The sequence below is a fragment of the Microbacterium sp. MTN4-26 genome (assembly GCF_042846595.1).
Taxonomy (GTDB): domain Bacteria; phylum Actinomycetota; class Actinomycetes; order Actinomycetales; family Microbacteriaceae; genus Microbacterium; species Microbacterium luteum.
Genome location: NZ_BTGO01000002.1, coordinates 229,400 through 286,555 on the forward strand (window position 1 = coordinate 229,400; position 57,156 = coordinate 286,555).

Consider the following 57,156-nt stretch of genomic DNA (forward strand, 5'->3'; position numbering starts at 1 on the left):
GCTCGATCGCGAAGGAGGAGAAGACCGCCCCGAGGGCGGTCAGGGTATAGGCGCGCGCGAAGGGCGCCGAGGCCAGCAGGCCGGTCAGCCACGCGGTGCGCGCGGCCGGTGTCACGGCTCCTGCTTCATCAGCTCGCCCCGCTCGATCGCGAGGCGCTGCTCGATCGGCCCCTCGCCGATGTGCGGCGACTGCTTGATCTTGAACGCGAACATGACCACGAACATCCAGCCCCACAGCATGAGCGGATTCGACTCCGAGAAGCCCTGCACCAGCAGCACCGCCCCGGTGAGGGTCGGCAGCAGCGACAGCGCCGAGTAGGGCCGGTCGGCCCGCAGGTCCCAGCGCGGACGGTCGACGGCGAAGAACCACGACCGCCACACGAAGGCGAAGTAGGCGAGGCCGATGAGCACGAGTCCGATCACGCCGAGCTGGAAGAACACATCCACCCACATGCTGTGCGCCTGCATCACCGTCTGGTCATGATCGATGATCCACCCGTCGATGCGCGCCTCCCACGGCACCCACGGCGTGGAGTAGCCCCACCCCGCCCACGGGTGCTCGCCCGCACGCGTCAGCACCGCATCCCAGATCATCTCGCGGCCGGTCAGGTCGGAGTCGCGCCCCAGCGCGGAGAAGACCAGGTCGCGGCCGAACCACAGCGTGAGCCCGCCGCCCAGGCCGATCACCGCGTAGGCGACGTAGTACTTGGTGCGCTCACCCGGTCGCTTCGCGGTGCGCATCAGCAGCACGGTCGCCAGCACCAATGCTGCGCCGGCGAGGCAGAGGTAAGCGGTCGCCGAGCCGGCACGAAGAAGCAGGTAGCCCGCGAGCACAACCCAGAACAGCTGCCCGTGCCGCTTCGGCGTCTGCGACGCGTAGCGCACGGCGAACACGATGATCGCGAGCGCGGCGACGATCCCGAGCAGGTTCGCGTTGCCGAAGACCCCCTGGATGCGGCCGCCGTCGAACAGGTTGTCGCGCGACCAGTAGACGATCGGATCGACCCCCTCCGGCGCCTCCGCGAACTGCGGCATGACCGGATGCTGCAGCACGACCGACACGAACAGCTCGAACAGGAGGGACACCGACAGCACCCACTGCAGAGCGGACGAGATCGCGCGGACGAGTTCCTGCCAGGTGAGCACGCCCCCGACGAACAGGGCCTGGAAGGTCGTGAGAGCCAGGAGCGACCACGTGATCGCCGTCGCCGCCGGCCAGGCCGACCACAGCACCGACGCCGCCGCGAACGCGACGTAGACCAGTGCGTACCAGGGCAGGCGCCGCCATTGCACCGGCGGGCGGATCGTGAACCACAGCGCCACCGAGACCACTGCGGCGACAACGGTGATCACCGAGGCGATGGGCACGCCGAACGCGTTCGCCCACGAGACGCCGCCGATGGCGAGGGTCAGCACGAAGATGCACCACGCGCGCAGCAGCAGGTGACCGGTCTTCTCGCGGGCGGGGGCGGCCGGCGGCGCCGACACCGGGTGTTTCGTGTGGACGGCCATCAGGTGTTCAGGGTACCGGGATCGCCGGTGAAGACGCGGTGTGCGTCGCCCTAGTCTGGAGGCGTGCTGGTTCCCCTGACGAACACCCCCCGCGACTACGCCTGGGGCTCGACCGATCTCATCGCCCGCCTCGAGGGTCGCGACCCCACCGGACGGCCCGAAGCCGAGGTCTGGCTGGGCGACCACCCCGGCAACCCGGCGATCACAGCCGACGGCCGCACCCTCGACGCATGGCTCGCCGAAGAAGGCGGCGCCGCGGGAGCCCCGGCGAAGCTGACGTTCCTGATGAAGCTGCTCGCGGCCGGTTCGCCGCTGTCGATCCAGGCGCACCCGTCGAAGGATCAGGCCGAGGCCGGCTTCGCGCGGGAGGAGCAGGCCGGCATCCCGCGCGACGCGGGCCACCGCACCTACCGCGACGACAACCACAAGCCCGAGCTGATCGTCGCCGTCAGCGACGAGTTCCTGGCGCTCGCCGGCCTGCGCGCGCTCGCCGACACCCGCCGGCTGCTCGCGCTGCTCGGCCCCGCGGGCGCGGTGCTCTCCGCCCGCCTCGACGACACCAATGCGGAGGCGTCCCTTTCCGCCGTCATCGCGTGGCTGCTCTCCGGCGAAGCGCAGGATGAGGTCGACGCGCTGATCCGTGCGGCCCTCGACGCACCCCGCGGCGCCGGCTTCGACGCCGAGCTCGATCTCGTTGCGCACCTGGCGCACGCCTACCCGTCCGACCCGGGTGTGATCGTGGCGATGCTCATGAACCTCGTCTCGCTCGCACCGGGGGAGGGGCTCTACGTGCCCGCCGGCGTGCTGCACGCCTACGTCGCGGGGCTCGGGGTCGAACTCATGGCCGCCAGCGACAACGTGCTGCGCGGGGGTCTCACCCCGAAGCACATCGACGTCGGTGAACTCGTCTCGGTGCTGACGCCGTCGCCCGGCCCGGCGCCCCGCGTCGACGCGCACGAGGTCGGCGAGGGCCTGTGGCGCTATCCGACCCCCGCGCCCGACTTCACGCTGCGCCGGGCGGATGTGGGGGCCGACACCCCGGTGCGGGTGCCCGTCGCCGACACCGCGATCCTGCTCGCGACGGCCGGCGAGGTCACGGTCGAGTCCGCGGGAGACGACCTCGCCCTCACGCCCGGACGAGCCGTGCTCGTCACGCCCGACGCCGAAGGTGCAGTGCTGCGCGGTGCCGGCACGGTGTTCATCGCGTCAACGGGGTCCATCGCCGCACCCGCGGGCTCGGCCGCGTAGCCGCATCCGAGCGCCCGACTTCGTGGCCGCATCGTGATCTGCCGCGACACGCCGACGGCGCGTCGCGAAGCTTCAACCCGGGGGTGAGGCTTTACGATCTGCGACTTGACCGTGAGGAACTACACCTGTGTAATTATTCCCAACACGCGGACCGGCGTGGGGGGAAACCACGAGGTGGGAGAGCAAGATGACGGGTTACCGTTCCGGCGTTCCCGAGAATTGGTTCGTCGATCCCGTACAGCTCGGCGTGCCGGGCGTGCGACGTCCAGCCGAGACCGACGACGAGAATGCACTCGCGTGGCAGACAGACGCGCTGTGCGCCCAGACCGACCCGGAGGCGTTCTTCCCGGAGAAGGGCGGCTCGACGCGCGACGCCAAGCGCATCTGCACCTCGTGCGATGTGCGTGACGAATGCCTCGAGTACGCGCTCCAGAACGACGAGCGGTTCGGCATCTGGGGCGGCCTGTCCGAACGCGAACGGCGCAAGCTCAAGCGCCGCGCGAGCTGATCCGCCACTGCCGCCGCGGGATGCGGCGCTTCCGGCGCGTGCGCGCGACCCTCGTCGCGCCGCCCGCATAGGCTTACCTGGCCATGCCCGCCCGTGTCCATGCCCTCCTCGTGGTGCGCCCCGACGGTCGTCCGTCGGCCGCGTTCCACCTGCGGCGCACCCTCGCGGCGCTGAAGGAGCAGCGGCGCCCCGTCGACGCGCTGACGATCGTGATCTGCGGCGAAGACGCCGCCGTTCGTGAACTCGCGGCCTCATCCGGTGCGGAGTCGGTCATCACCGCCTCCGCCGGCACCTCCTTCGCCGCCGCCACCACCCTGGGCACCCACCGCCTCGACGGCGACGCGGTCTGGCTGCTCGCGCAGGACACCGCCCCCGAGCCCGACGCGCTCACCCGCCTCGCCGGCGCCCTCGAGCTGGCGCCCTCCGTCGCCTTCGTCGCTCCGAAACTCGTGCGGTGGGAGGACCGCTCCGAGATCGTCTCGCTCGGAGTGTCGATGACGGCCACCGGGCGCTCGGTGGGCCTCGCCGACGACGAGCTCGACCAGGGGCAGCACGACGTGACCCACGACGTGCTCGGCTCCGACGTGCGCGGCGTGCTGGTGCGATCCGACGCGTGGCGTGCCCTCGAGGGGATCGATCCGGCCCTCGGCGGCGCCGACGAGGGGCTCGATCTCGCGGTGCGCGCGCGACTGGCCGGCTCGCGCATCTCGCTCGTTCCGACCGCGCTCGTGGCCGTCGCCGGCGACGGGGTCGCGGGCCTGCCCGCCCCGCGCAACGGCCGAGCCCGGCGCCGCGGGGCGCGCGCGGTGCGCACCGCCCAGCTGCATCGACGCCTCGCCTACGCGCCCGCTCCGGCGGTGTTCCTGCACTGGCTCTCGCTGCTGCCGCTGGCCCTGTGGCTGTCGGCGGTGTTCCTCGTGCGCAAGCAGCCGGGCCTGGTCTGGCCGCAGTGGGCCGCGGCGGTCGTCGTCGCCCTGCGCGTGCCCGCGATCGCACGGTCACGCGGCCGCATCCGTCGCACCCGCCGGGCGTCGTGGGCGCAGATCGCCCCGCTGCGGTTCACCGGACATCAGTTGCGCCAGCGCCTGGACGAAGACCGCGGCGTGGTCGATTCCGCGCCGGTGCGCGGCGAGCTGGGCTTCTTCACCAAGGGCGGCGCGTGGCTCGTGCTCGCCGCTCTCGTGGTCTCGGTCGCCTCGTTCGCGAGCCTGCTGGCGTGGCCCGTGCTCGGCGGGGGAGCGCTGCAGCCCCTCCGTGCCACCGTCGCGCAGCTGTGGGCGGATGCGACCTTCGGCCTGCGCCCCCTCGGCTGGGAGACCATCGGCGCCGCCGACCCGTTCTCGGCCGTCATCGCCGTCATCGGCTCGCTGTCGCCGTTCGAGCCGTCGCACGCGATCGTCGTGCTGTGGATCCTCGCGCTGCCGCTCGCCGCCCTCGGCGGCTGGTTCGCGGCGGTGCGCGTGACCGATCGCGGTTCGCTGCGGGTGATGGTGGGGGCACTGTGGACGCTCGCGCCGATGTTCCTCGTGGCCCTCGTCGACGGCCGGCCGACCGCCGTCCTCGTGCACCTGCTGCTGCCGTGGCTGTTCTACGCCGGCTCCATCGCGCATCGCACCTGGGTCGCCTCCGGGGTGGCCTCGCTGCTGCTGGCCGCGGTGGTCGCGTGCGCTCCGTCGCTCGCCCCCGCCTTCGCCGTGGTGTGGACGGGCGCGATCATCCTGTCGGTCGTGATGCGCGGCGGAAACGGCGTCGCGCGGCTCATCTGGCTCGTCATCCCGACCGTCGTGCTCTTCGCGCCGTTGATCGTCGACCAGGTGCGCACCGGCGACGTGTTCGCCCTGTTCGCCGACCCCGGGGTGCCGTGGGCGGGCCCACAGGTGGCGGCCGATCCGGCCGGTCGGGGCTTGCTTGCCGCCGGCATCCCGACCCCGGACATGGCGGGGTGGCAGGAGTTCCTCCCCGGCGTCGCCACCTGGTGGGTGCCGCTGCTGTCGGCGCCGGTGGCGGTGCTCGCGCTCTTCGCCCCGCTCACCCAGCGCTGGGCCGCCGGCGTGACGCTGCTGGTGATCTCTGCGCTCGGATTCGGCACCGCCTTCGTCGCGGTCGGCATCGTCGTCATCTTCGACCAGGCGCTCACGATCGCCGTGTGGCCGGGGAGCGGGCTCAGTCTGGCGTGGATCGGCGCGGTCGGCGCGGCGGCGGTCGCCCTCGACGCCGGGCTCGCGCCACGGCTGTCGTCCGCCCGCGGATCGATCGCGATCGCGGCTGCGCTCGCGCTCGTGGTGCTGGCCGTGCCGTCGCTGACCGCCCTCGCCCGTGAGGCCAGCCTGCTCACCAACGGCCCCGAGAGCACCCTGCCGGCATACGTCGCCGCCGAGGGCCGCGACGACCCCGACGTCGGAACCATCCTGCTCACCCCGCAGTCCGACGGCGGACTGTCGGCCGAGATCGTGTGGGGCGGCAGCGAGACGCTCGGCGGACAGACGACCCTCCTGTCCACCCGCGCCGTGCCGACGGCGGCCGATCGCGAACTCGCCGACATCGCCGTCGATCTCGTGACCTCCACCGCCGACGACGCCGTCGACCGGCTCGCCGCGCACGGCGTCGGCTTCGTGCTGCTGGCGCCCCCGGCCGACCCCGACGCATCCGGCGCTCGCGAACTGCAGCTGTCGGCGACAACCGCGCTCGACCAGCGCAACGGCCTCGACCCGGTGGGCGACACCAGCAAGGGCGTGCTGTGGCGCGTCGCCGACGAAGTCGCGCCGCGCGCAGCCGCACCGGCGTGGGTCGCGCAGATCGCCGTCGTCGTCGGTGCCGCGCAGCTGCTCGTCGTCGTCATCGCGCTGCTTCTCGCGCTGCCGACCGCCGCATCCCGCCGTGGCGCGCGACGCACCTCGCGCATCGTCGGCCCGTACTGGCAGGAGGGCACATGAGCGACAAGCGCACCTTCCGCTGGGCGACCACCAGCGCCCGGATGCTCGTGGGCACCCTGGTCGGGATCGGCTTCGTCGTGGCCGTCGTCACCGCGGTGTCGGTGCCGTGGCCGCAGATCGACCGCACGGCGCCGTCGATCCAGGAGCGTCCCGCGGCGGAGGAGAGCATCGCCGCGTGCACGGGCGATCTGCTGGCCACCGGGCGCGACGTCGAGGATGCGGCCGGCATCGTCTCCGCCGCGGACTCCACCTTCACGCTGGGCACGAGCGAAGCCGACGCCGATCCCGAACTCACCGCGCTTCCCGCCCCCACCCTGGGCGAGGAGGAGAGCGCCGTCGCCCTGGTCGCGGAGCCCGACGGCGAGGACCGCGTCGACGTCGCAGCCGCCGGCTCCGCGACCGTCGCCGACGAAGACCTGCGCGGCTACGCCGCTTCCCCCTGCCGGCCGGCGCTGATGGAATCCTGGCTCGTTGCGGGATCCACCGCCACCGGCTCCGCCGACCTCGTGCTGCTCTCCAACCCCGGCGATGTCGCGGCGACCGTGCAGCTGACCGTCTACGGCGCACAGGGCGCGATCGAACCCCCCGGCGGCGCCGACGTCGTCGTGGCAGCCGGCAGCCAGCGGATCATCCCCCTCGCCGGGCTCATCCTCGGCGAAGCCAGCCCCGTCGTTCGCGTGACCGCCGTAGGCGCGCCCGTGCACGCATCCGTACAGTCCAGCATCACGCGGGGCCTCATCGCCGGAGGGGTCGAGCAGACATCCGCCGTCTCCGCACCGCAGACGAGCCAGGTCATCACCGGTGTGGGCGTCGCCGACGAGCCGGAGGACGACGAGCCCGGCACCGTGCTCCGCCTGCTCGCGCCCGTCACCGACACGACCGCGACGGTGCGGGTCACCGCATCCGACGCCCTGCAGTCGGTCGTGGTCGAGCGCACCATCGAGCTGACGGCGGGCATCCCGACCGAGGCGGAACTGGGCGGCCTCGAGGTCGGTCAGTACACCGTCGAGGTGACCGGTGAGGTCGAGCTGCTCGCCTCGGTGTGGCAGGCGACGGGATCGGGTGAGGCGGCCGACTTCGCGTGGTACATGCCGGCGCCCGAACTCGGCACGCCGAGCACGTTCGCCACGCCGGCGGGTCCCGAGCCGCAGCTCACCCTCGCGAACGTCACCGACACGGAGATGACCGTCGCGATCGCCGCGATCGACGGCTCGGACGAGCAGGAGGTCGTCGTCGCCGCGCGCACGTCGACCACGCTCCGGCTGACCGCGCGCATGGTCTACAGCATCGACGACGGCGGCGACGGCATCCACGCCGGCCTGTCTTTCAGCGGCGACGGCGCGCTCGCCGGTTACCCGGTGTGGCCGTCCGAAGCGGCCTCCGACGCGATCACCGTCTACCCGTGAGCCCGCAGGCGGAGGCTCAGAAGTAGCGGAACCGCTCGGGGCCGAGATCCCACGGATCCATGTCGAGATACTCCGCGGCCGCGCGGAACACGCAGCTCTCGATCATCATGCGCCGGTGCAGGTCGTCGTCGCGGTGCAGGTGGCTCAGCCGCTCGATGGGCAGTCGCCACACGATGATGCGCTTGCGGGTGGTGTCCACCGTCCACCGCGGAATGCCGCGATCACCGGTCTCCCCGGGCATGTCGCCGATCTCGAAGCTCACGTCGCGCAGGTCGTCCCACGCCGAGCGCAGGAATTCCGCCGCCGCACCGACGGCGAGGTCGAAACGCTCGATGCGGGTGTCGATGGGAGGCAGCGGCGGGCGCACGATCGGGCTGCGGCCCACGCGCCCGTGGCGGCCGTGGCGGGCGGGCCGGCGGGCCGGTGTCGCCGAGGGCTTCGCACGTCTCCACGCCATGGCCCCATCCTAGGTGCGCGGCGCGGCATCCGGATGCTGTCGGAACCGCTCACTAGGGTGAGACCGATGCGCGACAGACTCTGCTCCAAAGTGGGATGCGCCCGCGAGGCGGTGTCGACCCTGACCTACGACTACGGCGACCAGATGGCCGCCCTGGGACCCCTGGGTCGCGCGAACGATCCGCACGCGCACGATCTGTGCGCCGCCCACACCGATCGGCTGTCCGTACCGCGCGGGTGGGTCGTCATCCGCCACGAGACCCTGCAGGTGTGACCTGACCGCCGGTCCGCGTCGGCATGTGCCCGCAGGCGACGTGGGATGATGGAAGGCATGTCCTCCGACACCGCCGCGCCGACCCGCACCGTTCCCGATCACGCCGTCCGCGACCTCTCGCTCGCCGACGCCGGTCGCCACCAGCTGCGGTTGGCGGAGAACGAGATGCCGGGCCTGATGGCCCTTCGCGACGAGTTCGGCGCGTCGCAGCCGTTGAAGGGTGCGCGCATCGCCGGCTCCCTGCACATGACGGTGCAGACCGGGGTGCTCATCGAGACGCTCGTCGCGCTGGGTGCGCAGGTGCGGTGGGCCAGCTGCAACATCTTCTCCACCCAGGACGAAGCCGCCGCCGCCGTCGTCGTCGGCCCCGACGGCACGGTCGACGAGCCGCGCGGGGTTCCGGTGTTCGCCTGGAAGGGCGAGACGCTGGCGGAGTACTGGGACCTCGCCGACCGCATCTTCGACTGGTCGGCGGAGGGCTTCGACGGCCCGAACCTCATCCTCGACGACGGTGGCGACGCGACCCTGCTCGTGCACAAGGGCGTCGAATTCGAGAAGGCGGGTGCGGTGCCCGACGCCGTCGCGGGCGACTCCGAGGAGTACCGCGTCGTGCTCGAGACGCTTCGTCGCAGCCTCGCCCGCGACCCGCAGCGCTTCACGCGTATGGCCGACGGAATCCTCGGCGTGACCGAGGAGACGACCACCGGGGTGCACCGTCTCTACGAGCTGGCCGCATCCGATCGTCTGCTGTTCCCCGCGATCAACGTCAACGACTCCGTCACGAAGTCGAAGTTCGACAACGTCTACGGCATCCGCCACTCGCTGCCCGACGGCATCAACCGGGCGACGGATGTGCTCATGGGCGGCAAGGTCGCGTTCGTCGCCGGTTACGGCGACGTCGGCAAGGGCGCCGCCGAGGCCCTCCGTGGTCAGGGCGCCCGCGTCATCATCGGCGAGGTCGACCCCATCTGCGCGCTCCAGGCCGCCATGGACGGGTACCAGGTCGCGCGCCTGGACACCGTCCTCGGCGACGTCGACATCGTGATCACCGGCACCGGCAACCGCGACGTCGTGACGGCGGAGCACCTCCTCGGCCTCAAGCACCTCGCCGTCGTCGGCAACGTCGGTCACTTCGACAACGAGATCGACATGGCCGGGCTCGAGGCTCTCGAAGGCGTCGAGAAGGTCGAGATCAAGCCGCAGGTGCATGAGTGGCGTCTGCCGAACGGCCGCAGCGTGCTGGTGCTCAGCGAAGGGCGCCTGCTGAACCTCGGCAACGCCACCGGGCATCCCTCGTTCGTCATGAGCGCCTCGTTCACCAATCAGGTTCTCGCGCAGATCGAGCTCTACCTGCGCCCGGAGCAGTACCCCCTCGGCGTCTACGTGCTGCCGAAGGTGCTCGATGAGAAGGTCGCCCGCCTGCATCTCGCCGCGCTCGGTGTCGAGCTGACCGAACTGACCGAGGCGCAGGCCGCCTACCTCGGGGTTCCGGTCGAGGGCCCCTACAAGCTGGGCCACTACCGCTACTGACCCGCCCGGGGTGGTGCCGCAGGCCGAGCCCGCGCGGGTGCCGTTGCCGTGGTGCGCGCGGCCAGGGTGTTTCCCGCGGGCCGGGCCCACGCCGGGTGCGCGCCGCTGCCGTGCACGCGGCCCCGGCCTCTACGCCGCTTCCGCTGCATGTCCCACTTCCTGTCGGTTTGACGCCGAATGAGCACAGATAGTGGGACATGGATGCGGTGCGGCCCGGAGCGTGTCCCAGTTTCTGATGGTCTGGCGCCGAATGAGCGCAGAAAGTGGGACATGGGGGAGGGGCGGATGGGGGACGGACGGATGGGGCCCGGGGCCCGGGGGCCGGGACGCGGGGGCGGGCGCCGGAGCCGTCAGGCGCCGAGGCCGCGGGTGAGGCGGGCCACGCGCTGCGACTGCAGCTCCAGCGCGCGCAGCTCGCGGTCGCGGCGGACGGCGACGACGGCGCGCACGAACGTCTCCGGGTCGGCATGCGGCACGGGGGAGACGTGCGAGGCGGCCTCCTCGGCGAGTGACAGGGCGACGCGGCTGCGCGCGCCCGGCATCATGTGATCGGCCTGCCGCACGAACTGCGCCATGCGCCGGGAGAGGCCGGCCGGGAGGTGCGCCACGTCGGCGGTCTCGGCCCACGACAGGAGCGAGGATGGCACACCCGGTGCGGGCGCAGGCAGCGCCGGCGTGCGCGTGCGCTCCGCATAGGTGCCGGCCAGCAGGTCGCCCAGGCGCTGGGAGCGCGGGGTGAACGCGCCGACGACGGCGGCGAGCGCACCGAGGGTGAGCCAGATCTCCAGCACTCCGGTGAGGGCGCGGATGAAGGCCTGCCGGAATCCGGATGCGCCGCCGTCGATGCGCACGACCCGCGCGCCGACGGCGAGTCGGCCGAGACTGCGACCCCGCGTGGCCGTCTCGACCGTGGTCGGGATGACAACCATCACCAGCACGGCGACGACGATCGTCACGATGGGGAGCACGTCGGTGTCGAGCATCCCGAGGCTCCCGAGCCATCCGACGATCGCCACGAACAGCAGGAGCACCGCGATGCCGACGAGCACGTCGATCAGGGCGCTGAGGGCCCGCAGGAAGAAGCCGACCGGCTGCACGTCGAGAGCGACGGCCTCACCGGTGAGCACCTCGTCCTGGTGGATCTCGACCACGGTCGGCGCCGGCGTGCTCATGGGTACAGTTAACCAGGTGGACCTCGACGCCCTGACTGCCGCCCGGCGCGAGGAATGGGACCGTCTGGATGCGCTCAGCCGCACGCGCCGGCCCACCGGCGACGAGGTGGACGAGCTCGTCACGCGATACCGGTCGGCGAGCGCGGACCTCGCCGACATCAAGACCTCGGCCGGTCGCACCCCGCACGGCGACCACGTCTCGACGATGCTCTCCCGGGCGCGTCTGCGCCTGACCGGTGCTCCCGAGAACGTGCTGCGGCAGATCCCGCGCTTCTTCGCCCTGCAGCTGCCGGCGGCGCTCCACCGGCTGCGATGGACGACGCTGGTCATCGCGGTCGCCTTCGTCGCCGTGGGCGCGATCGTGGCGGCATGGGTCGCCGCCGACCCGGCGCTCGTCGCGAGTCTCGGACCTCAGGCGGCGCTGGAGCAGTACGCCGAGAACGACTTCGCCGAGTACTACTCCGAGAATCCCGCGGCGGTCTTCGCCGGCACCGTCTGGACCAACAACGCGTGGATCGCCGCGCAGTGCGTGATGTTCGGCATCACCGGCATCTGGCCGATCATGGTGCTCGTGCAGAACGCGGTGGGCGTGGGCACGGCCGCCGCGATCATGTTCGCTTTCGGCCGTGGTGACGTGTTCGTGCTCTACATCCTCCCGCACGGCCTGCTGGAGCTGACCTGCATCTTCGTCGCGGGGGCGGCCGGGCTGCACATCTTCTGGGCCTGGGTCGCGCCCGGACGGCGTTCCCGTGGGCAGGCGCTCGCCGAGGCGGGGCGCTCGCTGGCGACCGTCGCGCTCGGGCTCGTTCTGGCGCTCGCCGTCGCCGGTCTCATCGAGGGCTTCGTCACCGCGCAGCCCTGGCCGTGGCCGGTCAAGATCGGCATCGGAGCGCTCGCGCTCGGCGCCTTCGTGTTCTACATGGTCGTCGTGGGAGGGCGGGCCCGCCGTGCCGGGGAGACCGGTGACCTCACCGAGTACGAGGCCGGCACGCCCACCCTCTACGCGGGCTAGGAGCCGCCGACCTCGCTGTCGAAGAGCGCGCGATAGGCGAAGCCGGCGAGCACGGCACCCACCACGGGGAACAGAAGGAACACCCACAGCTGCACGAGCGCCTCGCCGCCGCCGTACACCGCCGTCGCCAGGGACCGCGCCGGGTTGACCGAGGTGTTGTCCACGGGGATGCTCACCAAGTGGATGAGGGTGAGCGACAGCCCGATCGCGAGGCCCGCGAATGTCGTGCCGCGGGTGGGGTGCGTGACACCGAGGATCACGAGCAGGAACAGCCCCGTGAGGATGATCTCGATGATGATCGCCGCCGGCATGCCGAACCCACCGGGCGAGAGCGCATCCCATCCGTTGCTGGCGAATCCGCTGTCCTGCGCGGCGGGCAGCCAGCCCGCCGGGCCGAAGAGGCCGATGAGCACCAGCACGGTGGTGGCGACGAGGCCGCCGACGATCTGAGCGCCGATGTAGGCGAGTGTGCCGCGCCACGGGAACCTGCCGGCGGCGGCCAGGCCCAGGGTGACGGCGGGGTTGAAGTGCCCGCCCGAGATCGGACCGAACGCGTAGGCGCCGATGATCACCGCGAGTCCGACGGCGAACGAGGCGGCGATATAGACGATCCCGGGGGCGAAGACGCGCTCGGCATCGGCGAAGTGGTTCGCGAACAGCGCTGTTCCGATGAGTCCGAAGACGAGCAGGAAGGTTCCGAACCCTTCCGCGGCGAGCTTGGCGCCGAGGGTCGGTCCGCCCGGCGGCGGGGTGTGTTCGAGGTCGGTGGGTGGGATGGATTTCTCAGGACGCGGATCGTTGCTCATCGCGCGCCTCCTTTCCGATGCGCTCAGGGTACTGGCAGGCCCCGGCGCCGACCAGAGCGCGCCACCTGCGCGACAGCCGCTCGTTGTTTTGAATATGTCAAAAGAACGGTAAGGTGGGCGGTATGACCAACCCGGATGCGCACGACGTCGACGCGTCCCTGCGCGGTGCCGGGCTGCGGGTGACCGACACGCGGCGCGCCGTGTTCTCCGCCCTCCACGGCGCCGCGCACATCGCGGCTGAACCGCTCTTCGATCGCGTGCGCGAGAGTCTCCCCGGTACGAGCAAGCAGTCCGTCTACAACGCTCTCGGCGACTTCGTCGAGGCGGGCATCGCGCGTCGGATCGAGCCGGCGGGCCACGCCGGGCTCTACGAACTGCGCGTCGGTGACAACCATCACCATCTCGTCTGCTCCCAGTGCGGACGCGTCGAAGACGTCGACTGCGTGACCGGCGCAGCGCCGTGCCTGCACCCGTCCGACACGCGGGGCTTCGCGGTGCACACCGCCGAAGTCACGTTCTGGGGTGTGTGCGCCCCGTGCTCCGCCGCAGCCGCATGACCAACGAAGACTTCCCCTCTCCGTCCACCCTCGTCCCCAGGAAGGAACCCCATGACGAACGCTGACGAGAACCCCGCCGGCATCGGCTCCGACACCGAGATCGACCAGTCGGTCACCGACATCGACACCCCCGAGAGCGAGCGCGCCGACGGCGAGACCCGACCGAGCCCGAACGACGCCGCCGCGGGTACGTGCCCCGTCCTCCACGGCGACCAGCCGCATCCGACCACGGGCGACGCGAACCGCGTGTGGTGGCCCAACCAGCTCAACCTCAAGGTGCTCGCGAAGAACCCGGCCGTTGCCAACCCGCTGGGCGAGGACTTCGACTACAAGGCCGCCTTCGAGAGCCTCGACCTCGCCGCAGTGAAGGCCGACATCGCCGAGGTGATGACCACCTCGCAGGATTGGTGGCCCGCCGACTTCGGTCACTACGGACCCCTCATGATCCGCATGGCCTGGCACAGCGCCGGCACCTACCGCATCACGGACGGTCGCGGAGGCGGCGGAGCCGGCCAGCAGCGCTTCGCGCCGCTGAACAGCTGGCCCGACAACGTCTCGCTCGACAAGGCACGCCGCCTGCTGTGGCCGGTGAAGAAGAAGTACGGCCAGAACCTGTCGTGGGCCGACCTCATGATCCTCGCCGGAAACGTCGCCCTCGAAGACATGGGCTTCGAGACCTTCGGCTTCGCCGGCGGCCGTGCCGACGTGTGGGAGCCCGACGCCGACGTGTACTGGGGCCCCGAGACCACGTGGCTCGGCGACGAGCGCTACAGCGGTGACCGCGACCTGGAGAAGCCCCTCGCCGCCGTGCAGATGGGCCTCATCTACGTCAACCCCGAGGGCCCGAACGGCAACCCCGACCCGATGGCCTCGGCGCGCGACATCCGCGAGACCTTCGGTCGCATGGCGATGAACGACGAGGAGACCGTCGCGCTCATCGCCGGCGGGCACACCTTCGGCAAGACCCACGGCGCGGCGCCCGACACCAACATCGAGGACAACCCCGAGGCGGCCGGCCTCGAGCAGCAGGGGCTGGGCTGGAAGAACAACTTCGGCACCGGCAAGGGCGATGACACCATCACCTCCGGGCTCGAGGTCACCTGGACCTACCACCCGACCCGCTGGGACAACGAGTTCTTCCACATCCTGTACGCGTACGAGTGGGAGCTCATGACGAGCCCCGGAGGCGGCCACCAGTGGCGTCCGGTGGACGGCGGCGGAGCCGACATGGTGCCGCTGGCTCACTCCGACGGGCGCCGCGAGCCCCGCATGCTCACGAGCGACCTCGCGCTGCGCACCGACCCCGAGTACGACCGGATCTCGCGTCGCTTCAAGGATGACCCGAAGGCCTTCGCCGACGCGTTCGCGCGGGCGTGGTTCAAGCTGACCCACCGCGACATGGGACCGAAGGTGCGCTACCTCGGCTCCGAGGTGCCCGCCGAGGACCTCATCTGGCAGGACCCTGTTCCGGCCGTCGATCACGAGCTGATCGACGCCGACGACGCGCGGGCCCTCAAGGCTCAGATCATGGATGCCGGGCTCACCGTCGCCGAACTCGTCGGCACCACGTGGGCCGCCGCATCGAGCTTCCGCGGCAGCGACAAGCGCGGTGGTGTCAACGGCGCGCGCATCCGCCTGGCCCCGCAGAAGGACTGGGAGGTCAACAACCCCGCCCAGCTGCAGAAGGTGCTGAGCGTGCTCGAGGGGGTCAAGGCCTCGTTCGAGGACGGCCGCACCGACGGCAAGAAGGTCTCGCTGGCCGACCTCATCGTGCTCGCGGGCAATGCCGCGGTCGAGAAGGCGGCGCGTGACGGCGGCGTCGACGCGGAGGTGCCGTTCCACCCGGGCCGCACCGACGCCAGTGAGGAGCAGACGGATGCGGTGTCGTTCGAGTTCCTCGAGCCGGCCGCCGATGGGTTCCGCAACTACTACGGCCCGAAGGCGACCATGCCCGGTGAGTACCACCTCATCGACAAGGCGAACCTGCTGACCCTGTCGGCACCGGGGATGACGGTGCTCGTCGGCGGGATGCGTGCGCTGGGTGCGAACTGGGACGGCTCGGATCACGGCGTGCTCACCACCCGCAAGGGCGTGCTGTCGAACGACTTCTTCGTGAACCTGCTCGACCTCGGCACGACCTGGAAGCCGCTGGACAAGGGCGGCCACGCGTTCATGGGCACCAAGGACGGCTCCGGCGCACCCGTCGGCGTCGGCACCCGCGCCGACCTGCTGTTCGGCTCGAACTCCGAGCTGCGCGCGGTCGCCGAGGTGTACGCGAGCGACGACGCGAACGAGAAGTTCGTGCGCGACTTCGTCGCCGCCTGGGGCAAGGTCACCGAACTCGACCGGTTCGACCTCGTCTGACACCCGAGTGATTCCAGGGCCCGTCACCGCTTCGCGCGGCGGCGGGCCCTGCTGGTGTGCGGGCTCTGCTGGTGTGCGGGTCCGGCGCCTACAGTCGGCCGGCGGCCTTCAGCGCGAGGTAGCGGTCGGCGATCCGCGGCGGCAGCCCCTCCGGGGTGTCGGCGATCGCATCGCCCCCGGCACGGGCGATGGCCTCCGCGACACGCGACGCCTCGAAGGCGCCGCGTTCCCGCGCCGCGGCCCGGTAGACGTCGACGACGTCCTCTCGATCCGGTCGGTTCCCGGCGCTGTCGGTGACCGTGCCGACGACCACCCGGGTGCGTGCCGTCAGTGCGGGCAGCGAGCCGAGGAACGCCCGCGCGCTGTCGACGTCGTCCTGCGCGGTGAGCAGGACGACCAGCGCCGGGCGATTGGTGAGGGCTCGCACCTGAGCATGCGCGGCGTCCCAGTCCGTGTCGATCAGCTGCGCCTCGACGCCCGCCATCGCCTCGACCATCGTCGCCAGCAGCCCCGGGCCGTCGACGCCGGTCACGCGTGCGCGGGTGACGCGGTCGAACATCACCAGGTGCACGTGGTCGCCCGCCCGGGCCGCGAGCGCCGCGAGCAGGAGCGACGCCTCCATCGCGGCGTCCAGCCGGGTGCCGTCGCCGACACGCGCCGCTGCCGTGCGACCGGTATCGATGACGATGACGACGTGCCGATCGCGCTCCGGCCGCCACGTGCGGAGCATCGTCGTGCCGGCACGCGCGGTCGCCCGCCAGTCGATCGAGCGCACGTCATCGCCGCGCACGTACTCCCGCAGCGAGTCGAACTCGGTGCCCTGCCCCCGCACCTGGATGCTGGTGTTGCCGTCGAGCTCGCGCAGGCGTGCCAGCCGCGACGGCAGGTGACGCCGAGAGGTGAACGGCGGCAGCACGCGGACCTCGCCCCGAGACGGGATCGCGCGCTGGCGTCCGGCGAGTCCGAGCGGCCCGTGCGAGCGCACCACCACCATCTCGCTCGCGAGCGTCCCGCGCCGGCGAGGGAGAAGCGGCACCACGAGGTCGCGCCGCTCACCGGGCGGGATCTCCAGCGGCAGACGCTCGGCGGGGGCCCCCGCCGTCGGCTGCCACGCATCGCGCAGCCGTCCGCGGATGCGGCGGGAGCCGGTGTTGGCGATCCGCAGCCGTACCGACGTCTGCGCACCGAGCAGGGTCTTCGCCGGTGCGTCGCGGGAGACGCGCAGCACCCGCGGAGAGATGGCGGCGGCCACATCCACCACCGCGAGAAGCGCGCACAGCATGACCCACAGCGCCGCCGCGACCCACGCGTCGACGCCGCCCAGAGCCGACGCCGCCACCACCGGAACGACGCCGACGGCGACCAGCAGCGACAGGCGCCAGGTGACGAACACGGTCAGACCGGAACGCGGGTCTGCTGCACGACCGAGGCCAGCACCGAGTCGACCGAGACCCCCTCGAGCTCCGCGTCGGGGCGCAGACGGATGCGGTGCCGCCAGGTCGGCACGAGCATCGTCTGCACGTGGTCGGGCGTGATGGCGGGATAGCCGCCGAGCCAGGCCCATACCTTCGCCGCCGCGAGGAGCGCGGTCGTCGCGCGGGGACTGACGCCCAGCTGCACCGACGGACTGCGCCGCGTCGCCTGCGCGAGATCGACCACGTAGCCGAGCACGTCGTCGGCGACGGACACCGCGGCAGCCGCCCGCTGGGCGGCGTGGATCTCGTCGACGGTGACCACCGGTGCGAGACCCGCGGCGTCGAGGTCGCGCGGAGAGAAGCCCTCGGCGTGACGGCGCAGCACGGCCACTTCGGCGTCGCGCTGCGGCAGGTCGACGATGAGCTTGAGCATGAACCGGTCGAGCTGCGCCTCCGGCAGGGTGTAGGTGCCCTCATGCTCGACGGGGTTCTGCGTCGCGGCGACGAGGAACGGGTCGGGCAGGGCGCGCGAGACACCGTCGGTGGAGACCTGACGCTCCTCCATGGCCTCCAGCAGGGCCGACTGCGTCTTGGGCGGCGTGCGGTTGATCTCGTCGGCGAGCACGATGTGGGTGAAGACCGGGCCCTCCCGGAACTCGAACTCGCCGGTGCGCGCATCGTAGACGAGCGACCCGGAGACGTCTCCGGGCATGAGGTCGGGGGTGAACTGGATGCGCTTGGTGTCCAGTCCGAGTGCGCGGCTGAAGGCGCGCACGAGCAGCGTCTTGGCGACGCCCGGCACCCCCTCGAGAAGGACGTGCCCACGGCCGAGCAGTGCGATGAGCAGGCCGGTCACGACGCCGTCCTGACCGATCACGGCCTTGCCGACCTCGAGGCGCACGCGGTTCATCGCCGCGCGCAGGTCGTCGTCGCGGGGGGTCTCGTCGGTCACGTGCGGGTCCTTTCGCCAGGGGTGTGCAGCCGTGCGCGCACGGCGGATTCGAGGCCGCGCAGGCGGTCGGAGAGCTCGACGAGCTGCCCGTCCGTGCGCGGAACGTCGTGGATCAGGATGCCGCGCACGGCGCGACGGTCGGCACCGAGCAGGTCGGCGACGGCATCGGCGACGCGATCGGCGGGGTCCCCGGGGCCGAGGCCGACCATGCCGGCGAGGCGGCGGACGGCGCCTCGGCGCAGCTGCGCCGCCGCGTGCGGGGCGTCGTGGGCGGCCGCATACAGCCGCCCGCGGCCCTCGTCGGTCTCGCCGGCCCGCACGGTGACCGGAAGGCGCTCGGCCACGAGGGGTCCGAACCGGCGCCCGCGGGAGATGCCCGCGACCAGGCCGGCAAGCACGAGCAGGGTGATCGCGGGGGTGACCCACGGCGGGGTCAGTTCGCCGAGCGTCGGGTCGGTGACCGGCAGGTCGGTGTCGCCGGCCGACGCGACGTACCAGACGACGCGCTCGTGCGCGCCGAGCAGCCCGATCGCGAGCGCCGCGTTGCCCTCGTCAGCCAGGGCGTCGTTGGTGAAGACGCCGTCGGCGTCGATGGCCGTGACCGAGCCGCTGCCGAGCAGGCCATATGCCTCTCCGTCGGGATAGCACGTCGCCTGCGCGCCACCGGCGCTGAACAATCCGCCGATGGTCGCGTCTCCGGCCCGCGCGGGCGTCGGCAGCGCGCACGCCGGAGCCAGCGTCTCGGTGGCGAAGCCGGTGGGCACGGCGCCGTCGAAGTACGCGCGCAGCACCCGCGATGCGGGGTCGCCGAAGACGGTGGCGGTTGCGGTCTCGACGAGGGACTCGACGGCCTCGTCGGAGAGGTTCGGGGCGTCGGGCAGGAACAGGGTCGCATCCTGTTCCTCGAGCAGATCCCGGGCGTTCCGCCATGAGCGCTCCACCACCACCTCGACACCGTTGTCCCTCAGCACCTCGGCCAGCGCGCGGGTTCCGCCGGGGCCTGCTGATTCGGGGTCGAGCGATCCGCGGGCGGCGCGCTCGCCGATGCCGGCGAGCAGCGAGCCGACGATCCCGACGACGATGAAACCGGCGGCGATCGCGACCCACGTGATCGCGGCGCGGCGCCTGCGGGGAGGTGAGGACGAGCTCACCGATGCGCGTCGGTTCGTCGCTGCGGGTGCGCTCACGCGGGCACCCCCGGAAGCACGGCGGGGCGGGATGCGGCGATCTCGTCGTCGAGGCGGGTCACGCTCGCGTACAGCTCCGCCGTACCGGGCCGGCGCAGATACCGCACGTCGTCGAACCCGTCGGCTGCGGTCTCGAGCGCGGCGGCGAAGTCGGGGAACGCCACGGCGGCCTCCCGCGCGAAGGCGTGCACCGTGGCGCCGGGTGGAGCATCCACGACGCCCCGTTCGGTCAGACTCCGTGCCAGGGCGCGGAAGCGCAGCACCACGGCGTCGTCCCACGCGCCGCGCGCCGCCGCCTCCTCGGCGTCGGTGCGCAGCCGGCGGGCCGTGCGGCTGTCGGCCTCGCCGAAGAGCACGGCAGAGGCGGGCGTGCCGCGGGGAGTCGCGCGGGGCACGCCCCAGATCACGAACGCCACGATGATCAGCACGACGACCACCGCGACGGCGACGATCGCGAAGACCGATTCGAGACCCGCCGGAAGCTCCGGGTTCAGCAGGTCGCCGAGGAACTCCGCGACCGCGCGGGCGAACAGATCGAACGGCGTCGGCTGCGCCTCGGCGTAGACGGGATTCGTCAGCTCCTGCTCCGCCCAGCGACGCGCCTCATCGGGGTCGGGCGTCAGCGGCGGAACTGCCGCCGTGAGGGCCTGCGCGAGGGAGCCTGCGGCGTGGATCACGACGGGCGGGAGCCGGGGGCGGAGCCGTCATCGTCGCCGGCCGCACGGTCCTGTCCCGAACCGCCCGGGTTGTGCGCGTCGCCGGCGGCGTCGGCGGGAGCCGGTGCGGCAGGGGGAACGTAGGGCGGAGGCGGTGTGATGCCCGGGGTGGGCTGGCCGGACGGCTGCGGATACGGCGCGGGGGCGCCCTGCGGCGGAGACCACGCCTGTGCCGGGGTCGCCGGTGGCGCGTACGGCGGCTGTGCCTCGGCGGCCGGTGCGTACGCCGGTGGTGCGTACGCGGGCGGTGCATACGGCTGCGGCGTAATCCATGCCGGGCGGGGTGGGGCCTCGCGTCCGATACCGATCCGGTACGGGTCGGGCAGATCCTGCTCCCCGGCGTCGCGCTTGTCGACGTAGGCGAGCAGATCGAGGTCGAGAGCCTCGTGCCGCATCCGGCAGTCGATGTAGATGATCGCCGCCGACGTGGACTGCACGACGACCGCGACCGCCTGCACGATCAATGTCAGGATCTGCGCCGCGATCGAGGTCACGATGATCGTCACGATCGTCGACACGCCGGGGTCGCCCGTGGGGGCGAAGAGGGTGCTCAGTCCGGTCCCGAGGAACGAGAACGGCAGGCTCACCACCTGGGCGATCGCGCCGAAGGTGAAGGAGATGAGCACGATGACCCCGAGTGCCGGCCAGAACCGGCCACGGGTCAGCCGCCACGAGCGCGCGAGCGCGGCACCGATGCCGGCGTTCTCGAGGATGATCGCCGACGGCACCAGCAGCAGCTTCACGCTCAGCCAGAGCACCAGCGGGATCGCGCCGAGGACGACGAGCACGCCGAGGGCGATCGCGATCGGAAGGGCGGCGAAGCCGATCAGCACGAGCACGCCGACGACCACGGCGATCAGCACCGACACGGCGAGAGCGAGCAGGAACGAGTAGCCGATCACGCGCCAGATCACCGGCTTGACGCGGCGCCACAGCATCCCCAGCGAAAGCTTCTCGGCGAGGGCGCCGTGGGCCACCTCGCTCACCACGACCGCCTGCACGATCACGCCGAGTGCCGCAGCGGCGAGGCCCAGCACGAACCCGACGATCGCCGTGATCGCGGTCGAGCCGATGAAGATGGCCTCGAAGTCGTCGCTCGACGCCGGCACGTTGTCCAGCCGCGAGAAGGTGAGCACGGCGACACCGCCGACGCCCAGGAGCACCAGCAGGTAGGCGACGGTCTGCACGACCAGGCCGAAGCCGAGCAGCACCTTGGGATTGTGGCGCAGGGCCGCGAACGAGCGACCCAGGATGGTGCCGAACGTGAGCGGATGCAGCGGGATGATGCCCGGACGCGATGCGGGCGTCCACTGGGGATACGAGGTCACGGTCCTCCTTGAGAGACGCTGCTCCCATCGTGTCACACGGGTCCGGCGGGCGACCCGTGCTGTTCACGGCACGCCGCTCGGCGAATGCACGGCTCATCTCGACTACTCTGGCGGGAGCGCTCGGGGGAGCGCCGACCCGGCATCGCCCCCACGGTGAGCAAAGGACGAACGCGCGATGAGTTCCCGCATCCTGGTGGTCGACGACGACACGGCCCTGGCCGAGATGATCGGCATCGTGCTGCGCACGGAAGGCTTCGACACGGTCTTCTGCGCAGACGGCGCCCAGGCCGTCGAGACGTGGCGCGCCGAGCGTCCCGATCTCGTGCTCCTCGATCTCATGCTCCCCGGCATGGACGGCATCGAAGTCTGCACGCGCGTGCGCGCCGAATCCGGGGTGCCGATCATCATGCTCACGGCGCGCACCGACACCGCCGATGTGGTCAAGGGCCTCGAGTCCGGTGCCGACGACTACATGGTCAAGCCCTTCAATCCGAAGGAGCTCGTCGCCCGCATCAAGACGCGACTCCGCCCGGCCTCGCAGCCGAGCGCGGAGATCATGCGCATCGGCGATCTGTCGGTGGATGTCGCCGCTCACGAGGTGCGACGCGGCGAGACGCCCATCCCGCTGACCCCGCTGGAGTTCGAGCTGCTGGTCGCACTCGCCTCCAAGCCCCAGCAGGTGTTCTCGCGCGAGATGCTGCTCGAGCAGGTGTGGGGCTACCACTACAAGGCCGACACCCGTCTGGTGAACGTGCACGTGCAGCGCCTGCGCGCGAAGGTCGAGATCGACCCCGACAACCCCAAGATCGTCACGACGGTGCGCGGCGTCGGCTACCGCGCCGGCGCCCTGGAGTAGGCCGCGTGCCCCCGGCGCGCACGGCTCCGGCGACGGGCCGCATCGCCATCGTCGACTGGCGGTCCTGGCCCGACCGCGTCACGGTGCTGTGGCGCCGTTCGCTGCGCTTCCGCACGGTCGTGCTGACCCTCGCGCTGTCGGCGCTCGCGATCGTCATCGCGTGCGTGTGGATGGCCCTGGCCATCCAGTCCGATCTCCTGGAGTCCCGTCAGCAGCAGGTGCTCGAAGACGCCCGGCGCGCGACGTCGGAGGTGCAGCGCACCCTCGACTCGGCTGAGCCGCAGGGGAGTCCCGCACAGCTGTCGACCCTCATGGGAAGCGTGCAGAGCGACCTCACGCAGCAGTCCGAGAGCGACTCGTTCGCGGTGTTCCGCGTGGGCCCGCCGTCCTCGATCGCCCCGCAGGACTTCACCTCGGGCGTCCTCGTCGACGAGGACATCATCTCCACGGCCCTGCGCGACCGTGTGCAGTCCGACCCCGACCTGCAGTGGTGGCAGTACGCGGGGCTCCCCGGCGCCGAAGGAGAGGTTCCGGGCATCATCGTCGGGCAGCAGTTCGAGATGCCCGACGTCGGCTACTACGAGCTCTACTTCGCCTACGACCTCGCCGCCGCATCCGAGACCCTGCTGTTCGTGCAGGCGACGCTCTGGATCGTCGGCGTGTTCCTGCTCGTGATGATCGGGGGGATCGCCTGGTTCGTGCTGCGCTCGGTCACCACGCCGATCGCCGAGGCGGCCGACACCAGTGCCAAGCTCGCGGCCGGCGAACTGAACGTGCGGCTCGACGTGCACGGCGAAGACGAGCTGGCGACGCTCGGGCGGTCCTTCAACGCCATGGCCGACAGCATCGAGTCGCAGATCAAGGAGCTGGCCGATCTGTCGCTCGTGCAGCAGCGCTTCGTCTCCGACGTCTCGCACGAGCTGCGCACGCCGCTGACGACGATCCGCCTCGCCGCCGACATGATCAACGACCAGCGGGACGAGTTCGATCCCGTCACCGCGCGGGCAGCCGAGCTGCTGAATGCGCAGGTGCAGCGCTTCGAGACCCTGCTGACCGACCTGCTGGAGATCAGCCGCTACGACGCCGGATCGGTGCAGCTCGAACTCGAGCCGACGAGCCTGGCGCACCTCGCCGAAGACGTCATCGCCTCGATGCAGCAGCTCGCCGACCAGCACGGATCCGATGTGCGGCTGGTCGCGCCGGGAGGATATTCCCCGGTCGACATGGACCCGCGGCGGGCGCGCCGGATCGTGCGGAACTTCCTCGGAAACGCCATCGAACACGGAGAGGGGCGACCCATCGTGGTCACCGTCGACAGCGATCAGCACGCCGTCGCGCTGGGAGTTCGGGACTTCGGGCTCGGCATGCGCGCCGAAGACGTGGATCGGGTGTTCGACCGCTTCTGGCGGGCCGATCCGTCGCGTACCCGCACCATCGGCGGCACCGGTCTCGGGTTGTCGATCGCTCTCGGAGACGCGCGCCTGCACGGCGGGGAGCTGGCGGTGTGGTCCGAGCCGGGCCGGGGGTCCCACTTCGTGCTCACGCTGCCGCGGCTGCCCGGTGAGACCGTCACCTCGTCGCCGATTCCCGTGGAAGCCGGTGACGACCAGTCGCCGGCCATGGATGCCCTCGGCCTCACGCAGCCGATAGACCTGCCGATCGCCTCGGGCGCGGACGCGATGGGGGAGCGATCGTGACGCGGATGACCCGATCCCTCGGCGCCGCCGTGGCCGCGCTTCTGCTCTTCGCCCTCGCGGCGTGCTCCGGACTTCCGATGACCGGACCGGTCAATCCCGGCATCGAGCCCGGCGAGGAGCCGCCGACGCCGGACTTCTTCTACCTCCCCGAAGGGCCTCAGCCGGGGGCGTCGCCGGAGGACATCGTGCGGGGGTTCATCGAGGCGGGAACGGGTCCGGCCGACAACTGGGCGACGGCGAGGCTCTTCCTCTCGACCAGTCTCGCCGAGGCGTGGGATCCCACCGCCGGTGTCACGATCGACGATCGCGGCGATCGCACGTACGCCGACCCGACCACCAATCAGGTGTCGCTCACCGTCGAGGCCGACGCGACCGTGAGCGCCGCGGGTGCGTACGAGACCGGCGGCAGCGGAGTGACGATGCTCGATTTCCGCCTCGCGCAGCGCGACGACGGAGAGTGGCGGATCACGGAAGCCCCCGACGGCATCGTGCTCGGCACGGACCAGTTCCCGAACGTGTACGGCGAGTACTCGCTGATGTACTTCGATCCGAGCTGGACGTACCTCGTGCCCGACGTGCGCTGGTTCCCCACCATCAACGCCCCCACCTGGATCTCCGACGCCCTCGTCGGGGGATCGCCCAGCCCGTGGCTCGCCGAGGCCGTCGTCAGCGCGATCCCCGAGAGTGTGACGCTCTCGCGGCCGTCGGTGCCCGTCAGCGGCGGCGTCGCCGACATCGATCTCTCGCCGTCGGCCCTGGGCCTGGAGCAGGACGGCGTCGACCGCATCTACACCCAGCTGCAGGCGAGTCTCGCCTCCGCCGGAGTGACCGATGTGCGCCTCACCGCGGATTCGACGCCCCTGTCCGCCGACACGGTGTCCGTGCGCTCGACACGCGTCGCCACGAGCCCTCTCGTGCTCACGGCCGAAGGATTCGGCTTTCTCTCGGGAGACGAACTCACCCCGATCGAGGGGCTGTCCTCGGCCATGACGCAGGTCGACGCTGCGGCGGTGCAGGTCGCCCCGGACCGGGATGCGGCCGCGGTCGGCACCTCCGGAGGGGCGGTGGTGCGGGTGACCGCAGACGGCGAGGTCCTCCTCGTCGATGAGCGCGCGGGCCTCCTGGACCCGTCCATCGATCCGCGCGGGTACGTCTGGAGCGTGCCGGCGCAGAATCCCGGCGGGCTGCGGGCGACCGGCGAGGACGGCGTGCCGCTGGAGATCTCTGAGGCGTTCCCCGAGGCCGCGGAGCTGGCGGCGTTCGCCGTCTCACGCGACGGTGCGCGCCTCGCCGCGATCGTGTCCTCGAACGGGAGATCCGGTATCTGGATCGCCGGCATCGTCCGCGACGCCGATGGCGCGCCGCTGCGGCTGACGGACCCGTTCGAACTCGGTCCCGTCACCGGTTCCGGGCTCTCGCTCGCCTGGCTCGATGACACCACGGTCGCCGCGGTCACCCGGTCCGGCACCGATCTCACGCTCGTGGAGCAGGTGGTCGGGGGAGCGGCCGTGTCCGGCGCGGCGCCCTCCGGAACGGTCTCGGTGGCCGGTGCCAACACCGATGCGACGGTGCGCCTGCGCTCCGATGAGGGCCTTCTGTACGTGCGACGCGGTGCGAACTGGGAGCAGACCGCGTCCGAGATCCTCGTGCTCGCGACGCAGCAGGGTTCGCCGGCTGGGCCGTGACCTCTCCTCCCCGATGTGCGCACGCCGCAGCGGCGTCCACAGGCCGGCGGGGATGGCGGCAGGCGCCGCGCAGGCGCGGCACGATGACCGGGTGTCCACGGTGCCGATCGAGATGTTCCGCGAAGCACTCGGCGATGTGCTCGCGCTGGTGTTCCCGGTCGCCTGCGCAGGGTGCGGGGCGTGGGACGTCTCCCTCTGCACGGGCTGTCGTGAAGAGTTGACGGGTGACCCGGTGTCGCGTCGGATCGCCGACGTGCCCGTGTGGAGCGCTCTGCTGTTCGAGGGGGTGGCCGCGCGCGTCATCCGCACCCTGAAGGAGGACGGACGCACCGCGCTCGCCCGGCCGCTCGCGACAGCCGCCACCGGTGCGATCGAGCGGGTGCGTGCGCATGCGACCGCCGACACCCTGTTCGTGCCGGTGCCGTCGTCTCGGGCCGCGTTCCGCCGCAGGGGCTTCCGGCCGGTCGAGCTCCTCATGGCCCGTGCGTCGCTGCCGGTGTCGCGTTCGCTCCGCCTCACCCGGATGACCGCCGATCAGCGACGGCTCGACGTCCACGCGCGCGCCGCCAACGTGGCGGGAGCCTTCCATGCGAACCGCGTCGCGGGCCGCGACGTGATCGTCGTCGACGACGTCGTGACCACCGGCGCGACGCTGGATGAGGCGATCACGGCCCTGCGCGTCGCCGGCGCGACCGTCCGCGGCGCGGTCACGGTGGCGGCCACACCCCGCCGCGCGGTGCACAGCGGATCCGAATCGGACGCATCCGGAATTCCTGCGTGACACTTCCCGCGCCGGGGTCTACGGTGGGGGGACCAAGGCGACTGATGGTCCGCCCTTGAACCGGGCGGACCGGAACAAGGAGGTCAGGGATGGAAACCAGCATCGTCGGCGTGGGAGTGAACGTGACGGATCGCTTCCGCTCGATCGTCGAAGAGAAGACCACCCGCATCGAGCACCTCGCCACGCGCGCGCAGCGCGTCGACGTGAAGGTCACCCACCGGGCGTATCACAACGGCCGGATGGAAGACGACACGGTCGAGCTCACGGTCACCGGCAAGGGACCCATCGTGCGGGCCGAGGCGACCGACGGCGACAAGTTCGCGGCTCTGGATCTCGCGGTCGACAAGCTGTGCGAGCAGCTGCGTCGCGCCAAGGACAAGCGTGTCGACCAGCGCAACCACCCCCGCGGTGCGAAGTTCGCCAAGGAGAGCGGCGCGCTGCAGGGAATCGACCTGCAGCCGGCGTCGGCGGAGGCCATCCACGCCGTCTCGACCGGTGAGATCCCGACCGTGGGCGGCGCCGCGGCCGACGAGGAGGACTACAGTCCCGTCGTCATCCGCACCAAGGAGTTCGAGCCGGAGTGGATGACCGTCGAAGACGCGGTCGACCGCATGGAGCTCGTCGGGCACGACTTCTTCCTGTTCATCGACGCGCGCACGGACCACCCGAGCGTGGTCTACCGCCGTAAGGGCTGGGACTACGGTGTCATCTCGCTGACGACGCAGGCAGCACCTGTGGCGGTCGCGTCCTGACCACCCGCACGAACGGAAACCCCCGGGCCCTGCGACCCGGGGGTTTTCGTTCGTGATGGAGCGCTGAGGTTCAGTCGAACATGCCGTCGAGCAGGCCGCCGATGACGAGGCCGCCGAGGATGCCGCCCATGAGATCGCCGCCACCGCGGCCGCCCCGCTGAGGTCCGCCCCAGCCGCCGTTCCACTGATCGGGTCCGCCCGGCGGACGGGAGGAGTCGATGTCCCGCTGGGCGAGCTGGAGCGATTCGCCGGCGAGGGTCGCTGCGCGGCGGGACAGGACCATCGCCTGCTCGCGATCGTCCTCCGCGATGTCGGGCGCGGTCGCTGCCGATCCGCCGACGAGGCGGTCCAGGTCCTGCCGCACCCGGTCGGCCTCGGCGAGGCGGGTTCGTGCGTCGGCTCCGATCCATCCGCGGTGACCCGCGATCACGTCGCGGGCCACGTGCAGCTGCCGGTCCGCGTCGTCGATGGCGTGACGCACGTGGGCGAGGTCGGGGATGACGCGCCGTGCCCGCTCCTCAGCGGCGGCGATGGCCGCGTCGAGGCCTGTGTTCGCCTCACGCAGCCGGGACAGGTCGCCGAAGGGGTCGGTCTTGGCGCCGGGTGAGGGGAGGGCTGCCAGCGCGGACTGCAGGGCGGTCATCGCCTCGGCGACCGTCGGCACCTGGGGTGCGGACCCCGCGGCGACCAGGTCGCCGCGGGAGTCCTCCACGATCGCGGCGAGCGTCGACTCGGCCCGCAGCGCCTCGATCTCGAAGGTCTCGACGGCATCGACGAGCGTCGCCGCCCGGCGGGCCGCCTCGGTCGCCGTCTCGAGGGCGAGATTGGCCTGTTCGCGCTGTCCGGCGTCGCGCCGGCGTTCGGCGACGTCGGCGCTGTGCTCGGCGAAGCGCAGCAGCTGGTCGGCCTCGGCCGCGTTGTCGGCGACCTGGCCGAGCGCGGCGGCGCTGTAGCGCTCCGCGAGGCGCGAGACCGTCTCTCGGGCGTGGGGGATCCGGGTGCGCAGGCGCTCCGCATCCCGTCGCACGCCGGCGATGATCTCGGGAGCACGCCGTGCGCGCTCGATCGGTTCGGCGAGAGCGTCGGTGCGGTCATCCAGCAGCTCGTCGGCCCACGTGCACAGCTGCACGATGCGCGCATTGCGCGTGCGCAGCTCCTCCGGAGTGTCCGGGATCTCGTCGTGGTTCAGCTGGTGCAGGTGGAAGGCTTCGGCGAGATGCGTGCGCACCGCGTCGAGGGCGTCTCGCAGATCACCGGTGGGCCCTTCCCCCAGCTCCGCCACGGCGAAGGCGAGCTCGTCGGTGGTCACGCGGATGCGCTCGTCCACCTCGACCAGAGCCCGCTGCGCATCCCGCGCGAGGTCGACGTCCTGGGCGTGAAGTTCCTCGCGTTCGCGCTTGCGTCTGCCCCAGAATCCGGCCATGTCTCGATCCTACGAGCGCGACGGATGCGCTCGATGCGGGTTCGCTGAGAGCGCTCGTCGTCGTGCCGGCGCCGCGTCGCGGTCGAGCCGCGGTCAGCCGTCGCGACGACGCGGCTTGCGCTCGCCGCGCGCGTCACGGTCGCGGGGAGGGCGCCGCTCGTCGCCACCGCTGCGGCGTCGGGCCGGGCCACCGGTGTCCGGCCGGATCTCGATGAGTCGCCCCGAGATGCGGGTGTCGGACAGCCGGTCGAGCGTGTCGCGCGACATGTCGGCGGGCAGCTCGACCAGCGAGAAGTCGGGACGGATCTGGATGCGTCCGAAGTCGTCGCGACGCAGTCCGCCCTCGTTCGCGAGCGCGCCGACGATCTGCCGCGGCTCGACCCGGTGCCGCTTGCCCACCTCGATGCGGTACATCGCATACTGGCCCGCGCGCCGCTCGGGGCGGTCGCCACGGTCGTTCTCGCGCCGGTCGCTCCGGTCGCGTCGGTCGTCCCGGTCACGGGGCGGACGCGCCGGCTCGACGTCGGGGTCCAGCAGCAGCGGTGTCTCGCCCTGGGCGACGATCGCGAGGGCGGCGGCGACGTCCACCTCGGGCACGTCGTGGTGGCGCACGTAGTGAGCGACGATGTCGCGGAATCGGTCCACGCGCTCGCTCTCCGCGAGCGCCGCGGTGATGCGGTCGTCGAAGCGCGACAGGCGCGTCTCATTGACCTCGTCGACGCTCGGCAGGCTCATCTCGGTGAGCTCCTGGCGGGTCGCCTTCTCGATCGCCCGGACGAGCCAGCGCTCCTTGGGCGTGACGAACGAGATCGCGTCGCCGGTGCGTCCCGCGCGCCCGGTCCGGCCGATGCGGTGGACGTAGGACTCGGTGTCGGTCGGGATGTCGTAGTTGACCACGTGGGAGATGCGCTCGACGTCGAGGCCGCGCGCGGCCACATCGGTCGCGACGAGGATGTCGAGCTTGCCGGACTTCAGCTGATTGACCGTCTTCTCGCGCTGCGCCTGCGCGATGTCGCCGTTGATCGCGGCGGCGGAGTAGCCGCGGGCGCGGAGCTTCTCTGCGATCTCCTCCGTGATGCTGCGGGTGCGCCCGAAGACGATCATGCCGTCGAAGTTCTCGACCTCGAGGATGCGGGTGAGCGCATCCATCTTCCGCTGCCAGGCCGTGATCAGGTAGCGCTGGGAGATCGTGGCCGAGGTCGTGGTCTTCGTCTTGACCGTGATCTCTTCCGGATCGTGCAGATACTGCTTCGACATGCGGCGGATGGCCGCGGGCATGGTCGCCGAGAAGAGGGCCACCTGCTTGGTGTCGGGTGTCTCGGCGAGGATCGTCTCGACGTCCTCGGCGAAGCCCATCTTGAGCATCTCGTCGGCCTCGTCGAGCACGAGGTAGCTCAGCCCCGAGAGGTCGAGCGTGCCCTTCTCGAGGTGGTCGATGATGCGGCCGGGCGTTCCGACGACGATGTGCACGCCACGCCGGAGTGCCGACAGCTGCACGCCGTATCCCTGGCCGCCGTAGACCGGGAGCACGTGAACGCCCTTGAGGTGACCGGCGTACTTCTCGAACGCCTCGCACACCTGCAGCGCGAGCTCGCGCGTCGGTGCGAGCACGAGCGCCTGCGGGTTCTTCTGCGCGGGGTCGAGGCGGTCGACGATCGGCAGGGCGAACGCCGCGGTCTTGCCGGTTCCGGTCTGCGCCATGCCGACCACGTCGCGGCCGGACAGCAGGGTCGGGATGGTCGCGGCCTGGATCGCCGACGGCGTCTCGTACCCGATCTCGCGGAGGGCCTTCAGCACCGGATCGCTCAGGCCGAGGTCGGAGAAGGTCGGCGCGGCGGTCTCGGCGGCGGCGTCGGATGCGGCGGGAGCGTCGGTTTCGGTCACAGTTCAGGGTAGGCGGCCCGGATGGGTGGGCGCCACCACGCCGAGCCCGGCCGCCGCAGAGGAGATCCCGTCTGCAGAGGATGCATCCGCGGGTTCTCGTCCTCCTGGCGCGGATTTTCCTCTGGAAGCGTCGCGGTTCTTGGCGGGGCGACCCCGCTTGGGCCGCTCGGCTGACACCTCGAGGGACATGGCATGCTCCGGATGGCGTGCCAGGCGCTGCTCGGTGTGGTCGAGCCAGCGAACCTCGGCTTCGGCGGCGAAGATCATCGAGTCGACCACGAGCGACCGGGCGAGCTCCTGCGGCCCCGCGGGGTCGCCCGCGGCCTTCTTCGCACGCTCGAGCGACTGCAGCTGCGCGAGCGATGCGTGTCGCTGCGTGTGGATGACCTCGCCGACGTCCACCCCCGGGAGCGTCGCCGCGACGGCCAGCTTGATCGCCAGCTGGTCCCGAGTGCCCTGTCCGCGATCGACGGGGGAGCCGAGCCACGCGGCGACCTCGGTCGAGCCGGCCCGCGTGATCGACCAGTAGACGTGGCCGTGCTCGTCGCTGTCGCCCTTGATCACGAGGCCGTCGCGTTCGAGACGGTCCAGCGTGTTGTAGATCTGGCCGACGTTCAGGGGCCACGTCGATCCGGTGCGGCGCTCGAACTCGGTGCGCAGCTGATATCCGTAGCACGGGCCCTGATCGAGGATCGCGAGCAGGCTCTGACGAACGGACATGTGTCCTCCCACCTCCGGGGCGAACCGGCTCGATGGATACCGAGTATGTACATGCCGAGCATATGCATGTCGAGTATCGGAGTACCCAGCGCACGCGAAGGTCACGGGCCGATAACATGGTCGGGTATGCCCGCCGGGCGCCCGATGGCGTGCGCGGGAGTCGCCCGCCCGAGAGATGGAGACATTCCGTGGCAAACGCCCTCGAGAAACTGCTTCGTGCCGGAGAAGGCCGCATCCTGCGGCGCCTCCAGCAGACGGTGAAAGCCGTCAACGCGCTCGAGGAGGACTACACGCATCTCACCGATGAGCAGCTGCGCGGCGAGACGGCCGAGCTGCGCGAGCGGTTCGAGAAGGGCGAGACGCTCGACCAGCTGCTGCCCGAGGCGTTCGCGGCGGTTCGCGAGGCAGCCAAGCGCACGCTCGGCCAGCGCCCCTACGACGTGCAGATCATGGGCGGCGCGGCGCTTCATCTCGGCAACATCGCTGAGATGAAGACCGGTGAGGGCAAGACCCTGGTGGCGACCCTGCCGGCCTACCTCAACGCGATCGCCGGCCGCGGCGTGCACATCGTCACCGTCAACGACTTCCTCGCCTCGTACCAGTCCGACATCATGGGCCGCGTCTTCCGTGCGCTCGGCATGACCACCGGCACGATCGTGTCGGGTCAGACGCCCGACGTGCGTCGCCAGCAGTATGCCGCCGACATCACCTACGGCACCAACAACGAATTCGGATTCGACTACCTGCGCGACAACATGGCGTGGCGCAAGGAAGACATGGTCCAGCGCGACCACTTCTTCGCCATCGTCGATGAGGTCGACTCGATCCTCATCGACGAGGCCCGCACGCCGCTGATCATCTCGGGCCCGTCGTCCGGGGAGGCGAACCGCTGGTTCGTGGAGTTCGCGAAGATCGCCCGCACCCTCGAGTCGGGTGTCGACTACGAGGTCGACGAGAAGAAGCGCACCGTCGGCGTGCTGGAACCGGGCATCGAGAAGGTCGAGGATTACCTCGGCATCGACAACCTCTACGAGTCGGCGAACACCCCGCTCATCTCGTTCCTCAACAACTCGATCAAGGCGCTGGCGCTCTTCAAGCGCGACAGCGACTACGTCGTGATGAACGACGAGGTGATGATCGTCGACGAGCACACCGGGCGCATCCTCGTCGGGCGTCGCTACAACGAGGGCATCCACCAGGCGATCGAGGCGAAGGAGGGCGTTCCGGTCAAGGCCGAGAACCAGACCCTCGCGACCGTCACGCTGCAGAACTACTTCCGCCTCTACGACAAGCTCGGCGGCATGACCGGCACGGCCGAGACCGAGGCCGCCGAGTTCATGTCGACGTACAAGCTCGGCGTCGTGCCGATCCCCACCAACAAGCCGATGATCCGCAAGGACCAGTCCGACCTCGTGTACAAGAACGAGGAGGCCAAGTTCGTGCAGGTGGCCGAAGACATCGCCGAGCGACACAAGGCCGGCCAGCCCGTGCTCGTCGGAACGGTCAGCGTCGAGAAGAGCGAGTATCTCTCGCGCCTGCTGGCGAAGAAGGGCATCAAGCACGAGGTCCTGAACGCGAAGAACCACGCTCGCGAGGCCGAGATCGTCGCCCGAGCAGGGCGTCCCGGCGCGGTCACCGTCGCGACCAACATGGCCGGTCGTGGTACAGACATCATGCTCGGCGGCAACGCCGAGTTCCTCGCGGTGCAGGAGATGAAGGCGAAGGGGCTCGACCCGCACGAGACCCCCGACGAGTACGAGGCCGCGTGGGACGAGGTCTACGAAGCGACGCGCGAACGGGTCGCCGAAGAGGGACGGGCCGCGCGCGAGGCCGGTGGACTCTACGTGCTGGGAACCGAGCGCCACGAGTCGCGCCGCATCGACAACCAGCTGCGCGGACGCTCGGGGCGCCAGGGCGACCCCGGTGAGAGCCGCTTCTACCTGTCGCTGACCGACACGCTCATGCGTCTGTTCCAGTCCGGGGCCGCCGAGGCGATCCTGTCGCGCACGAACTTCCCCGACGACGTCGCCATCGAGTCCGGCATGGTCTCGCGAGCGATCAAGAGCGCGCAGTCCCAGGTCGAGGCACGCAACGCCGAGGTGCGCAAGAACGTGCTGAAGTACGACGACGTGCTCAACCGCCAGCGCGAGGCGATCTACGCCGACCGCCGTCACATCCTGCACGGCGACGACATCGCCGACCGTGTGCAGCACTTCATCGAAGACGCCGTGGGCGCCGTGATCGACGACCACACCGGCGCCGGTCACAACGAGAGCTGGGACTTCGACGCCCTGTGGACCGAGCTGAAGACGCTCTATCCGGTGGGCGTGACGATCGACGAGGTCGTCGCCGAAGGCGCCGGTCGCAAGGGCGGCATCACCTCGGAGGGCCTCAAGCGCGAGGTGCTCTCGGATGCGCGGATCGCCTACGAGTCCCGCGAAGAGACCCTGGGCTCCGAAGCCATGCGCGAACTGGAGCGGCGGGTGGTGCTGCAGGTGCTGGATCGCCGCTGGCGCGACCACCTCTACGAGATGGACTACCTCAAGGACGGCATCGGCCTGCGTGCGATGGCCCAGCGCGACCCGTTGATCGAGTATCAGCGCGAGGGCTACCAGATGTTCCAGTCGATGATGGCGCAGATCAAGGAGGAGTGCGTCGGCTACCTCTTCAACCTCGAGGTCGAGGTGCGCAAGGCCGCCGACGGGCAGCAGGTCACCCAGGTGGAGGCGAAGGGCCTGTCGGCCACTCCGTCGGACGGGCAGCGCCTGCAGTACTCGGCGGCCAACGACGCCGGCGAGGTCGAAGTGCGCAACGAGCGCGGTCAGGTGCAGCAGGCCGAGACCACCCGCGTGCGCCAGGCGGCTCAGGCGGCTCAGCCTCCCGCTGCCGAGGCTCCGCGCGGAGCCTTCGGGCAGAAGGCCGACGGCGCGGATGCGCCCGCGGCCGCCCCGCAGAACCGCGCGCAGCGTCGCGCGGCCGGCAAGAAGAACTGATCGCTCGGCGGTGCCACCGGCATCCGATTGGCCTCACGGCCCGGACTGTGGCGCCGCGAGAGCGGCGATAGAGTGATCCGATGAGTCCGCTTCGCCCCCTCGACCAGTCGAGCAAGCTCAAGAACGTCCTGTACGAGATCCGCGGACAGGCGCTCGTCGAGGCCGACCGGCTCGAGTCCGAGGGCCACACGATCCTCAAGCTCAACACGGGCAACCCCGCCGTCTTCGGATTCGACGCGCCCTACCAGATCGTCCGCGACATGATCGAGGCGGTCCCGCACGCGCACGGCTACAGCGACAGTCGCGGGATCATGTCGGCGCGACGAGCCGTGATGTACCGCTACGAGGAGATCCCCGGATTCCCGGCGTTCGATCCCGACGACGTGTACCTCGGCAACGGTGTCTCGGAGCTCATCACGATGGTGATGCAGGCCCTGCTCGACGAGGGCGACGAGGTGCTGATCCCCGCGCCGGACTACCCGCTGTGGACGGCGATGACGAGCCTCGGCGGGGGGAACCCGGTCCACTACGTGTGCGATGAGCAGAACGGCTGGCAGCCGGACCTCGAGGACATCCGCTCGAAGGTCACGGATCGCACCAAGGCGATCGTGGTCATCAACCCGAACAATCCCACCGGTGCGGTCTACAGCAGGGAGGTGCTGGACGGGATCGCCGAGATCGCCCGGGAGAACTCCCTGCTGCTGCTCGCCGACGAGATCTACGACCGCATCCTGTTCGACGACGCCCAGCACATCCCGATGGCATCGGTCGCCCCGGACCTGCTGTGCCTCACCTTCAACGGACTGTCCAAGACGTATCGCGTCGCCGGCTACCGGTCGGGCTGGCTGGTCGTGACCGGCCCGAAGACCCACGCCGGCGGATTCCTCGAGGGGATCACCCTGCTGGCCTCGACCCGCCTGTGCCCCAACGTGCCGGCGCAGCACGCGGTGCAGGCCGCCCTGTCGGGTGTGCAGTCGATCGATGCCCTCATCGCCTCCTCCGGGCGCCTCCACGAGCAGCGGGATGCCGCGTGGAAGACGCTCGAATCGATCCCGGGCGTGACGTGTGTGAAACCGTCGGGTGCGCTTTACGCGTTCCCGCGGCTGGACCCCGAGGTGTACGAGATCCACGACGATCTCAAGCTCGTGTACGACTTCCTCGTCGCCGAGCACGTGCTGCTGGTGCAGGGCACCGGGTTCAACTGGCCGACCCCCGACCACCTGCGGATCGTCACGCTCCCCGAGGCTCGCGTGCTCACGGAGGCGATCGAGCGCCTGGGGAACTTCCTGGCCTCCTACAAGCAGTAGCGCCTCAGAGGAGTGCGAGCGACGTCGCGCGCCAGCGCCCGTCCATGCCTTCGAGGCGAATGGCGATGGCGCGGGTGCGCGCCGGACCGCGGACCACGACGACCGCTTCGACCGCGCCGTCGGCGGGCGAGGTGTGGCGCACCGACAGCACGGTGTGCACCGGCCGCGACGCGGGAACGCCGCGGGCGCTGCGGGCACGCGTGGCGAGGTTGGCGCGGGTGAGGAGCACGCGGAAGACGTCTTCGGTCATCCATCGTGCGAGCTGCTCGATCTCGCGCACGCCCGACATCACCTCAAGCACCCCGACGCTGAGATTGCGCAGCAGCTGCGTGGGCTCGGGAAGGTCGCTCGTCGACGTCGGCTGCGGTGCGAAGTACTCCGAGACCGCCGTGGTGCTCCACGGTCCGGATGCGGCGCGGGCTGCGCCTGAAGAGTTCTGAACCATGGCCCCCCTGCTCTCCTGTCGGTCGATCTGCCAGAAGTAGAGCACACAGCGGATGTTCAGGAACCGCCCGGAAGGCTCCTGTGGATAACTTCTCATCGAACCCTCATGTCGCGGCTAGCCTCGTCTCGTGCGCTGGGATCGCTTCTTCGACGACCTCGAAGATCAGCTCGCCTCCGAGTGGGAGGCCGAGCGCGCCGCGCTGGACACCGAAGCCGAGAGGCTGCGTCTGTCGCGGGTGTCGCTGCGCGAGAGACTGCTCTCCTTCGCCGCTGACCGGGCCTCGGTCACGGTCGCTCTCGTCGACGGTGCGCGTCTTCACGCGACCGTCGCCGGCGTCGGGGCCGACTGGTTCTCCGCGCTCGAGGGCGACGGCGGCGGTGCCGCGCTCGTACCGCTCGCAGCCATCACGGAGCTGGCGGCTTCCCACGCCGATCTCCTTCGATCCGCGCGCCCCGCTCCCCAGGGCTCCGCCCTGGCCGAGAAGATGACGTTCGGATTCGCGATGCGCGATCTGGTGCGACGACGCGTCGCCGTCGGCGTGCACCTTCACGCCGGTCGCCTGCTTCACGGAACCGTCGATCGCGCGGGCGCCGACCATCTCGATCTGGCGCTGCACGACGCGGGAAGCGCGCGGCGAGCTGCGGCGATCACCGGGTATCGGATCGTGCCGTACGGCACGATCGCGCGGGTGCAGGTCGACGCGACCACTCCCGTCCCCCTCGGCTGACGGGCTCCTCAGTCGGGGTTTCGCACCACGCCGGTGCCCCACAGCTCCGGAAAGCTCGCCGCATTCGACTGACGCCACAGCGCCATGCGTCGGGCTTCCTCGGCCTGATCGTCGAGGTATGCCGCCACGCTGGATTCCTCGATGCGCCACCGGGCGGGAGAACCCACGCGCATCCCCGTCAGTCGGCCCTGCTCCACGAGTGCCAGCACTTCGCCCACCTCGATCTGGAGCACCTCGGCGACCTGGGCCGGCGCGAGAAGTCGGCCTCCGGCGGTGGGCGAATCGGGCATGACCCCATTATCGACCCCGACCGTGTGTCGTCAGCGGGTGTCGCGAGCGTGTTGTGGATAACCTTCGGGGCCGGCCGGCGCGCTGCGACACGATGGTGCACATGACCAGCTCCGAAACCGTGCGCGCCCGCCGTCGCGCACCCTGGGTGGACGTGCGCTTCCTGCTCGGCATCGTCCTCATCCTCGCCTCCGTCGCGGGCGTGTGGTTCGTGGTGAGCGCTGCGCGTCAGACCGCCCCTGCGATCGCGGCCGCGACCACGCTCGTGCCCGGCGACGTGATCTCCGCGACCGACGTGCGCGTGGTCGAGGTGGCACTCGGAACCCTCGACGAGGCGTATCTGTCGCCGGAGGAGCTCGAGCTCGGGGCGGTGACCACCCGCACGGTGGCCGCCGGCGAACTCGTTCCGCACGATGCCGTCGGTGCCGGTGAAGACGCGGCGAGCACGACGATCGTGCTGCACACGGCGACCGACGTTCCGGCCTCGGTGAGCGCCGGGTCGGTCGTGGAGGTGTGGGCGGCTCCGCTGGCGGAGGACGGCGGCTACGAGACCCCGCGCATCCTGGTGCCCGACGCGACCGTCGTGTCCGTCGCGCGTGACGATGCGGTCGTCGGCACTGCCGATGTCGCGCTCGAGGTCGTGATCCCGCGAGCGGATGTCTCCGTCGCACTCGCGGCGATGGCGGACCAGTCCGCCCTGTCGGTCGTGCCCGCGGTCGGAGGCGGCCGATGAGGGCGATCCTCGCGGTCGATGACGAGGGGAGCACGGCCGCGTCGCGACTGCGCGAGGAAGGAATCGACGTCGTCGCCGTCGTCTCGGCGGACACCCCCGCGCGTGCCGCCGCCGACGGGGCATTCGGCGATGAGGGTGACGCGTTCTTCGGGGCGCTTGCCGAGGTCGACGTGCTCATCCTGCGAGTGCGCCGGCGCACCCTCACCGACGGCCTCGTCGGACTGTGCGACCGCCGCGCCGTGAGGATCGTGGCGCTGGTCGGAGATGACGACGACGAGCGCGTCGCGCATTCGTTCGGGCTGCTGACCATCCTGCCCGCCACGGCGGAGGCGTTCGCCGTGGCGGACGCGCTGCCGAGCGTCGCGGTCGCCGCGAAGGAGCAGTCCCGCCCGGCGACCGCGGGGCCCCGGACGATCGTGGTGTGGGGCCCGCACGGGTCACCCGGGCGCTCCACGGTCGCGATCGAGCTCGCCGTGGAACTTGCACGCGGGGATCGCCGTGTGGCCCTGGTCGACGCCGACTCGCATGCGCCGTCGATCGCGCTCTCCCTCGGCCTCGCCGACGAGGGCCCGGGATTCGCGGCCGCGTGCCGGCAGGCGGCTCTGGGCACCCTCGACGCCCGAGAACTCACCCGCATCGCGCTGCCCCTGGAACGCAGCGGCGTGGAGGTCCTGCCCGGAATCAACCGACCCTCGCGCTGGCCGGAACTGGCCGAGGCTCGCGTGTCCTCGGCCCTCGAGGCCTGCCGCGATTGGGTCGATCACACCGTCGTCGACGTGTCCGCTTCTCTGGAGCAGGACGAGGAGATCATGAGCGACCTCGATGCGCCGCGCCGCAACGGTGCGACCCTCGCCGCCCTCCGCTCGGCTGATCTCGTCGTCGCAGTCGCGGCGGCCGACCCGGTCGGCGTCGCGAGATTCCTGCGCGGCTACGCGGACCTGCGCGCGGTCGTGGGGGCGACTCCGGTGCTCACGGTGGCGAATCGACTCCGCCCGGGTGCGCTCGGCATCGACGCGCGCGGGCAGGTGCGGCGCACGCTCGATCGATTCGGCGGCATCTCCGACGTGCGCTTCCTGCCGGCCGACGCCCGCTCGGCCGACGCCGCGCTGCTGGCTGCGCGTCCCATCGCCCTCGCCGCGCCGCGCTCGCCGCTGATCGCGGGGATTCGTCGGATCGTGGGGGAGGCGGTGCTCCCGCCCACGCCGGCCGCGACCGCGCCGGCCGCGCGTGCGACCCGTCGCGGAGGTCGCACGCACAGCGTGGTCGGAGCGACCTCTTAGGCTAGAGGCGTGTCGACCCTCAGCGATCTCGTCTACTCCCAGGGCCTTTCCGACGACGCCGACGTCGAGTGGCTGCATCGTCTGGCCGGCGACGGTCAGCTGCTGGCAGACCTCGCCTTCGCCGACATCGTGATCTGGGTTCCGACGGCTGACGACTCCTTCGTCGCGATCGCCCACGCCCGCCCGAGCGGCGCGGCGACCCTGTTCTACCGCGACATCGTCGGTGACCGCGTGCGGCCGCAGTGGCGCACGCAGGTGCGCGACGCGCATCGCATCCGCGAGATCGTCGATTCGGCATCGCCGGACTGGTTCGAGGAGACGCCGACCCGGGTGCGGGCGGTGCCGATCGTGCGCGCCAAGGACGGCGGCTCGTCGTCCATCGGCGTGCTGACCCGCCACACCAACCTGGGCGAGGCGCGAACCCCGTCCCGCCAGCAGATCACCTTCAACGACTGCGCCGACGAACTGTTCGGCATGATCTCGTCGGGAGACTTCCCTGACCTGTCGGCCCCGACCGCTCCGCGGCGAGGGGCGCCACGTGCCTCGGACGGGCTCATCCGACTCGATGTCGACGGCATCGTCACCTTCGCCAGCCCCAACGCCCTGTCGGCGTTCAACCGGCTCGGTTTCGACGACGAGCTCGAGGGGGAGCCGCTCGTCGAGGTGACCACGCGCATCATTCCGGAGAAGCGACAGTTCGACGAGTCGCTTCCCCTGGTGGTCACCGGCCGGGCGCCGTGGCGGAGCGATGTCGAGGCGCGCGGCGTGACGGTCTCACTGCGCACGATTCCGCTGCGCGATCGCGGCACGCGCATCGGCGCGATCGTGCTCTGCCGCGACGTCACCGAGATCCGTCACCAGGAGCAGGAGCTCATCACCAAAGACGCGACGATCCGCGAGATCCACCACCGCGTCAAGAACAATCTGCAGACGGTGGCGTCCCTGCTGCGCATCCAGGCGCGGCGCTCCCACACCGACGAGGCGCGCGACGCCCTGACGCATGCGATGCGCCGCGTCTCGGCCATCGCCGTCGTCCACGACACCCTGTCGGAGGGCCTCACGCAGGTGGTCGACTTCGACGACGTCTTCGACCGCGTCCTCAAGCTCGTCGCCGAGGTGGCCGCGTCACCCAGCACTCGTGCGCGCACCCGCAAGTCGGGGCGCTTCGGCACGCTTCCCAGCGAGTACGCCACCCCGCTCGCGCTGGCACTGACCGAGCTGGTCACCAACGCCGTCGAGCACGGCCTCGCGGGCCGCGAGGGCGAGGTGGAGATCATCGCCGAGCGCACCGAGGAGCGACTCGCGGTGCGGGTTCGCGACAGCGGATCCGGACTGCCCGAGGGGCAGGTCGGGCGAGGCCTCGGGACGCAGATCGTCCGCACGCTGATTCAGGGAGAGCTCAGCGGAGCGATCGACTGGCACACGCTCGTGGGAAGCGGGACCGAGGTCACGATCGACATCCCGCTGCGCTACATCGGTCGCGCAGCGAGATGAACCGGAGCGTCAGCTGGCGCGGCGCGCGCGAGCGGCGCGTCGCTTCAGAGCCCGGCGCTCGTCTTCGCTGAGCCCACCCCACACGCCCGAGTCCTGGCCGGATTCCAGGGCGTACTGCAGGCAGATCTCGGTGACGGTGCACCGGGCGCACACGGCCTTGGCCTTCTCGATCTGGTCGACCGCGGGGCCGGTGTTGCCGACCGGGAAGAACAGCTCGGGGTCGACGGTCAAACAGGCGGCCTTGTCACGCCAGTCCATGGTGGTGCTCCTTGCGACGGATGGTGGGGGATGTCCCAGAGCCCGGATCGGGTTCCGATACCCTGTGGAGGGATGCGAGCGGATCGCTCGCCCCACGGCGCTGTGGGAGCACACGGCTCCGAAGATCCTCCCATAGCACACGAGTCGAATCAAGGGTTTACCGTGGGGTTTCGCGGAGGTTTCCTCCAAGACGCCTCGAAGGTCGCCACGGGTGCTGCACGGCGAGCAGATGCGCAGCCGTCGGCGACGACTGAGAAGGAGTGGTGAAGACCGATGTCCCGACTCGTGATGGCGCCGTTCGCCGCGGCCGGTCTCGCGCTCGAAGCGCTGGGTGTCGCCGCGCTGGTGGGCTGGCAGATCGTTGCGCTCGCGACCGGCGACACCGCATCCACGGTGTCGGCCGTCGCTCTGGCCGTGTTGACCGCGATCGGCGCGGTGGGCCTGGGGGCGTTCGCGGTGGCTGTCCACCGCGGTTCGTCGATGGCGCGATCGGGAGGGATCGTCGCGCAGGTGCTGATCCTGGCCGTCGCGCTCGGCGCGGCCACGGGCGAGTACGCCCATCCGCTGACGGCCGCCGCGATCGCGGTGCCGGCAGTGGTGGAACTGGTGCTGCTGATCGTCACCGCCGGTCAGGCGGCGCGGTTGGCCGCCGCTGACGACGACGCCGCTGCGGACGACTCCGCCTGACGGTCCGTTCCAGCCGAACTCAGTCGAGCCCGAGCAGCTTGCGGATCCGCGCGACGTGGCCGGTCGCCTTGACGTTGTAGAGGGCGCGTTCGACGATTCCCTCGCCGTCGAGCACGATCGTCGAGCGGATGACTCCCTCGATCTTCTTGCCGTAGTTCACCTTCTCGCCCCAGGCGCCGTAGGCCGAGTGGACGGCATGATCCGGATCGCTCAGCAGGTCGTAGGTGAGACCGTCGCGTTCGCGGAACTCGCGCAGCTTCGCGAGGTCGTCGCGCGAGACGCCGAGCACGCGGTACCCCGCGGCCTGGATCGGACCGATCGAGTCGCGGAAGTCGCACGCCTCCGTCGTGCACCCCGGGGTCATCGCAGCTGGGTAGAAGAACAGGATGGCGCCGGTGCCGCGCAGGTCGGCGAGGGTGACGGTGCTGCCGTCCTGGTCGGTGAGGGAGAAATCGGGTGCGGGCGTGCCGGGCTCGAGGCGCGTGGTCGTCATGCCTCCAGCGTAGGTGTCTCAGGCGCGGTCGGCGAAGGTCGACAGCAGGCGCTGAAGGGAGTCCAGGCGAGCCGCGCCGCGCGCGCCCAGGCGTCCCTCTGCGACGGCCTCCACGATCGCGCAATCCGGCGCGTCGGGAAGATGCGTGCAGCCGCGTGGGCAGTCCCTGGCGATCTCGGCGAGATCGGTGAAACCCTGGAGCAGGTTCGCGGGATCGACGTGGCCGAGACCGAAAGAGCGCACGCCGGGAGTGTCGATGACCCACCCGTTCCCCGCCGCCGCGCGGTATCTCAGACTCACCGTGGACGACGAGGTGTGCCGGCCACGACCGGTCACCTCGTTGACGTGTCCGGTGGCGCGTCCGGCCGTGGGCACGAGGGCGTTCACGAGGGTCGACTTGCCGACGCCCGAGTGCCCGACGAACACCGTGGAGTGGCCCACGAGGGCGGCGCCGACGTCGTCGACGGGGATGAGTCCGCGGGCGCTGGTGAACACCCGCAGGTCCAGCCCTTCGAAATGCTGGAGGAAGCGCGTCGGATCGGCGAGGTCGGTCTTGGTCACGACCATGAGCGGGCGGATGCCCGCGTCGAGGGCCGCGACGAGGTAGCGGTCGACGAGCCGCTCGCGCGGCTCTGGGTCGGCGGCGGCGACCACCACGAGCATCTGATCGGCGTTGGCGACCACGATGCGTTCGACCTGGTCGGTGTCGTCGGCGCTGCGGCGCAGGAGAGACGTGCGCTCCTCGATGCCGACGATGCGGGCGAGGGTTCCGGCCGTGCCCGACGTGTCGCCCACCACGCGAGCGCGGTCGCCGGTGACGATCGCGGTGCGGCGCAGCTCCCGCGCGCGTGTGGCCAGTGCGGGATGCTCGTCGGGTCCGTCCTCGTCGACGAGCACCGTGTACCGGCCGCGGTCGACGCCGAGCACGCGGCACACCACGGCGTCCTCGTGCGCGGGCCGCCGTTTGGTGCGTGGGCGATTGGCCTTCGGATTCGGTCGCACGCGCACATCGGACTCGTCGAACTCCGGCTCGTCGTCTTCGTCGACGTCGTCGAGCCAGCTCACCGCGCCTCCGCCGTCACGAGGCCAGTGACGCCGACACGTCGTCGCCGTGGATCATCGCTCGCCACAGCTGGGGGAACTGCGGCAGGGTCTTGGCCGTCGTGCCGATGTCGTCGACCTCGACACCCGGCACGGCGAGGCCGATGAGGGCTCCCGTCGTCGCCATGCGGTGATCGTGGTGCGCGCGCCAGACGCCGGCATGCAGCGGGCGTGGCACGATACGGATGCCGTCCGGGAGCTCGTGCGCCTCGCCGCCGAGGGCGCGCAGCTCCCCGATGAGCGCGGCGATGCGATCGGTCTCGTGACCGCGGATGTGCCCGATGCCGTGGAGCACGCTCTCGCCGTCGGCGAAGGCCGCGAGACCGAAGATCGTCGGGGCGAGCTCGCCCGCGGCAGAAAGGTCGAGTTCGACGCCGTGAATGCCGTTGCCGGCCCCGACGGTCAGCGCGCCGCCGCGCCGGCTCACGCGCGCCCCCATGACGGCGAGGATGTCCGCGAGCATCGCGCCCGGCTGCGTGGAGTGGGGCGGCCACCCCTGCACGGTGACCTGGCCGCCGGCGACCATCGCCGCGGCCAAGAACGGTGCGGCGTTGGACAGGTCGGGTTCGACGGCGATGTCCTTGCCGCGGATGGGGCCCGCCGGCACGATCCACTCGCCGACGGACGGACGCTCGACGTGCACGCCGCGATGCGCGAGTGCTTCGACGGTCATGTCGATGTGCGGCATGCTCGGCAGCCGATCGCCGGCGTGCACCAGGTGCAGGCCGACGTCGAAGCGGGGTGCGGCCAGCAGGAGGCCGGAGACGAACTGGCTCGACGCGCTGGCGTCGATCGTGATCTCGCCACCGCGCACGTGCCCGTGACCGCGCACCGAGAACGGCAGTGACCAGCGACCACCGTCGTCGATATCGACCCCCACGTCGCGGAGCGCCTTGATCATCGCTCCCATGGGTCGATGCAGCGCGCTCTGGTGCGCGGTGACGGTGATCTCGCCTCCGGTGAAGCCCGCCAACGGCGTGACGAACCGCATCACGGTCCCCGCCTGACCGCAATCCACGACGCCGCCCTCCGACAGCGGCCAGCGCGGCGTGATCACCAGATCGTCTCCGAACGGACTGTCACCGGCCTCCGTCTCGATCCCGACCCCGAGCGAGCGCAGGGCGTCGACCATGCGGGCGGAATCGTCGGAATGGAGCGGGGCACGCAGACGACTCGGGCCGTCGGCGAGAGCTGCGAGAACGAGCTCGCGGTTCGTCAGTGACTTCGAGCCGGGCACGGACAACGTCGAATCCAGCGGCCCGTCGGCGACGGGCGCCTGCCAGGCTCCGGTCGCGGCCGGAGTGGACGTGGGGGAATACCCGTCGGTGGTCATCGGTTCCTAGATTACTGAACCCTCGAGAGGAGCCGCATGATCACGACGCTGAGTCGTCCCGTGACGACGCATATCGGCGCCTCGGAGACCTCGCACGGGGCCGACGTAGACTTTTCCGTGATGAGCGATCAGGCCAAGACGGCGGAAGAGGCCCGCACCCAATTCGAGGCGCAGGCGCTGCCGTTCATGGACCCCCTGTACGCGGCGGCCATGCGCATGACGCGGAACCCCGCCGACGCCGCGGATCTGGTGCAGGAGACGTTCGTGAAGGCGTTCGCCTCGTGGTCGTCGTTCACGCAGGGGACGAACCTCAAGGCGTGGCTCTACCGCATCCTCACCAACACCTACATCAACACCTACCGCAAGAAGCAGCGCGAGCCGTATCAGGGCACCATCGACGAACTCGAGGACTGGCAGCTCGGCGGCGCCGAGTCCACCACCGCCACGAGCAGCCGGTCGGCGGAGGCCGAGGCGATCGACCACATGCCGGCGTCGGCGGTAAAGGATGCGCTGCAGTCCATCCCGGAGGACTTCCGGATGGCGGTCTACCTGGCAGACGTGGAGGGGTTCGCCTACCAGGAGATCGCCGACATCATGAAGACCCCGATCGGCACGGTCATGAGCCGCCTGCACCGAGGCAGGCGGATGCTGCGTGATCTGTTGGCGGAGTACGCACGGGAGCGCGGCATCCAGACCGCGCCGACGAGGAGTGAGAAATGACCGATTGCGGCTGCGAGAAGGCGCGGCGGGACCTCGAGGAGTACCTGCGCAACGAGGTCTGCAAGACCGAGCACGCCGACATCAAGGAGCACCTGGAGCACTGCCCGGCGTGTCGCGATGAGGCGCTCGTGGCAACGACCCTGACCGACGTGGTGGCGCGGGCGTGCCGGGAGACCGCGCCCGAGGATCTGCGCGATCAGGTTCTCGCCCGCGTGAGGGCCATCCAGGCCGGTCACTGATCGTTCACGGCACCACCACGGTCAGGGCGTGTGACGAAGGCCGCCGCATCCATGCGGTGCGGCGGCCTTCGTCACAGCTCCGTGCGCTGTTCAGCGCAGCGTGAGAGCGGTCTTGATGATCTCGGCCTGCTCGAGCGCGTGCACCTTCGGTGAACCGGTTGCGGTGGAGGCGGCGGCTTCGCGGGAGACGCGGCGGACGGTGCGGCCATCGAGGTGCTTGGACAGCTCGAGCGCGATGAACGGCCACGCACCCTGGTTCTCCGGCTCGTCCTGCACCCACACGAGCTCCGCGTCGGGGTAGGAGGCCAGCACCGACCGCAGTGCCTCGACCGGTGACGGATAGTACTGCTCGAGGCGCACCAGCGCGACGGCGGGATTCGGGTTCTTCTCGAGCTCGGCGCGCAGATCCCAATGGATCTTTCCAGCATGCAGCAGCACGCGGCGCACGGCGCTCTTGTCGATGCCGCGGTCGTCGTCGAGCACGGGTTCGAACCGCCCGGTGAGGAACGCGTCGACGGGGCTGGTCGCGCCCCGCAGGCGCAGCATGGCCTTCGGCGTGAACACGACGAGCGGGCGACGCGGCCGCGCGTAGGCCTGCCGGCGCAGCAGATGGAAGTAGGAAGCCGGCGTCGACGGGCGCGCGATGGTCATGTTGTTCTGCGCGCACATCGCCAGGAAGCGCTCGATGCGGGCCGACGAGTGGTCGGGCCCCTGGCCCTCATAGCCGTGGGGGAGCAGCAGGACGACGCTCGACTGCTGGCCCCACTTCTGCTCCGCCGACGAGATGAACTCGTCCACCACCGATTGTGCGCCGTTGGCGAAGTCACCGAACTGCGCCTCCCACAGCACGAGCGCCTCGGCGCGCTCGACCGAGTATCCGTACTCGAATGCCATCGCGGCGTACTCGCTGAGCAGAGAGTCGTAGGCGAAGAACTTGCCCTGACTGTCGGACAGGTTCGTCAGCGGCAGCCATTCCTGCCCGTTGGCGCGATCGTGCAGCACGCTGTGGCGCTGCGCGAAGGTGCCGCGACGGGCATCCTGACCCGCCAGCCGCACCGGGGTGCCTTCGACCAGCAGCGAGCCGAAGGCGAGCAGCTCGCCGAATGCCCAGTCGATCCCGCCGTTGCGGCTCATGTCGTGGCGCTTGTCGAGCAGCTGCTGCAGCTTGCTGTGCACCGTGAAGCCCTCGGGCTTGTTGACGAAGCGGTCGCCGATCATGTGGACGACCTCACGCGAGACGGCCGTCGACTCGGGCTCGCCGACCGAGGCATCCGGTGCCGCATCGGTGTTGACGACCTCGTTGGTGCCCGTCTCGGCGGCGTGCGTCTCGGCGAAGGCCACCTCGAGGCGGCCCTGGAAGTCCTGCTTGGCCTGCTCGTACTCCTCCTGGGTGATGTCACCGCGACCGACCAGCGATTCGGTGTACAGGCGCCGCACGGAGCGCTTGGCCTCGATGAGATTGGTCATCAGCGGCTGCGTCATCGACGGGTCGTCGCCCTCGTTGTGACCGCGACGGCGGTAGCAGACGAGGTCGATGACGACATCCTTGTGGAACTTCTCGCGGTAGGCGAACGCCAGCTGGGACACGCGCACGACCGCTTCGGGGTCGTCGCCGTTCACGTGGAAGATCGGAGCCTGGATGGTCTTGGCGACGTCGGTCGCGTACACCGAGGTGCGGGCGTCCTGCGGCACGGTGGTGAAGCCGACCTGGTTGTTGACCACCACGTGGATGGTGCCGCCGGTGCGGTAACCGCGCAGCTGCGACATCTGCAGCGTCTCGACGACGACGCCCTGGCCGGAGAAGGCCGCGTCGCCGTGGACCAGAACCGGCAGCCACGAGAACGAGCCGATGGGCTTGAGGTCCTGCTTGGCGCGCACGATGCCCTCGAGCACGCCGTCGACCGTCTCGAGGTGCGACGGGTTCGCGGCCAGGTACACCGGCAGCTCCTCGCCGCCGTCGGCGACGAAGGTCCCCGACGTTCCGAGGTGATACTTCACATCGCCGGAACCGCTCTTGGAGCCGATCGCGACGGAACCCTCGAACTCGCGGAACACCTGCCCGTAGGTCTTGCCGGCGATGTTGGTCAGCACGTTGAGGCGACCCCGGTGCGCCATGCCGATCGCGGCGCCGTCGAGCCCCGCCTCGGCCGCGCCCTGCAGGATCTCGTCGAGGAGGGGGATCAGCGACTCGCCGCCCTCGAGGCTGAAGCGCTTCTGGCCGACGTACTTCGTCTGCAGGAACGTCTCGAACGCCTCGGCCTGGTTCAGCTTCTTCAGCACGCGCAGCTGCTCGTCGTGCGTGGGCTTCTGGTACTTGACCTCGACGTTGTCCTGGAACCAGCGACGCTGATCGGGATCCTGGATGTGCATGTACTCGATGCCGATCGTGCGGCAGTACGAGTCGCGCAGCACCCCGAGGATGTCGCGGAGCTTCATCACGCGCTTGCCGCCGAAGCCGCCGGTGACGAACTCGCGGTCGAGGTCCCAGAAGGTCAGACCGTGCTGCTCGATCTCGAGGTCGGGGTGAGTGCGCTGGATGTACTGGAGGGGATCGATGTCGGCCATGAGGTGGCCGCGCACGCGGAAGGCGTTGATCAGCTCGTGAACGCGGGCCTGCTTGTCGATGCGCTCGGCGATGTCGACGTTGATGTCGTTCGCCCAGCGGATCGCGGCGTAGGGGATGCGCAGCGCTGCGAAGATGTCGTCGTAGAAGCTGCGCTCGCCGATCAGCAGCTCGTGCACGCGCTTGAGGAACTCGCCCGAGCCGGCGCCCTGGATGACGCGGTGGTCATAGGTGCTCGTGAGCGTGATCGTCTTGCCGATCGCCATCTCGTTGAGCGTTTTGGAGCTGGCGCCCTGGAACTCCGCGGGGTAGTCCAGCGCACCGGCGCCGACGATGCAGCCCTGACCCTTCATCAGTCGCGGCACCGAGTGCACGGTGCCGATGCCGCCGGGGTTGGTCAGCGAGATCGTCGTGCCCTGGAAGTCGGCCGCGGTGAGCTTGTTCTTGCGCGCCCGGCCGACGAGGTCCTCGTAGGAGGCGAGGTACTCGCCGAAGGAGAGGGATTCCGCGCGCTTGATCGAGGGCACCAGGAGGGCGCGGGTGCCGTCGGGCTTCGGGATGTCGATCGCGATGCCCAGGTTGATGTGGGCCGGCGCCACCACCGAGGGCTTGCCGTCGATCTCGGCGTAGAACACGTTCTGGCTCGGGATCTCCTTGAGCGCCCGGATGATCGCCCAGCCGATGAGGTGCGTGAAGCTGACCTTGCCGCCGCGCGTGCGCGACATGTGGTTGTTGATCACGATGCGGTTGTCGATCATGAGCTTCGCCGGAATGGTGCGCACGCTCGTGGCGGTGGGCACGGTCAGCGATTCATCCATGTTCGCGGCGAGGGCCTTCGGCATGCCGCGCAGCGCGGTGACCGTGTCCTCCTCGGTCGACTCCTCAGCAGAGGAGGGCACGACCTTCGGCGCCTGGGCCGGGATCGGCTGCGCGGCAGCCGGCTTCGCGGTGGTGCGCGCCACCGGCGGTGCGCCGATGACGGGAACCGGCGCGGTCACCGGGTGTGCGGTCGGTGCGGCTCCATCCGGGGCCGGGACCTCGCCCTTGACGGGGCTGTACTCCTCGAGAATCGGCCACCATGCCTTGTCGACGGAGTTCTTGTCGACCTTGAACTGCTCGTACAGCTCGTCGACGAGCCATTCATTGGCCCCGAACTCCCCTTCGCTCGAAACCCCGACGCCCGTCACCTGGCTCGACACGCCTTATCGCCCGCTTTCGTGAAGATCGTGTGGAATACGACGAACCGTCAGCGGCTCGCACGCTCGAGGATCAAGCGTAGTCCCTTCTGGCTGGGCGTTCGCCACGCGCGCGAAGGTAGCCAGAACGATTCCGAACCCCCGGGGCGGCTCTCCTCGGAGGCGGCTCGTTACGCTGGGTCCATGGAGTTCTACGGCGCCCAGCCCGAGGTCGATCTCACGTATTCGGATGTCTTCCTCGTCCCCCGTCGATCGGAGGTGGCGAGCCGCCTCGACGTCGACCTCGCGCCCGACGACGGCACTCCCGCCACGCTCCCGCTGGTGGCGGCGAACATGAACTCCGTCACCGGTCCGCGGCTCGCGGCCACCCTCTCCCGTCGCGGCGGCCTGGGTGTGCTGCCGCAGGACATGCCGCTGCAGGATCTCGACGCGGCGATCCGATGGGTGAAGGCGCAACCCGTGACGTGGGACACCCCGCTCGTGCTGCCGCCGGACATGACCGTCGCCGAGGCCGCGCAGATCGTGCCGGCAACGGAGGGGCACGGCATCGTCGTCAGCGACGCCTCCGGCGGCGACATCCTCGTCGATGACGTGCAGGGGATCGTGCCGGCGGCTCGGCTCGGCACCGCACTCCCCGACGCGCGCCTGGGTGATCTCGCCCGAGGCCGCCCCTCGTCGATCGACGCCGACGACGTCGCGGATGCCCGGCACGCGTTCGATCTGATGGTCGCCGCCGACGTCGAGACGGTCTGCGTGCTTCACCACGGCCACCTGGTGGGCACGCTGACGCGGCGCAGCGCACTGCGCTCGACGCTGTACCGACCCGCCGTCGACGGCGACGGGCGGCTCGGCGTCGCCGCGGCGGTCGGGATCAACGGCGACGTCGCCGCCAAGGCGCGAGCCCTCGCGGCGGCCGGTGTCGACGTGCTCGTCGTCGACACTGCGCACGGGCATCAGGAGGGCATGCTGCGGGCGCTGCGCACGGTCGCCGACCTCGACCTCGGACTTCCCATCGCGGCCGGCAACATCGTCACCGCCGCCGGGGTCGACGACCTCGTCGACGCCGGCGCGACGATCCTGAAGGTGGGCGTGGGCCCGGGCGCGATGTGCACGACGCGGATGATGACCGCCGTCGGACGCCCCCAGTTCTCCGCGGTGCTCGAGACGGCGGAGGCGGCGCGCGCCGCCGGCGCGCACGTCTGGGCCGACGGGGGAGTGCGCTACCCGCGCGACGTCGCCCTGGCGCTCGCGGCGGGGGCGGCATCCGTCATGATCGGCTCGTGGTTCGCCGGCACCATCGAGGCGCCCGGGCGCCTGCAGACCGACGCCGACGGTCGCGTGTTCAAGGAGTCGTGGGGCATGGCCTCCACGAAGGCCGTGCAGGATCGGTTCGGCCGGCTGGACCCGTACGAGCGCGCGCGCAAGGAGCTGTTCGCCGAGGGGATCTCGTCGTCGAAGATCTACCTCGATCCGCTGCGGCCGGGCCTGGAGGACCTGCTGGACATGATCACGGCGGGCGTGCGCTCCTCGTTCACCTACGCGGGGGCCGCCACCGTGGCGGACTTCCACGCCCGCGCCCGCGTCGGGCTGCAGTCCGCCGCCGGCTACGACGAGGGCAAGGCGCTGCCGGTCAGCTGGTGATGCCGCCTCCCGGCCGGGACTCATCCGTTCGCTTGTCATCGGATGTCCTCTCGCGCGGCCGAAGCGACATCGAGCGCCAGGTGAACCGCGCGAGAAGCTGGGAGGAGCCCGCGCGCGAGCGCGCGAGACTGCCGTAAGATCTTCTCCACGATGGACGACCCTCCCAGTTGCAGACGCTCGCCCCACCGACCCGACCACCGCATGAGCGGGGGTGACGCGTGATGGACTACGTCATGCTGGGCGTGGGGCTCCTTCTGACCATCGGCACCGGTCTGTTCGTGGCCAGCGAATTCGCGCTGGTGAACCTCGACCGTGCCGACCTGGAGTCGCGGCAGAAGGCGGGTGAATCCCGGCTGGCGCTGACGATCAGCGCGCTGCGGATCACCTCGACGCACCTCTCCAGCGCGCAGCTGGGCATCACCCTGACGACGCTCCTGACCGGTTACACGATGGAGCCGGCGATCTCGAACCTGCTGCGCCCCGTGCTCACGTCGTGGGGCTGGCCGGATGCGCTGGTCACGCCGCTGTCGGCGACGATCGGCATCGCGATCGCGACGGTCTTCTCGATGATCATCGGCGAACTCGTGCCCAAGAACTTCGCGCTCGCCGTGCCGCGGCAGACCGCCAAGCTCGTCATGCCGTTCCAGGTGGCCTTCACCACCGTCTTCCGGCCCGCCATCCTCGTGCTCAACGGCAGCGCGAACGGCGTGCTCCGGGCCATCGGCATCGAGCCCAAGGAGGAGCTGTCGGGCGCGCGCACCGCCGAGGAGCTGTCGAGCCTCGTGCGCCGATCGGCCAGTGCCGGCGTGCTCGAGGAGGACACGGCGTCGCTCTTGGATCGGAGCCTGACCTTCTCGCGGTTGAGCGCCGCCGACGTGATGACGCCGCGACCGAGCGTGCACGCCGTCGCCGTCGGCGACGCCGTCGAAGACGTGATCCAGCTGGCGCGCCGCACGGGGCACAGCCGCTTCCCCGTCTACGAGGATTCGATGGACGACATCGTCGGCGTCGTGCACCTCAAGGCGGCCGTCAGCGTGCCGCGCGCCAAGCGCGCCGAGGTGCCGGTGGGCGCGATCAGCAGCGAGCCGCTGCGAGTCCCCGAGGCGGTTCATCTGGATGCGCTGGTCGCCGAACTCCGCACGCGCGGCTACCAGATGGCCGTCGTCGTCGACGAATACGGCGGCACCGCGGGGGTCGTCACGCTCGAGGACATCGTCGAGGAGATCGTCGGCGAGGTGCTCGATGAGCACGACCGGCGTCGCGCGGGCATCGTCCGCGCATCCGGGTCCATCATCTTCCCGGGCGAGCTGCGCCCCGACGAGCTGCTGGATCGCACCGGCATCCGCATCCCCGAAGGCGAGGTCTACGACACCGTCGGCGGGTTCATCATGAGCGTGCTCGAGCGCATCCCCACCGCCGGTGACGCACTCCAGCTCGAGGAGGGCGTCATCGAGGTGCAGCGCATGGAGGGCCGCCGCGTCGATCGCGTGCGGTTCACGCCGGTGGCCGTTCCGGTCGCCTCGGCCGCCGAGGGAGGTGAGCGCCGATGAGCGATTGGGCCGGGCTCGCGTGGCTGGCTGTGCTCCTGGTCGCCAACGCCTTCTTCGTCGGCGCCGAGTTCGCCGTGATCTCCGCCCGCCGCTCGCAGATCGAGCCGCTGGCCGAACGCGGTTCGCGCAGCGCCAAGACCGCGCTGTTCGCCATGGAGCACGCGACGCTCATGCTGGCGACCAGTCAGCTGGGCATCACGATCTGCTCGCTGCTCATCCTGAACGTCTCCGAGCCGGCCATCCACCACCTGCTGGCCGTACCGCTGGGGCTCACCGGGCTGAGCGAAGCGCTCGTGGACACCATCGCGTTCGTCATCGCGCTGCTGGCCGTGTCGTACCTGCACGTCGTGTTCGGCGAGATGGTGCCGAAGAACCTCGCGTTCTCGGTGCCCGACCGGGCCGTGCTGATGCTCGCGACGCCGCTGGTGTGGGTCTCCAAGGTGTTCCACCCCGTGATCGTCACGCTCAACTGGACCGCCAACCACATCGTCCGGCTGGCCCGCGTGGAGCCGAAGGACGAGGCCGCTTCGACCTTCACCCTCGAGGAGGTCGCCACGATCGTGACGCAGTCGCGCATCGAGGGCGTGCTCGACGACTCGGCGGGGACCGTGGCGGCCGTGGTGGAGTTCACCGACAAGAAGGCCAAGGACATCGCCGTGCCCCTCGGCGACCTGGTGACCCTCCCGGAGCGCACCACGCCCCACAAGATCGAGCGGGCCGTCGCCAAGCACGGCTTCTCGCGCTACGTGATCGTCGACGGAGAGGGCGTGCCGACCGGCTACGTGCACCTGAAGGACGTGCTGCGCGCGGCCGAAGGCCCCGACGGCGGTGCCGACGTGACGCGCCCCATCCCGTCCAAGCGCATCCATCACATGGTGCCGGTGACGGAGGAGACCGACCTGGAGGATGCCCTCGCGCTGATGCGCAATGCGGGCCGCCACCTCGCCCAGGTGCGCGACACCTCGGGGCAGACGACGGCGGTGCTGTTCCTCGAGGACATCATCGAGGAGCTCATCGGCGAGGTGCAGGACGCCACGAGCCGTCGGCGCTGATTTGCCCGTCGGTCGCCGCCGCGTCGCTTCGCGCGGATAGGGTGTGCGGCATGCGCAGATGGACGGCGACCGACGCGGCGGGAAGCCTTCGGGCCCCGACCTCGCACGACGACAAGTACACGCGCGGGGTGGTGGGCATCCGCACGGGATCACCGTCGTTCAAAGGTGCCGCCGTGCTGGGTGTCGAGGCCGCCTGGCGCGCCGGTGTGGGGATGGTGCGCTACGTCGGACCGGCCGGTGCGGAGGTGCTGGCCCGTCGCCCCGAGACGGTGCTGTCCGAAGGCCGCGTCAACGCCTGGGTGATCGGCTCGGGCACCGACCCGGCCCACCGCGACGGTGCCGAGACCGCCCTGCTGCGGGAGATCCTCGCCGGGACCGTGCCGGTCGTGGTCGATGCCGGAGCGCTCGACCTCGTCGATCATCCCGCGGCTCCCGTTGTCATCACCCCGCACGCGGGCGAGTTCGGTCGTCTGCGCTCCAGGCTCGGCATGCCGCCCGTGGACCCCGACGCCGACCTCGCGGAGCGCGACGACGCCGCCCTCGAGACCGCGGAGGCGCTCGGCGCCGCCGTGCTGCTCAAGGGGGCGCGCACCGTCTCCGCGGCGCCGGGCGGATTCATCGCCGTCGTCGCGGATGCCACGCCGTGGCTTGCGACAGCGGGCACGGGGGATGTGCTCGCCGGGGTGGTCGGCGCCCTCGCGGCGGGTGCGGAAGACCTCACGTCGGCGGCCCAGTGGGGACCCGTCGCCGCCACGGGGGCGTGGCTGCACGGGCGTGCCGCCAACGTGGCCGCCGGCCGATACGGCCTCGCGGGCGGCCCGATCACCGCGCTCGACGTGGCCGACGCCCTGCCGGCCGCCGTCGGCGAGGTCATCGCCGCCGCCCCGGCCTGAGGAGCCGCGTCGCTCTAGGATGGAGCGGTGTCGAGGCGGGGGATGCTGTGGGCGGGCTTCGCGGTCGTTCACGTGCTCATCGCAGGGGCGGGCTTCGTGCTGCCGAACCAGCCGATGGGCGATGTCTATCTCGTCTACGAGCCGTGGTCGCTCCAGGCGCTGGCGGGGGAGTCCATCGTCGGCGTCGACGAGGCGTGGGTGTATCCGCAGCTCGCCCTCCTGCCCATGCTCGCGGCGCACGCCCTCGCGTGGATAGCGGGATACGAGGTCGCGTGGGCGGTGCTGGTCACCGCGCTCGACGCGGCCGCCTTCGCGATGCTGGTGGGGGCCGCGCGCTCGCGCGGCCGCACGACCGCAGCGGCGTTCTGGCTCGTCTTCGCCGTCGCGCTCGGCCCGGTGGGCATGTATCGCCTCGACGGCGTCACCGTGCCGATCGCCATCGCGGGGCTGCTGTGGCTGGTCCGACGCCCGGTGATCGCGGCGATCCTGCTGGCCGCCGCGACGTGGATCAAAGTCTGGCCGGCCGCGCTCTTGGCGGCAGCGGTCGTCGCGCTCCGGCGGCGCCTGGTCGTGCTCGGCGCGGCGGCGGCGACCAGCGCGGTCGTGCTGGGGGCCATCGCCGTCCTCGGGGGCGCATCCCACGCCTTCGGGTTCGTCGCCGGACAGACCGCACGCGGCCTGCAGATCGAGGCGCCGGTGAGCGGATGGTTCCTGTGGCAGGTCGTCACCGGCTCCGCCGACGCGGCGATCGTGTACGACCGCGACATCCTCACCTTCCAGGTGCAAGGCCCGGGAGTCGACGCGATCTCGGCGGCGATGACGCCGCTTCTCGTGCTCGTCGCCGGTGCCGTCGTGATCCTCGGTGCGGTCAAGATGTGGCGCGGCGCGTCGTTCGCGGCGCTCTTCCCGCCGTTCTCGCTGGCCCTCGTCCTCACGCTGATCGTCGTCAACAAGGTCGGATCCCCGCAGTTCCTCGCGTGGCTGATCGCCCCGCTCGTGCTCTGGCTCGTGGTCGATCGGCGCCGCGGGATGGGGCCCGCCGCGCTCGCCGTCGCTGCGGCCGGGCTCACGCAGGTGGTGTATCCGCTCGTCTACGGCGGCATCCTCGTCGCCGAGCCCATGTCCGTGACGGTGCTGACACTGCGCAATGTGCTCCTCATCGTTCTGCTCGCGTGGGCGGTCATCCGCACCGCCCGCGTCCGCACTTCCGTCGCCGTGACCGTCGCGGCGACCTGACCGTCTGGAGACTCCCATGCTCATCGCCTTCTCCGTCGCGCCGAGCGGCACCGGAAACGTCGACGGCTCGGTGCACGACGCCGTCGCCGCGGCGGTCCGGATCGTCCGCGACAGCGGACTGCCTCACCGCACCACCTCGATGTTCACCGAGATCGAGGGGGAGTGGGAGGAGGTCATGGGCGTGGTGAAGGCTGCCACCGAAGCCGTCATGCCCTTCGGATCACGGGTCTCGCTCGTGCTGAAGGCCGACATCCGGCCCGGGTACTCCGGCGAGCTCGACGCGAAGATCGAGCGCCTCGAGTCCGCCATCGACGACGCGGAGTAGGACTCACGCCGGCGGATGTCCGCGGCACCGCCGTGCGCGACGCACGCTCGATGGGCCGGAGATGTCAGTCGAGGAGGCGACGCAGGTGCGCGGAGACGACGGGCGTCTCGATGAGGAAGGCGTCGTGGCCGAAGTCGCTCGTGATCACCGCGGCGCGATCGCCGTCGAGCGCGTTCGCGATGCCCGCGGCGATACGGTGCTGACCGTCGACGGGGAAGAGGCGGTCGCTGTCGATGCCGAGAACCAGCGTCGTCGCCGTCACGCGCGCGAGCGCCGCGTCGATGCCGCCGCGGTCCCGGCCGACGTCGTGGGAGTTCATCGCCTCGACGAGCGTGATGTAGGTGTTGGCGTCGAAGCGTCGCGTGAACTTGTTGCCGTGGAAGTCGAGATACGACTCGACCGCGAACCGGCCGCCGTGCCCGAGCGGACTCACCCCGGACTGCCATGATCGCTGGAACCGCTGGTTGAGCTCCGTGGGGGAGCGGTAGTTCAGAAGCGCCATGCGTCGCGCGAGGGACAGCCCACGCGTCGGTCCGTTGCCGTCGCCGGCGTCGTAGTAGTCGCCGCCCGCGAAGCGCGGGTCCATGCGGATGGCCTCCAGCTGCACGGAGTTCAGGGCGACCTGGTCGGCGGTGTTGGCCGGGGGCGCAGCGATGACGGCGAGGCGCTCCACCCGCTCGGGATGCATCACGGCCCACTCGAGTGCGTGCATCCCTCCCATCGAGCCGCCCACGACGCCGGCCCAGCGCTCGATGCCGAGCGCGTCGGCGAGCCGCGTCACCGCGTGAACCTGGTCGCGGACCGTCAGGTACGGGAAGCGTGCCGCCCACTCCGCCCCGTTGGGCGCGATGCTGGCGGGGCCGGTCGACCCCTGGCAGCCGCCGAGCATGTTCGGGGCGATGACGAACCAGCGGTCGGTGTCGATCGCGGCACCGGGCCCCACGATGTCGTCCCACCAGCCGGCGGTCGGGTGCCCCGGTCCGGCGGGCCCTCGAACGTGGCTGTCGCCGGTCACCGAGTGCAGCAGCAGCACCGCATTGTCGCGGGTGGGGGACAGCTCCCCCCAGGACTCGTAGGCCAGCCGGTACCCGGGCAGCTCGTCGCCGCCCTCGGTGCGGAACGGTCCGAACGCCGCGAATCGGCGGTCGCCGACGGGATCGCCGTCCTGCCACGCTCCGGTGGCGGGCGGTCGACCCAGGAGCAGGCGCGCGTCGGCCTCCGTCACCGGTGCCGAGGGCACCGTGTCCTCGGAGGTCTGCCAGTCCATCGCGGCGGTCCTTTCATCGAGCGGTCGGCCGTGTCCTCTCACGGTATCCGCTCCGCCTCGCGGGATCGCGCGTATGACGACGCCGCGACCGTGAGGCTGCGACGCGGGCCGGAGGCCGTACATGCCGGGCACGTTATGTTCCGGAGCTAAACTTGTCCTTC

General features: G+C 70.9%; 49 protein-coding genes and 1 pseudogene (1 of these 50 running past the window's edge). 29 read left to right on the forward strand and 21 right to left on the reverse strand.

The window, feature by feature from the left end:
- Positions 1-115 carry the 5' end (the start) of an O-antigen ligase gene (locus tag ACGG9C_RS02565; protein ID WP_286794223.1) on the reverse strand. 1,235 nt of this gene lie to the left of the window's left edge, so only the first 115 of its 1,350 coding nucleotides appear in the window; its start codon is at positions 113-115; the stop codon falls past the left edge of the window.
- A complete protein-coding gene (locus ACGG9C_RS02570) occupies positions 112-1,512 on the reverse strand; it encodes an O-antigen ligase family protein (protein ID WP_390178203.1) in 1,401 nt (466 codons plus the stop codon). The genes ACGG9C_RS02565 and ACGG9C_RS02570 overlap by 4 nt, the downstream gene beginning before the upstream one ends.
- Positions 1,513-1,575: 63 nt before the next feature.
- Here ACGG9C_RS02570 and manA point away from each other — a divergent pair, with 63 nt between their 5' ends.
- From manA to ACGG9C_RS02590, 4 genes are all read left to right on the forward strand, one after another.
- Complete coding sequence (gene manA / locus ACGG9C_RS02575) at positions 1,576-2,760, forward strand: mannose-6-phosphate isomerase, class I (RefSeq protein WP_390178204.1); 1,185 nt, start codon at positions 1,576-1,578, stop codon at positions 2,758-2,760.
- A gap of 187 nt (positions 2,761-2,947) precedes the next feature.
- Positions 2,948-3,268: a WhiB family transcriptional regulator gene (locus ACGG9C_RS02580; RefSeq protein WP_075807113.1), complete on the forward strand. Its 321-nt coding sequence runs from the start codon at positions 2,948-2,950 to the stop codon at positions 3,266-3,268.
- Between the two features lie 83 nt (positions 3,269-3,351).
- Complete coding sequence (locus tag ACGG9C_RS02585) at positions 3,352-6,201, forward strand: glycosyltransferase (RefSeq protein WP_390178205.1); 2,850 nt, start codon at positions 3,352-3,354, stop codon at positions 6,199-6,201.
- Complete coding sequence (locus ACGG9C_RS02590; RefSeq protein WP_194383503.1) at positions 6,198-7,607, forward strand: DUF5719 family protein; 1,410 nt, start codon at positions 6,198-6,200, stop codon at positions 7,605-7,607. Before ACGG9C_RS02585 ends, ACGG9C_RS02590 begins: the two co-directional genes overlap by 4 nt.
- Positions 7,608-7,623: 16 nt before the next feature.
- Here the strand turns inward: ACGG9C_RS02590 and ACGG9C_RS02595 are convergent, their stop codons facing one another.
- Positions 7,624-8,064, reverse strand: coding sequence for a metallopeptidase family protein (locus tag ACGG9C_RS02595; protein WP_071044746.1), 441 nt, complete (start codon positions 8,062-8,064; stop codon positions 7,624-7,626).
- Positions 8,065-8,130: 66 nt separating this feature from the next.
- On the opposite strand from ACGG9C_RS02595, the gene ACGG9C_RS02600 reads away from it, so the two are divergent.
- Both ACGG9C_RS02600 and ahcY read left to right on the forward strand, forming a co-directional pair.
- On the forward strand, positions 8,131-8,337 hold the full coding sequence (locus tag ACGG9C_RS02600) for a DUF3499 family protein (protein ID WP_194383502.1): 207 nt from the start codon (positions 8,131-8,133) through the stop codon (positions 8,335-8,337).
- 57 nt (positions 8,338-8,394) lie between these two features.
- A complete protein-coding gene (gene ahcY, locus ACGG9C_RS02605; protein ID WP_390178206.1) occupies positions 8,395-9,867 on the forward strand; it encodes an adenosylhomocysteinase in 1,473 nt (490 codons plus the stop codon).
- Positions 9,868-10,217: 350 nt separating this feature from the next.
- Here the strand turns inward: ahcY and ACGG9C_RS02610 are convergent, their stop codons facing one another.
- Positions 10,218-11,039, reverse strand: a complete 822-nt coding sequence (locus tag ACGG9C_RS02610; RefSeq protein WP_194383500.1) for an RDD family protein — start codon at positions 11,037-11,039, stop codon at positions 10,218-10,220.
- A gap of 16 nt (positions 11,040-11,055) precedes the next feature.
- Between ACGG9C_RS02610 and ACGG9C_RS02615 the strand changes: the two genes are divergently transcribed.
- Positions 11,056-12,051, forward strand: a complete 996-nt coding sequence (locus ACGG9C_RS02615; protein WP_194383499.1) for a stage II sporulation protein M — start codon at positions 11,056-11,058, stop codon at positions 12,049-12,051.
- Here the strand turns inward: ACGG9C_RS02615 and ACGG9C_RS02620 are convergent.
- Complete coding sequence (locus tag ACGG9C_RS02620; protein ID WP_194383498.1) at positions 12,048-12,857, reverse strand: aquaporin; 810 nt, start codon at positions 12,855-12,857, stop codon at positions 12,048-12,050. The genes ACGG9C_RS02615 and ACGG9C_RS02620 overlap by 4 nt on opposite strands.
- Before the next feature lie 122 nt (positions 12,858-12,979).
- Between ACGG9C_RS02620 and ACGG9C_RS02625 the strand changes: the two genes are divergently transcribed.
- Positions 12,980-13,414 carry a Fur family transcriptional regulator gene (locus ACGG9C_RS02625; protein ID WP_194383497.1) on the forward strand — a complete coding sequence of 145 codons (435 nt, stop codon included), beginning with the start codon at positions 12,980-12,982 and terminating at the stop codon, positions 13,412-13,414.
- 51 nt (positions 13,415-13,465) lie between these two features.
- Entirely contained in the window at positions 13,466-15,778 is a 2,313-nt protein-coding gene (gene katG, locus ACGG9C_RS02630) for a catalase/peroxidase HPI (RefSeq protein WP_228480782.1), read from the forward strand.
- An 88-nt stretch (positions 15,779-15,866) separates the two neighbouring features.
- Here the strand turns inward: katG and ACGG9C_RS02635 are convergent, their stop codons facing one another.
- From ACGG9C_RS02635 to ACGG9C_RS02655, 5 genes are read right to left on the reverse strand one after another with little or no spacing between them, the layout of a single operon-like run.
- On the reverse strand, positions 15,867-17,171 hold the full coding sequence (locus tag ACGG9C_RS02635; protein WP_390178207.1) for a DUF58 domain-containing protein: 1,305 nt from the start codon (positions 17,169-17,171) through the stop codon (positions 15,867-15,869).
- 2 nt (positions 17,172-17,173) lie between these two features.
- Positions 17,174-18,103 (reverse strand): AAA family ATPase, encoded by a 930-nt coding sequence (locus tag ACGG9C_RS02640; protein ID WP_390178224.1) that lies wholly within the window; start codon positions 18,101-18,103, stop codon positions 17,174-17,176.
- A gap of 38 nt (positions 18,104-18,141) precedes the next feature.
- Positions 18,142-19,332: a DUF4350 domain-containing protein gene (locus ACGG9C_RS02645; RefSeq protein ID WP_228480781.1), complete on the reverse strand. Its 1,191-nt coding sequence runs from the start codon at positions 19,330-19,332 to the stop codon at positions 18,142-18,144.
- Complete coding sequence (locus ACGG9C_RS02650) at positions 19,329-20,009, reverse strand: DUF4129 domain-containing protein (protein ID WP_390178208.1); 681 nt, start codon at positions 20,007-20,009, stop codon at positions 19,329-19,331. The genes ACGG9C_RS02645 and ACGG9C_RS02650 overlap by 4 nt, the downstream gene beginning before the upstream one ends.
- Positions 20,006-21,376, reverse strand: a complete 1,371-nt coding sequence (locus ACGG9C_RS02655; RefSeq protein ID WP_390178209.1) for a glycerophosphoryl diester phosphodiesterase membrane domain-containing protein — start codon at positions 21,374-21,376, stop codon at positions 20,006-20,008. The genes ACGG9C_RS02650 and ACGG9C_RS02655 overlap by 4 nt, the downstream gene beginning before the upstream one ends.
- A 175-nt stretch (positions 21,377-21,551) precedes the next feature.
- Between ACGG9C_RS02655 and mtrA the strand changes: the two genes are divergently transcribed.
- The 5 genes from mtrA to hpf all read left to right on the forward strand — a co-directional run bounded on the left by mtrA (position 21,552) and on the right by hpf (position 27,147).
- Positions 21,552-22,232 carry an MtrAB system response regulator MtrA gene (gene mtrA, locus ACGG9C_RS02660; protein WP_071045374.1) on the forward strand — a complete coding sequence of 227 codons (681 nt, stop codon included), beginning with the start codon at positions 21,552-21,554 and terminating at the stop codon, positions 22,230-22,232.
- A 5-nt stretch (positions 22,233-22,237) separates the two neighbouring features.
- Positions 22,238-23,929: an MtrAB system histidine kinase MtrB gene (gene mtrB, locus ACGG9C_RS02665; protein WP_390178210.1), complete on the forward strand. Its 1,692-nt coding sequence runs from the start codon at positions 22,238-22,240 to the stop codon at positions 23,927-23,929.
- 5 nt (positions 23,930-23,934) lie between these two features.
- A complete protein-coding gene (locus tag ACGG9C_RS02670; protein WP_390178211.1) occupies positions 23,935-25,614 on the forward strand; it encodes an LpqB family beta-propeller domain-containing protein in 1,680 nt (559 codons plus the stop codon).
- Positions 25,615-25,705: 91 nt separating this feature from the next.
- Positions 25,706-26,395 (forward strand): ComF family protein, encoded by a 690-nt coding sequence (locus ACGG9C_RS02675; protein ID WP_390178212.1) that lies wholly within the window; start codon positions 25,706-25,708, stop codon positions 26,393-26,395.
- A gap of 89 nt (positions 26,396-26,484) precedes the next feature.
- Positions 26,485-27,147 (forward strand): ribosome hibernation-promoting factor, HPF/YfiA family, encoded by a 663-nt coding sequence (hpf, locus tag ACGG9C_RS02680; protein WP_071045371.1) that lies wholly within the window; start codon positions 26,485-26,487, stop codon positions 27,145-27,147.
- A 70-nt stretch (positions 27,148-27,217) separates the two neighbouring features.
- Here the strand turns inward: hpf and ACGG9C_RS02685 are convergent, their stop codons facing one another.
- From ACGG9C_RS02685 to ACGG9C_RS02695, 3 genes and pseudogenes are all read right to left on the reverse strand, one after another.
- Entirely contained in the window at positions 27,218-28,570 is a 1,353-nt protein-coding gene (locus ACGG9C_RS02685; RefSeq protein WP_390178213.1) for a hypothetical protein, read from the reverse strand.
- A 93-nt stretch (positions 28,571-28,663) separates the two neighbouring features.
- The gene (locus ACGG9C_RS02690) at positions 28,664-30,454 is read right to left on the reverse strand and encodes a DEAD/DEAH box helicase (RefSeq protein WP_390178214.1); all 1,791 of its coding nucleotides are present in this window, start codon (positions 30,452-30,454) and stop codon (positions 28,664-28,666) included.
- Between the two features lie 138 nt (positions 30,455-30,592).
- Positions 30,593-31,174: pseudogene (locus tag ACGG9C_RS02695) on the reverse strand (PadR family transcriptional regulator); the annotation flags it as partial.
- Positions 31,175-31,362: 188 nt separating this feature from the next.
- Between ACGG9C_RS02695 and secA the strand changes: the two are divergent.
- Positions 31,363-34,167 carry a preprotein translocase subunit SecA gene (gene secA / locus ACGG9C_RS02700; RefSeq protein WP_390178215.1) on the forward strand — a complete coding sequence of 935 codons (2,805 nt, stop codon included), beginning with the start codon at positions 31,363-31,365 and terminating at the stop codon, positions 34,165-34,167.
- An 80-nt stretch (positions 34,168-34,247) separates the two neighbouring features.
- On the forward strand, positions 34,248-35,474 hold the full coding sequence (locus tag ACGG9C_RS02705) for a pyridoxal phosphate-dependent aminotransferase (RefSeq protein ID WP_071045367.1): 1,227 nt from the start codon (positions 34,248-34,250) through the stop codon (positions 35,472-35,474).
- A 4-nt stretch (positions 35,475-35,478) separates the two neighbouring features.
- Here the strand turns inward: ACGG9C_RS02705 and ACGG9C_RS02710 are convergent, their stop codons facing one another.
- Positions 35,479-35,919, reverse strand: coding sequence for an Rv3235 family protein (locus ACGG9C_RS02710; RefSeq protein ID WP_071045396.1), 441 nt, complete (start codon positions 35,917-35,919; stop codon positions 35,479-35,481).
- A gap of 127 nt (positions 35,920-36,046) precedes the next feature.
- Between ACGG9C_RS02710 and ACGG9C_RS02715 the strand changes: the two genes are divergently transcribed.
- The gene (locus ACGG9C_RS02715) at positions 36,047-36,646 is read left to right on the forward strand and encodes a hypothetical protein (RefSeq protein ID WP_071045366.1); all 600 of its coding nucleotides are present in this window, start codon (positions 36,047-36,049) and stop codon (positions 36,644-36,646) included.
- Positions 36,647-36,654: 8 nt separating this feature from the next.
- Here ACGG9C_RS02715 and ACGG9C_RS02720 read toward each other — a convergent pair whose 3' ends face one another.
- A complete protein-coding gene (locus ACGG9C_RS02720; protein ID WP_071045365.1) occupies positions 36,655-36,936 on the reverse strand; it encodes a helix-turn-helix domain-containing protein in 282 nt (93 codons plus the stop codon).
- Between the two features lie 101 nt (positions 36,937-37,037).
- On the opposite strand from ACGG9C_RS02720, the gene ACGG9C_RS02725 reads away from it, so the two are divergent.
- From ACGG9C_RS02725 to ACGG9C_RS02735, 3 genes are read left to right on the forward strand one after another with little or no spacing between them, the layout of a single operon-like run.
- Positions 37,038-37,667, forward strand: coding sequence for an SAF domain-containing protein (locus ACGG9C_RS02725; RefSeq protein WP_286796032.1), 630 nt, complete (start codon positions 37,038-37,040; stop codon positions 37,665-37,667).
- Positions 37,664-38,947, forward strand: a complete 1,284-nt coding sequence (locus ACGG9C_RS02730) for a CpaE family protein (RefSeq protein ID WP_390178216.1) — start codon at positions 37,664-37,666, stop codon at positions 38,945-38,947. The genes ACGG9C_RS02725 and ACGG9C_RS02730 overlap by 4 nt, the downstream gene beginning before the upstream one ends.
- Before the next feature lie 9 nt (positions 38,948-38,956).
- Positions 38,957-40,441 (forward strand): sensor histidine kinase, encoded by a 1,485-nt coding sequence (locus ACGG9C_RS02735; protein ID WP_390178217.1) that lies wholly within the window; start codon positions 38,957-38,959, stop codon positions 40,439-40,441.
- A gap of 9 nt (positions 40,442-40,450) precedes the next feature.
- Here the strand turns inward: ACGG9C_RS02735 and ACGG9C_RS02740 are convergent, their stop codons facing one another.
- Positions 40,451-40,699 carry a WhiB family transcriptional regulator gene (locus ACGG9C_RS02740; RefSeq protein ID WP_036295594.1) on the reverse strand — a complete coding sequence of 83 codons (249 nt, stop codon included), beginning with the start codon at positions 40,697-40,699 and terminating at the stop codon, positions 40,451-40,453.
- A gap of 273 nt (positions 40,700-40,972) precedes the next feature.
- Between ACGG9C_RS02740 and ACGG9C_RS02745 the strand changes: the two genes are divergently transcribed.
- Positions 40,973-41,386: a histidine kinase gene (locus tag ACGG9C_RS02745; RefSeq protein WP_390178218.1), complete on the forward strand. Its 414-nt coding sequence runs from the start codon at positions 40,973-40,975 to the stop codon at positions 41,384-41,386.
- A 19-nt stretch (positions 41,387-41,405) separates the two neighbouring features.
- On the opposite strand, the gene bcp is transcribed toward ACGG9C_RS02745, so the two are convergent.
- Genes bcp through aroA form a run of 3 tightly spaced genes read right to left on the reverse strand, consistent with a single transcriptional unit; the run spans position 41,406 to position 44,313 of the window.
- Positions 41,406-41,879, reverse strand: a complete 474-nt coding sequence (gene bcp, locus ACGG9C_RS02750; protein ID WP_390178219.1) for a thioredoxin-dependent thiol peroxidase — start codon at positions 41,877-41,879, stop codon at positions 41,406-41,408.
- An 18-nt stretch (positions 41,880-41,897) separates the two neighbouring features.
- Positions 41,898-42,944: a ribosome small subunit-dependent GTPase A gene (gene rsgA, locus ACGG9C_RS02755; RefSeq protein ID WP_286721000.1), complete on the reverse strand. Its 1,047-nt coding sequence runs from the start codon at positions 42,942-42,944 to the stop codon at positions 41,898-41,900.
- A 13-nt stretch (positions 42,945-42,957) separates the two neighbouring features.
- Entirely contained in the window at positions 42,958-44,313 is a 1,356-nt protein-coding gene (aroA, locus tag ACGG9C_RS02760; RefSeq protein WP_286721001.1) for a 3-phosphoshikimate 1-carboxyvinyltransferase, read from the reverse strand.
- A gap of 120 nt (positions 44,314-44,433) precedes the next feature.
- Here aroA and ACGG9C_RS02765 point away from each other — a divergent pair, with 120 nt between their 5' ends.
- Together ACGG9C_RS02765 and ACGG9C_RS02770 are read left to right on the forward strand one after the other, a co-directional pair.
- Complete coding sequence (locus ACGG9C_RS02765) at positions 44,434-45,033, forward strand: sigma-70 family RNA polymerase sigma factor (RefSeq protein ID WP_390178220.1); 600 nt, start codon at positions 44,434-44,436, stop codon at positions 45,031-45,033.
- Positions 45,030-45,272, forward strand: a complete 243-nt coding sequence (locus ACGG9C_RS02770; RefSeq protein ID WP_071045358.1) for a zf-HC2 domain-containing protein — start codon at positions 45,030-45,032, stop codon at positions 45,270-45,272. Before ACGG9C_RS02765 ends, ACGG9C_RS02770 begins: the two co-directional genes overlap by 4 nt.
- A 90-nt stretch (positions 45,273-45,362) precedes the next feature.
- Here ACGG9C_RS02770 and ACGG9C_RS02775 read toward each other — a convergent pair whose 3' ends face one another.
- Positions 45,363-49,034, reverse strand: a complete 3,672-nt coding sequence (locus ACGG9C_RS02775; RefSeq protein WP_083336591.1) for a multifunctional oxoglutarate decarboxylase/oxoglutarate dehydrogenase thiamine pyrophosphate-binding subunit/dihydrolipoyllysine-residue succinyltransferase subunit — start codon at positions 49,032-49,034, stop codon at positions 45,363-45,365.
- A 180-nt stretch (positions 49,035-49,214) separates the two neighbouring features.
- Here ACGG9C_RS02775 and ACGG9C_RS02780 point away from each other — a divergent pair, with 180 nt between their 5' ends.
- The 6 genes from ACGG9C_RS02780 to ACGG9C_RS02805 all read left to right on the forward strand — a co-directional run bounded on the left by ACGG9C_RS02780 (position 49,215) and on the right by ACGG9C_RS02805 (position 55,728).
- Complete coding sequence (locus tag ACGG9C_RS02780) at positions 49,215-50,672, forward strand: GuaB1 family IMP dehydrogenase-related protein (protein ID WP_071045357.1); 1,458 nt, start codon at positions 49,215-49,217, stop codon at positions 50,670-50,672.
- A 221-nt stretch (positions 50,673-50,893) separates the two neighbouring features.
- Positions 50,894-52,222 carry a hemolysin family protein gene (locus tag ACGG9C_RS02785; protein ID WP_071045356.1) on the forward strand — a complete coding sequence of 443 codons (1,329 nt, stop codon included), beginning with the start codon at positions 50,894-50,896 and terminating at the stop codon, positions 52,220-52,222.
- Positions 52,219-53,274, forward strand: a complete 1,056-nt coding sequence (locus tag ACGG9C_RS02790) for a hemolysin family protein (protein ID WP_071045355.1) — start codon at positions 52,219-52,221, stop codon at positions 53,272-53,274. The genes ACGG9C_RS02785 and ACGG9C_RS02790 overlap by 4 nt, the downstream gene beginning before the upstream one ends.
- A gap of 50 nt (positions 53,275-53,324) precedes the next feature.
- Positions 53,325-54,167, forward strand: a complete 843-nt coding sequence (locus tag ACGG9C_RS02795; protein WP_390178221.1) for an NAD(P)H-hydrate dehydratase — start codon at positions 53,325-53,327, stop codon at positions 54,165-54,167.
- Positions 54,168-54,194: 27 nt separating this feature from the next.
- A complete protein-coding gene (locus ACGG9C_RS02800; protein WP_390178222.1) occupies positions 54,195-55,403 on the forward strand; it encodes a hypothetical protein in 1,209 nt (402 codons plus the stop codon).
- Positions 55,404-55,419: 16 nt separating this feature from the next.
- The gene (locus tag ACGG9C_RS02805) at positions 55,420-55,728 is read left to right on the forward strand and encodes a thiamine-binding protein (protein WP_071045352.1); all 309 of its coding nucleotides are present in this window, start codon (positions 55,420-55,422) and stop codon (positions 55,726-55,728) included.
- A gap of 64 nt (positions 55,729-55,792) precedes the next feature.
- Here ACGG9C_RS02805 and ACGG9C_RS02810 read toward each other — a convergent pair whose 3' ends face one another.
- Positions 55,793-56,995: a homoserine O-acetyltransferase gene (locus ACGG9C_RS02810; RefSeq protein WP_194383468.1), complete on the reverse strand. Its 1,203-nt coding sequence runs from the start codon at positions 56,993-56,995 to the stop codon at positions 55,793-55,795.
- Positions 56,996-57,156 lie beyond the last annotated feature (161 nt).

Coding starts and splice junctions, on each gene's coding strand:
- ACGG9C_RS02585 (WP_390178205.1), top strand. CDS start 3,352: ATGCCCGCCCGTGTCCATGCCCTCCTCGTGGTGCGCCCCGACGGTCGT.
- mtrA (WP_071045374.1), top strand. CDS start 21,552: ATGAGTTCCCGCATCCTGGTGGTCGACGACGACACGGCCCTGGCCGAG.
- ACGG9C_RS02570 (WP_390178203.1), bottom strand. CDS start 1,512: ATGGCCGTCCACACGAAACACCCGGTGTCGGCGCCGCCGGCCGCCCCC.
- ACGG9C_RS02780 (WP_071045357.1), top strand. CDS start 49,215: ATGGAGTTCTACGGCGCCCAGCCCGAGGTCGATCTCACGTATTCGGAT.
- ACGG9C_RS02625 (WP_194383497.1), top strand. CDS start 12,980: ATGACCAACCCGGATGCGCACGACGTCGACGCGTCCCTGCGCGGTGCC.
- ACGG9C_RS02610 (WP_194383500.1), bottom strand. CDS start 11,039: ATGAGCACGCCGGCGCCGACCGTGGTCGAGATCCACCAGGACGAGGTG.
- ACGG9C_RS02595 (WP_071044746.1), bottom strand. CDS start 8,064: ATGGCGTGGAGACGTGCGAAGCCCTCGGCGACACCGGCCCGCCGGCCC.
- ACGG9C_RS02805 (WP_071045352.1), top strand. CDS start 55,420: ATGCTCATCGCCTTCTCCGTCGCGCCGAGCGGCACCGGAAACGTCGAC.
- ACGG9C_RS02745 (WP_390178218.1), top strand. CDS start 40,973: ATGTCCCGACTCGTGATGGCGCCGTTCGCCGCGGCCGGTCTCGCGCTC.
- ACGG9C_RS02770 (WP_071045358.1), top strand. CDS start 45,030: ATGACCGATTGCGGCTGCGAGAAGGCGCGGCGGGACCTCGAGGAGTAC.
- hpf (WP_071045371.1), top strand. CDS start 26,485: ATGGAAACCAGCATCGTCGGCGTGGGAGTGAACGTGACGGATCGCTTC.
- ACGG9C_RS02670 (WP_390178211.1), top strand. CDS start 23,935: ATGACCCGATCCCTCGGCGCCGCCGTGGCCGCGCTTCTGCTCTTCGCC.
- katG (WP_228480782.1), top strand. CDS start 13,466: ATGACGAACGCTGACGAGAACCCCGCCGGCATCGGCTCCGACACCGAG.
- ACGG9C_RS02710 (WP_071045396.1), bottom strand. CDS start 35,919: ATGGTTCAGAACTCTTCAGGCGCAGCCCGCGCCGCATCCGGACCGTGG.
- ACGG9C_RS02600 (WP_194383502.1), top strand. CDS start 8,131: ATGCGCGACAGACTCTGCTCCAAAGTGGGATGCGCCCGCGAGGCGGTG.
- ACGG9C_RS02740 (WP_036295594.1), bottom strand. CDS start 40,699: ATGGACTGGCGTGACAAGGCCGCCTGTTTGACCGTCGACCCCGAGCTG.
- bcp (WP_390178219.1), bottom strand. CDS start 41,879: ATGACGACCACGCGCCTCGAGCCCGGCACGCCCGCACCCGATTTCTCC.
- ACGG9C_RS02785 (WP_071045356.1), top strand. CDS start 50,894: ATGGACTACGTCATGCTGGGCGTGGGGCTCCTTCTGACCATCGGCACC.
- ACGG9C_RS02810 (WP_194383468.1), bottom strand. CDS start 56,995: ATGGACTGGCAGACCTCCGAGGACACGGTGCCCTCGGCACCGGTGACG.
- ACGG9C_RS02720 (WP_071045365.1), bottom strand. CDS start 36,936: ATGCCCGATTCGCCCACCGCCGGAGGCCGACTTCTCGCGCCGGCCCAG.
- ACGG9C_RS02580 (WP_075807113.1), top strand. CDS start 2,948: ATGACGGGTTACCGTTCCGGCGTTCCCGAGAATTGGTTCGTCGATCCC.
- ACGG9C_RS02620 (WP_194383498.1), bottom strand. CDS start 12,857: ATGAGCAACGATCCGCGTCCTGAGAAATCCATCCCACCCACCGACCTC.
- ACGG9C_RS02725 (WP_286796032.1), top strand. CDS start 37,038: ATGACCAGCTCCGAAACCGTGCGCGCCCGCCGTCGCGCACCCTGGGTG.
- ACGG9C_RS02685 (WP_390178213.1), bottom strand. CDS start 28,570: ATGGCCGGATTCTGGGGCAGACGCAAGCGCGAACGCGAGGAACTTCAC.
- ACGG9C_RS02765 (WP_390178220.1), top strand. CDS start 44,434: ATGAGCGATCAGGCCAAGACGGCGGAAGAGGCCCGCACCCAATTCGAG.
- ACGG9C_RS02590 (WP_194383503.1), top strand. CDS start 6,198: ATGAGCGACAAGCGCACCTTCCGCTGGGCGACCACCAGCGCCCGGATG.
- ACGG9C_RS02730 (WP_390178216.1), top strand. CDS start 37,664: ATGAGGGCGATCCTCGCGGTCGATGACGAGGGGAGCACGGCCGCGTCG.
- ACGG9C_RS02705 (WP_071045367.1), top strand. CDS start 34,248: ATGAGTCCGCTTCGCCCCCTCGACCAGTCGAGCAAGCTCAAGAACGTC.
- aroA (WP_286721001.1), bottom strand. CDS start 44,313: ATGACCACCGACGGGTATTCCCCCACGTCCACTCCGGCCGCGACCGGA.
- ACGG9C_RS02640 (WP_390178224.1), bottom strand. CDS start 18,103: ATGAACCGCGTGCGCCTCGAGGTCGGCAAGGCCGTGATCGGTCAGGAC.
- ahcY (WP_390178206.1), top strand. CDS start 8,395: ATGTCCTCCGACACCGCCGCGCCGACCCGCACCGTTCCCGATCACGCC.
- ACGG9C_RS02790 (WP_071045355.1), top strand. CDS start 52,219: ATGAGCGATTGGGCCGGGCTCGCGTGGCTGGCTGTGCTCCTGGTCGCC.
- ACGG9C_RS02795 (WP_390178221.1), top strand. CDS start 53,325: ATGCGCAGATGGACGGCGACCGACGCGGCGGGAAGCCTTCGGGCCCCG.